Origin of the sequence: Caulobacter sp. 1776, assembly GCF_040545685.1 — a bacterium.
In the GTDB taxonomy this organism is placed as follows: domain Bacteria; phylum Pseudomonadota; class Alphaproteobacteria; order Caulobacterales; family Caulobacteraceae; genus Caulobacter.
In genome coordinates this window covers 221,360-277,769 of the sequence record NZ_JBEPMI010000006.1, presented here as the reverse complement: position 1 = coordinate 277,769, position 56,410 = coordinate 221,360, and the positions used below count along the sequence as shown (strand labels likewise).

Here is a 56,410-nt window from a genome sequence, read left to right as displayed (position 1 = left end):
GCTTCCTGCTGTCGTCCGAGGCCTTCATCGCCAAAACCGACGCGGCCCTGTGCGGGACCACGACCCTGGCCATGGCGGCCCTGGCTCGTATCTACGCCGCCCACCTGAGGGGCGAGGCGTCGAACAAATGGACCAAGCTCGCCTTCTGGATCGGCCTGTCGGCCGCCGCCCTGATCAAGGGCCCGGTCGGCCTGCTGGTGGCGTTCTTCGCCCTGGTCGGCTTGGGCGTCTGGGACCGCAAGGCCGCCTGGATGAAGGACCTGGGTTGGACCTGGGGCCTGATCCTGTTCGCCGCCGTCGTCCTGCCGTGGGCGATGATGATCACCGTGGCCACCGACGGCGCCTTCTGGGGCGCGGCGGTGGGCGGCGACCTGGCCCCGAAACTGGCTGGCGGCCAGGAGGGTCACGCCGGTCCGTTCGGTTACCACGCCCTGGTCGCGCCGATCCTGACCTTCCCCGGGACCCTGCTGTTGCCGGCCGGGCTGGCCCTGGCCTGGACCGGCCGCCGCGAGCCGGGCGTTCGTTTCGCCGTCTGCTGGCTGGTCCCGACCTGGCTGATGTTCGAGATTCTGCCAACCAAGCTGATCCACTACGAACTGCCAGCCTACGGCGCCCTGGCCATGCTGATGGCGGCGACGGTCCGCGCGCCGCTGGGCAAGCTGGTCCGGCGGATCGGCGCGGGCCTGTCGGTCTTTGCTGGGCTCGTCCTGGCCGTCGTCGCCATCTATGGCCAGGCCCAGTTCGGGACCGGCGCCGACCTGGCCTGGACCGTGCTGGCCGCCGGCCTGGCGCTTGGCGCGGGGATCGCCGGCGCGGTGCTGCTGCTGCGCCATCACTCGGCCCGAGCCTTGGTCACCGCCGGCGTGCTGGGCATCGGCGCCCACGTCGCCTTGACCGCCGGCCTGCTGCCGCGCCTGGAGCCATTGTTTCTGTCCAAGGACGTCGCCGACGCCCTGGACCACGCCAAGCTGTCGCCGCGCTCGGGCGCGGCCGGACCGGTGGCGGTCACCGGCTATTCCGAGCCCAGCCTGATCTTCCAGCTCGGCACCGCCACCGAGTTGACCGACGGCGAAGGCGCGGCCCAAGCCATCCTCGAGGGCCGCCCAGCCGTGGTCGAGGGCCGCGAGGACAAGCCGTTCCGCGACGGCCTGGCGGAACAAGGCCTGACGCCCCGCCCCGTCGCCGTAATTCCGGGCCTGAACTATTCCGACGGCGATCGGGAGCGGCTGACCATCTATCGCGGCGAGCCGCAAGTCCCGGAGCCGGACGACGCCGAAATCCCTGAAACGTCGCCTCCGGAGACCGCGCGATGAGCCGTTTCATCCAGATCGTCGAGGTCGGGCCGCGCGACGGCCTGCAGAACGAGAAGTTGTCGCTGTCGGTCGAGGAAAAGCTCGACCTGATCCGCAAGCTGGAGGCCGCCGGCGCCAGGCGCACCGAGGTGGTGTCGTTCGTCAATCCCAACCGCGTGCCGCAGATGGCGGGCGCGGAGGAGATCATGGCCGCGCTGCCTTCGGATCTGGTCCACTCGCGGATCGGCCTGGTGTTGAATATGCGCGGCTGGGAGCGCTGCGTGTCGGCCCTGTGCGACGAGGCCAATGTCGTGGTCTGCGCCTCGGACGGCTTCGCGACCCGCAACCAGGGCTCCACGGTGCGCCAGCAGGTCGAGACCCTGGCGGCGATCGTCGAGCGCCGAGCGATGGAAGGCGGCCCGCCGATCACCATGACTCTGTCGGTGGCCTTCGGCGATCCGTTCGATGGCGAGGTGTCGCAGGACCAGGTCGTGGCCATCGTCCGCGAAGCCGCCGCCCTGGGCGTGCCCGAGATCGCCCTGGGCGACACCATCGGCGTCGCCGATCCCTGGACCGTCCGCCGACGGATCGAGGCCGTGCGCGCCGCCGCCCCGGACGCGCGCCTGCGCATGCATTTCCACGACACCCGCAACACCGGCCTGGCCAACGCCTATGCCAGCGTCGAGGCCGGCGTCGACGTGCTGGACGCCTCGGTCGGCGGCCTGGGCGGCTGTCCGTTCGCGCCGAACGCCACCGGCAACATCGGGACGGAGGATCTCGTCTACATGCTGGAACGGGCCGGCTTCGAGACCGGTTATGACCTGGCGGCCTTGATCGAGATCGGCCGCGAGATCAGCGCCAAGCTGGGCAAGGCGCCCGCCTCGTCCCTGGCCCGCGCCGGAGGTTTCCCCGCATGATCCGCTTGGCCGCCCTCGCTATCCTCGCCTTGAGCGCCTGCGCGGCCGCGCCGGCCATCGAGGCCCAGGCGCCTCGCTGCGACGTGACCCTCAAGTTCGCCAGCTACGGTGCGGGGATCGACCGCGAGTTGGCCGACAAGGTCGCCGCGGCCGTGAAGGCCGATCACGACGTCGCCCGCTCCGAACGCAAACCCTGGGGCCGCGAAGGCGAATTCGACCAGTGCCTGACGGCGAAGTCGGGGCGGGATGTTAAGGCGATGTTCGAGCGTTACCGCGCGATGCTACCGGCGAAGAGCCTGAAGGCCCCGACCTCGATCGAGGGGCCGGACGGCCTGCGGTTCGAAACGATCGGGCCGATGTGACCACGTCGTGGTCATCCCGGCGAAAGCCGGGATCCAGCGCGAGACTCTCGGCGCCCTGGGTGGATCTGGGCCCCGGCTTCGCCGGGGAGAGCGGGACGGGTTAGATCGGCCGGCCCGTCAGCTTCCACAGCAGCGGGCGGCATACCGACATCAGCATGATGGCCGGGGCCAGCAACACCGCCGCCGCGAACAGCTGCAGACTGTCGGCGCGCTTGATGAAGTAGCGGGTCAGGCCCACGCCCTTGTGGAACTCCACCTTGACGGGGTGCTCCAGGCTGGTGTGGCCGAGATGGACGACCTGGGCCTTGGGCTGGAACAGCACTTTGCCGCCGGCGCGTCGGGCGCGCCAGCACAGGTCGATGTCTTCGACATGGAGAAAATAACCCTCGTCGAAGCCGCTCAGGGCCTCGAAGTCGCCGCGGCGCATGGCGAAGCAGGCCCCGGAGATGGTCGGCATCGGCACCGGGCCGCGCGGCACGGGTTCATGCTCGCGATGGATCTCGAAGCCGGCCAGCTTGGGATAGCGGCGGGTCAGCTGGCCGAAGCTGAGCACGGTGCTCATCGGCGTGACCTCGCCGCGACGACCGCCGCGCTGTTCGGAGCCGTCGACGTTCAGCACCCGCGCCCCGACAATGGTCGGCGTCGGTTGACCCTTGAAGGCCGTGACCAGAGCCGCCACGCAGCCGATCTGCAGATTGGCGTCGGGATTGAGGAAGACGATGTAGTCGCCGCCCGCCGTGCTGGCGCCCATATTGGCGCCGCGGGCGAAGCCGATATTGCCGTGGCCTTGCTTGAGCACCACGCGCGGCTCGGTCAGCGCCAGCGACCGCAGCATGTCCTCGTCCTGCGGCGAGGAGCCGTTGTCGACGATGACGAACTCGTCGACCAGCGGCTCGGCCAGGACGTGCTTGATGCTTTCGAGCAGGGCCTCTCCCGTCCAGTAGACGACCATGACCACGGAAACGTTCGGACGAGCCGGACGCGCGCCAAGGGACAAGGTCGATACGGACGGGAGAATGCTGTTCATCAGGCGGTCGCGGCCTCGACGACGAGTTTGGCCGATGCGCGCGTGCGCGCGATATCGGGCGGCGTGGCGTCGGCGCTCAACACGCGGAGCGCTTCTTCCAACGGCAGGATGTTCTGTCCCTCGCCGCCGAGGCGACGAAGAGCCAGTTGCCCCGTTTCCGCTTCCTTACGTCCGACCACCGCGATCACTGGCACCTTGGCGAGACTGTGCTCGCGAATCTTATAGTTAATCTTCTCATTACGCAGATCCACTTCCGCGCGCATCCCCAAACCGGTCAATCTCTCGACGACCTCCCGCGCATAGTCGTCCGCGTCGGACGTGATCGTGGCCACGACCACCTGCGTGGGCGCTAGCCACACTGGCAGCGCGCCCGCGAAGTTTTCCAGCAGGATGCCGATGAAACGCTCGAAGGACCCCAAGATCGCCCGGTGAAGCATCACTGGACGTTTTTTTGAACCGTCCTCAGAAACGTACTCCGCGTCCAGTCGTTCCGGCAAAACGAAATCGAGTTGCAGCGTGCCGCATTGCCAAACTCGACCAATGGCGTCCTTCAACGAAAACTCTAGCTTCGGGCCGTAGAAGGCGCCTTCACCTGGCTGAAGCACCAAGGTTTCACCCGCCGCCTCCGCGGCTTCCGCCAGAGCGGCCTCGGCCTTGTCCCAGACCTCGTCCGTACCGGCGCGCAGTTCCGGACGCGTCGAGAACTTGGTGTCGGCCAACGTCATGCCCAGGTCGTTATAGACGCTGCGCAACAGTTCGATGAACCGGGCGCTCTCCTCCGTGACCTGTTCTTCCCGGCAGAAGATGTGAGCGTCGTCCTGCGTGAAGGCGCGCACCCGCATGATGCCGTGCATGGCGCCCGAGGGCTCATAGCGGTGGCAGGCGCCGAACTCGGCCATGCGCAGCGGCAGCTCGCGATAGCTCTTCTGGCCGACATTGAAGATCTGGATGTGGCCGGGGCAGTTCATCGGCTTGACCGCCAGGATCTCGCCCTCGGCGCTCTCGCACATGAACATGGCGTGGCCGAACTTCTCGGCGTGGCCCGACTTCTCCCACAGGCTCTTGTCGAGGATCTGCGGCGTCTTCACTTCCTTGTAGCCGGCCGCGTCGAGGCGGCGTCGCATATAGTCCTCGAGCACGCGATAGAGGGCCCAGCCCTTGGCGTGCCAGAACACCATGCCCTTGCCCTCTTCCTGGATATGGAAGAGGTCCATCGTCTTGCCGAGTTTGCGGTGGTCGCGGCGCTCGGCTTCCTCGATGCGCTTCAGGTGCGCTTCCAGGTCGGCTTCCGAGGCCCACGACGTGCCATAGATGCGCTGGAGCTGGGCGTTGTTCTGGTCGCCGCGCCAATAGGCGCCGGCTAGCTTCGTCAGCTTGAACGCCTTGCCGACGTGCTTCGTCGACGGCAGGTGGGGACCGCGGCAGAGGTCCTTCCAGTTGCCCTGGCGATAGACCGTGATCGTATCCGTACCCGGCAGGTCACGGATGATCTGGGCCTTGTACTGCTCGCCGATGCCGTCGAAATGGGCGATGGCCTCTTCGCGGTCCCAGACCTCGCGCGTGATCTTCTCGTCCCGGTCGACGATCTCCTTCATGCGCTTTTCGATCTTTTCCAGATCGTCCAGGCTGAACGGCTCGTCGCGGGCGAAGTCGTAGTAGAAGCCGTCCTCGACGTTCGGGCCGATCGTCACCTGGGTGCCGGGGAACAGTTCCTGCACGGCCTCGGCCAGCACGTGGGCCGTGTCGTGGCGGATCGTGTCGAGCGCCTCGGGCGACTCGCGCGTCAGGATCTCGAACTTGCGCTCGCCCGTCAGCAGGTCCGGCGTCAGCGGACGATCCAGGTCCAGGACCTGGCCGTCCAGTTTGATCAGCAGCGCCTTCTTCTCGAGGGACTTGGAGATGGCGGCGGCGACGTCGCGCCCGCTCGAGCCGTCAGGGTACTGACGGGAGGAGCCGTCGGGGAAAACCAGGTCGATCATTCTTCACATATCCACTTGCGTGGCTGGTGTCGCGACGGCGGCGGGTCGTAGCCCGATCCACCTAACGGATTGCAGCGGCAAATCCGTCGCAACGCCAACCAGGAACCCTTGAGCGGGCCATGATCCTTGAGGGCGGCGGCCGCGTACTCCGAACAGCTCGGCGCGAAGCGGCACTGACGCCCGATGAGAGGCGAGAGCGTCAACTTGTAGGCCCGGAGGCCGAAATCGACGGTGCGGTCGTAGAAGGTCATGCCGGCGCGCGACTTATGTTGCAGTGCGGTTACACACGGCCCCGAGGGAGGGATCAAGCCGCGCCGGCGGTGCTAGTTCGCGTTTCGGAGACAGCTGTGGCCTTCCGGACAGCCTCCACCGTCGCTTCGAACGCCAGCAGCGTCGAGGCGTGACGGGCGGGATAGTCCTTGACCGGCTCCAGCACGGCGAGCTCCGCAAACCGGCCCGCGGGAGGCGAACCGTTCGTCTTAAGCATAGCGTGCAAGGAGTCCCGAGCCAACTCGATGTCGGAAAGTTCCGCCCCGACGACGTTCGCGCCCAGGATCGCGGCGGCGGCCTGACCCAGGGCGCAGGCCGAAACCTCCTGGGCGTAGTCGACGACCTTGCCGTCCTGGACCACCACGTCGACCGTGATCTTGCTGCCGCACAGCTTGGCGACCTTCTCGGCGCTGGCGTCGGGCGCGGCCAGTCGCCCGGCGCGCGGCATGTTGGCCACGAGCCCCAGGATCCTGGCGCTGTAGAGGTCGTCGATCATCGTGGCCCTAAGATGGGGTCTTCTGGCGTTCGGACCAGATCGCCTCCGCGCGGTCGCGCACGGCCTCGCCCATTTCGGTGAAGGCGGCCTTCAGCTTGCGGCGCTCCTCGCGGCTGACGAAGCGCAGCAGCAGGCCCATGAATAGCTCGCCGTTCGAGAACGTCGAATTGTTCGGCCCCATGTTCTCGATCTCCAGATAGCGGATCGCCGTCACGAAGCCGCCCAGGCGTGACGAGCGCCAGTGCAGCTGTTCGTATGGCACCCAGTCCTGGACGACGGGCTGGGTGACCTTGGCCGGCTCGCCCGGCAGGTGCTGCTCCAGCGTCAAGATCGTGCCGATCTTCAACTGTCCTTCGGCCTTGCGGTAGAGCGGGTTCCAGTGATGCCAGGTCGTGAAATCGGAGACCACGTCCCAGACGATCTCGGCGGGGGCCTGGACCCCGATGCGGTGTTCGACGGCGCGCTTCATGGGGCGGGACTTATCATCAACGATCCGCCTCCCACAATCCGCTCATCCCCGCGAAAGCGGGGACCCAAGCAGCGCTTCCGAGCGAACAACGTTCATGATAGGTTCTCACCATGGACCAGATGTTCGCCGTCTATATCCTGGCCAGCAGGCCTTACGGCACACTCTATTGCGGCCATACGGACGATCTTCCCCGACGGGTCTGGGAGCACAAGGAGAAGGTCCACAAAGGCTTCACGGCCAAGTACGGGGTCAACCGGCTCGTCTGGTACGAGATGGGTGACACGCGAGAGGGCGCCTTCGCTCGCGAACGTCAGGTCAAGAAATGGAACAGAGCGTGGAAGATAGAGCTGATCGAGGCGCTGAATCCGGGCTGGGCGGATTTGTATGAAACCTTGAACTGCTAGCCCGCGCCATCGCTCATTCCCCAATACCGCTCATCCCCGCGAAAGCGGGCACCCAAACCCGGTCGGCAAATTGAGCTCTACGTGAAAGCCCCAGAAGCGGACAGTTAGCTTGGGTCCCCGCTTTCGCGGGGATGAGCGAATTTTTGGGATCTGGGATTAGGCGAGGAAAACCGGTCCTAGTCCTTCATCCGCCACGTCGCCCCGGACGGGCCGTCCATGACCACCACGCCCAGCGCGTCGAGCTCGGCGCGGATGGCGTCGGCGGCGGTCCAGTCCTTGGCGGCGCGGGCGGCGAGGCGTTTCGCCAGCAGGTCCTCGACCTGGGCCTTCAGCTCGTCGGACGCATCGCCTTCGAACCAGGCGTCCGGGTCGGCCTGCAGGAAGCCCAGCAGGGCGCCGGCCTCCAGCAGGCGGGCCTTGTTGGCCGCGATGGCGACGGTGTCGCCGGCCGTCACGGCCTTTTCGATCAGGCTCGACACCTCGAAGAAGCTCGACACCGCCAGCGGGGTGTTGAGGTCGTCCATCAGGGCGGCCAGCGTTTCGGCCGGCGCCTCCATGGCTTGATCCATCGGCACGTCCTTGGCGCGGCGCAAGGCGCCGTACAGGCGGTCCAGCGACTTGCGCGACTGCTCGATCAGCTCCGGCGTCCAGTCTAGCGGCTGACGGTAGTGGGCCGACAGCAGCGCCCAGCGGACCACCTCGCCCGGAACCGTCTTCAGCAGTTCGTGCGGGATGATCACATTGCCCAGGCTCTTGGACATCTTCTCCCCGCTCATGTCGAGGAAGCCGTTGTGCATCCAGTAGTTGGCCAGGACCGGCAGGTCGTGGGCGCAGCGGCTCTGGGCCACTTCGTTCTCGTGGTGCGGGAAGGTCAGGTCGATGCCGCCGGCGTGGATGTCGATGGTCTTGCCCAGCGCCTTGTCGATCATGGCCGAGCACTCGATGTGCCAGCCCGGACGCCCCGCGCCCCAGGGGCTGTCCCACTCGGGCTCGTTCTCCTTGGACGGCTTCCACAGCACGAAGTCGGCCGGGTGGCGCTTGTAGGGCGCGACTTCGACGCGGGCGCCGGCGATCATCTCGTCCAGGTCGCGGCCCGACAGCTGGCCGTAGTCCGGGAAGGCCTGGGTGTCGAACAACACGTGGCCCTCGGCGGCGTAGGCCTTGCCGTTGTCGACCAGCTTGCCGATCATCTCGACGATGGCGCCGATATGGTCCGTGGCCTTGGGCTCGAGATCCGGGCGCAGCGCGCCCAGCGCGTCGGCGTCCTGGTGGTAGGCGGCGAGGTAACGGTCGGTGATGACCTTGATCGCCACGCCCTCGTCGGCGGCCTTCTTGTTGATCTTGTCGTCGACGTCCGTGACGTTGCGGGCATAGACTACCGCGTCCTCGCCATAGAGGTGGCGCAGCACGCGATAGAGGACATCGAACACCACCACCGGCCGGAAATTGCCGATGTGGGCGTAGTTGTAGACCGTCGGACCGCAGACATACATCGTCACCCGCTTGGGATCGGCGGGAACGAAGTCGCGCTTCTCGCGCGCCATGGTGTCGTGGATCTTCAGGGTCATTGGGTCGCGGCAACCTAACGTAACGGAGGTGTTGCCCCCGGAAGGGGCCGGCCCCATATAGCTAGGACGCGCTCCGATCACCATGTCTGTTTGGTGCGGGAGGCGCGACGGGTGGCACGCGTAATTCCGGGGCGACAGGCGCTCCGGCGCAACTCAGCCCGGGAAAACCTCCTCACAACATGGACGCACTGACCCGCGAGCGAACCCTGATCGGTCTTGATGACGCCGGTCTTGATCTTGAACCCGCCCAGCGCCCCACCAAAGACGAGGCCATGGCCGCCGTGCGGACCCTGCTGGCCTGGGCCGGCGACAATCCCGACCGCGAGGGCCTGCTGGACACCCCCGAGCGCGTCGTCGAGGCCTATGGCGAATGGTTCGCCGGCTATCACGGCGATCCGGCCAAGGAGCTGTCGCGCACCTTCGAGGACGTGCAGGGCTATGACGACATGGTCATGCTGCGCGGCATCGACGTGCAGAGCCACTGCGAGCACCACATGGCGCCGTTCCTGGGCAAGGCCTGGGTGGCGTACATGCCGACCGGCAAGGTCGTCGGCCTGTCCAAGCTGGCCCGCCTGGTTGAGATCTTCGCCAAGCGTCTCCAGACCCAGGAGACCATGACCATGCAGATCGCCGACGCCATCGAGGACCACCTCTCGGCCGCCGGCGTCGCCGTGCTGATCGACGCCGAGCACCAGTGCATGAGCACCCGCGGCGTTCGCCACCACGACGTTTCGACCATCACCACCCAGTTCCGCGGCGTGTTCAAGACCGACAAGGTCCTGCAGCAGCGGTTCATGGATCTGGTCAAGAAATAACGAAAATCGGTGTCATCCCGGACGGCCCTTGGGCCGATCCGGGACCCAGGAGCCGGCGCAATGCGGTTGCCCTGGGTCCCGGCTCTCCGCGCTACGCGCTCGGCCGGGATGACACGCCTTCGCTTTGAGCGGAGCCCTAGGCCGCCGCCCGGATCCCCTCGCGGATCTTGGCCACGCACGCGTCGACCGGCCGGTGGGTCAGCGTCACCAGCACGAAGCTGATCAGCATCAGCAGGTACCAGGCGCCCATCTTCTCGATCGGCACCATGGTCCAGCCGTCGCGCTGGCTGGGATAGATCCAGGCGCCGGCGAAGGTGCCGAGGTTCTCGGCGAACCAGATGAACAGCGAGACCAGCACGAAGCCCATCAGCATCGGCATCCGCCGGGCCGTCTGGTCAGGCGTGAACACGAACCAGCTGCGTCCGAACAACAGCGCCGACAGGGCGAACAGGCCCACGCGGATGTCGGTCACGTAGTGGTGGGTGAAGAAATTGGCGTAGATCAGCACCGCCAGGATGTGGGTGCTCCAGAACGGCGGATAGCGCTGGAAGGTGATGTCGAACAGCCGCCAGGCCCGGGCGATGTAGCTGCCGACGCAGGCGTACATGAAGCCGGTGAACAGCGGCACGCCGCTGATCCGCAGCAGGCTGGGCTCGGGATAGATCCACGAGCCGTGGGCGGTCTTGAACAGCTCCATGACCGTGCCGACCACGTGGAAGATGAAGATCACCAGCGCCTCGTCCCAGCGCTCCAGCTTCAAGGTCAGCAATGCGGCCTGGATGGCGATCGCGGCCAGGACCAGGAAGTCGTAGCGGGCGATGACGGCGTGCTCGGGCCACAGCAGCTTGGTGCCGACCAGGAGAGCCAGCATCAAGGCGCCGAACAGGCAGGCCCAGGCCTGCTTCAGCCCGAACAGCAGGAACTCGTAGGCGTAGCCGTTCCAGCGCGAGCGCCGCGCCCAGGGCCGGGCCCGGTCGTCCAGCGCCGCCACGGCGGTCTTGATGCGATCTTTCAGGTTCATCCCGCTCCCTCGGGCGCGGAAGCTAGCGCAGCCCTCTGGCCTGCGCCATATGTGGCGCCATGAGCACCGACCTGTTCCCCCAAGCCCACAGCAAGCACGACCTGGAGCGCGGAACCGCCCTCGCGCCCCGCTTCAACGCCGACGGCCTGGTCGTCGCGGTGGCCCAGCACGCCGACACCGGCGAGATCCTGATGCTGGCCTGGATGAACGACGAAGCGCTGAAACTGACGGCCGAGACGAACATCGCCCACTATTTCAGCCGCTCGCGCGGCGAGCTCTGGAAGAAGGGCGAGACCAGCGGCCAGCTGCAGGACGTGGTCGAGCTGCGGGTCGACTGCGATCAGGACGCGGTGCTTTTGAAGGTGCGGCCGCGCGGCGACGGCGGCGCCTGCCACGTCGGCTTCCGCTCGTGCTTCTATCGCGTTCTGGAAGATGGGGCGCTGGTCGAGCGGGAAGCGGACCTCACAAGAACGGACGGCCATGACCACGCCTGAAGCCCTGATCGCCTTCACCCTGGCCGCCGGCCTGCTGACCCTCACGCCCGGCCTGGACACCGCCCTGGTGATCCGCACCGCCGCCGCCGAGGGCCCGCGCCGGGCAGCGGGGGCGGCGATCGGCATCGGCCTGGGCTGCCTGATCTGGGGCGCGGCCGCTTCGTTCGGAGTCGGCGCGCTGCTGACCGCGTCGGAGCTGGCCTACACGATCCTGAAATGGGCGGGCGCGGCGTATCTGGCGTGGACCGGGATCCGGATGATCCTCAAGCCCCGCGACCTGTTCGAGCCGGGCGAGATGAAGCCCGTCGACGCCGGTCCGATCGCGGCGCTGCGCCGGGGCCTGCTGACCAACCTGCTCAATCCCAAGGTCGGGATCTTCTACGTCTCGTTCCTGCCCCAGTTCATGCCGGCCGGCGTCGATCCGGCGCGGTTCGGCCTGGTGCTGACCAGCATCCACGTGGTCGAGGGCCTGCTGTGGTTCACGGCGCTGATCGCCGCGACCGTGCCAATCGCGGGCCTGCTGCGCGAGGCCGTGGTGATGCGCTGGCTGGACCGCGTGGCCGGTAGCGTGTTCGTGGCCTTCGGACTGCGGCTGGCGTTGGAGCGGCGCTAAGCCTCCGTCAACGCCTCGACGCCGCCGCCGCTCGCCGGCGTCACCACGAACCGCTTCAACACGCTGGTCTGATAGGTCGGCTCGACGATCGTCGACACCGCCATCAGCTCGCCGGTCGCCTTGCCGTGCTCTAGGGTCAGCAGCAGGAAGCCCTTGGCGCTGGGATGGGCGTATTTCACCTCCCTGTTCCGCTGGACGAAGGCCTCGCCCAGCGGCACGCCGGGCAGGATGTCGCCATAGCCGGGCGAGGTCACCGAGGTCGCGCCGAACTCGGCCGCCACCCGGGTCTTGCCGGCGTCGTCCCACAGCTCGTTGACCCAGAACATGTGGCTGTCGCCGGCCAGCACGATCGGCCGGGCCTTGGCGGCGGTGAGGATGTCGTAGACCCGCTGGCGGTCGGCCGGATAGCCGTCCCAGGCGTCGAGGTTGGAGGGGATGTCATAGGCCGACATGGCCACGGACTTGGCCACGCGCTTGCGGGCGTATTCGGGCAGCTGGGCCAGCAGGCCTTCGAACTTCTCCGCGCCCATGGTCGCCTTCAGGTCCGGCGGCGCGACGCGGGCCATGACTACCTGGTTGCCCAGCACCTGCCAGGCCGTCCCGGCCTTGGTCGAGGCGCCAACCTGGCTGGCCAGCCACCGCTCCTGGTCCTCGCCCATCATCCGGTGCGCGCCGTCTTTCCACTTGGCGGTGAAGGCGGCGACGTCGGGCTTGCCGTCGACCACCGGCATGTCGTCTTCATAGTCCAGCTGGTGGGTGCGGGCGGTCAGTCGCGTCTCGACCATCAACAGGCTGGCGACGTCGCCGAACTGGAAGTCGCGCCAGGCGGCCTCGGGCAGCGCGCCCGGCCCGGCCTCGCGGATCGGCATCCACTCGTAATAGGCCTTCAGCGCAGCGGCCTTGCGCGTCGCCCAGTCGCCCTCGGTCTTGGGATCGTGGTTCTCGGCCCCGCCGATCCAGCTGTCGTTGGCGGTCTCGTGGTCGTCCCAGACCACGATCCAGGGCGCGCGGGCGTGGGCCGCCTGGGCGGCGGGGTCGGTCTTGTACTGGGCGTGGCGGCGGCGATAGTCGTCCAGCGTCACGATCTCGTGGATCGGATCGTGCGTGCGCGACTTGGCCACCGGCGAGTTCATGCCGTAGTCCTTGGGCGCGCCGCCGTATTCGTAGATGTAGTCGCCCAGATGCACCACCGCGTCGACGCGCGGCAGCTTGGCGATGGCGTCGTAGGCGTGGAAGTAGCCGTTCGGATAGAGGCTGCACGAGACCACCGCCAGGACCACGTCCTTGGTCACGCCCTTCGGCAGGGTGCGGGTGCGCCCCACGGGCGAGGTCAGACCGCCCCCCTCTTGGTTGGTGGTCTTGAAGCGGTACCAATAGTCGGTCGCCGGCTTCAGCCCCTGGCCGTCCAGGTCGTGCTTGACGGTCCAGTCGCGGCTGGCGCGGGCCCGTAGGCCCGTGGTCGTGCGGACAAGGGCCTTGAAGTCCGGGTCGGCGGCCACCTCCAGCGTGACGTCGATGTCGCCGGTGGTCGGCTGCTTGGGCGTCACCCGGGTCCAGAAGATCATGGACGTCGCGCCAGGATCGCCGCTGGCCACCCCGTGTTCGAAGGCCACGGGGCCCTTGTACCAGGTGATCGGGGCGGCGGCGGCCTCGCCAGCGGCGGCGCCCGAAAGGCCCAGCAGGCCCAGAACCTTGCGGCGGTCGATCTTCATCCCAGCTCTCCCTTTGTCGCCACGATGCCGTGTTACCGGCGGAACGTCACGCCCACGCCCATGAAGCGCGGTTTGCCGGCGATGAAGGTCGGGATGCCGAAGCTGTCGCCGGTATTGCCCGCGTCCTTCAGATAGCGCTCGTCGCCGAGGTTCTCGACGAAGGCCTCGATCTTCCAGCGGTCGTCGACGGCGCCAAAGCCCAGGCGGACATTCAGCAGGCCGTAGGCGTTCTGGAACTCGTCGACCTTGGTGTCGGGGAACAGGCCCGCCGACTGCAGGTCGGAGCGGTCGTTGTCGTCGTCGAAGAACATCTTCGAGCGCCACGTATAGGTCGGGGTGAAGGTCAGCTTGCCGCCCAGGGCCTCGCGGCTGAACGCGGCGCCGACCGAGAAGGTCTGGTCCGGCGACAGGCGGAAGTGGTTGCCCTCGCGCAGGCCGGTCTCCAGGCGCGCGTGGTTGTAGGCGTAGGTCCCGAACAGGGTCCAGAAGTCGCCGGCCTGCACGCGGGCCTCGCCCTCGAAGCCGTAGGCCTTGGCCTTGCCGGCGTTCAGGGTCACGACCTGGGCGCCCTGGCGGAAGCTGGTGGCGAAGTTGTCGTAGTCGTAGCGGAACACCGAGCCGGACAGGAACAGGCGGCCGCCGATCAGCTTACCCTTGGCGCCGGCCTCGTAGGAATCGACCACCTCGGAATCGACGACATTGAAGCGCGGCTGGCCCAGCGGCGCGGCTGGGGCGCTGGTCGAGATCACTTCCGGGCGGCGACCCCGCGCGAACGAGGCGTAGAGGCTGACATCCTCCGACGCGGCGTAGCGACCGACCAGGCGCCAGGTGACGCCGCTGTCGTCGATCGTCTTGGAGAAGGTGTCGCCATTGTTCGTCGTCGGCTGGGCGATCAGTCCGACCATCGGCAGCAGCGGATTGTTCACCGCGTTCGGCTGGGCGGCCAGGAACAGGTTCGTCGGGGTCGGCGCGGCCAGCAGGATGCCCAGGATCGAGCGCCCGTTCTGCACGCCCGAGCGATAGGCGGCCTCGCGATCCTCGCGGGTGTAGCGGACGCCGGCCGTGATCTCGAACTTGTCGGTCAGCTTGAACGTGCCGTCGGCATAGACGTCGTAGGCGGTGTTCTCGCCATAGTTGGCGAATTCCTCGCGGTGCACGGGCTTGAGGTTCGAGACCAGACCGGGCGCCAGGGCGGCGGGGACGCCGAAGCCCAGCTGCAGCACCTGGGCCAGATAGGCCGGGTTGGTCAGGAGCGCCAGCGGCTGCGGGTTCGGGCGGCTGATCCCCAGCGGCGTATTGCCGGCCAACAGGGCCAGCACGAGGCGCTCGTCCATCTGGCCCGGGATGCGCCATGAGCCGGTCTCATGGAAATAGTTGGCCCCGACGAAGCCCGAGAAGCGGCCGCCGGCGTCGTAGCGCAGGCGCAGTTCCTGACTCTGCTGACGACCTTGCGCGTCCTCGGCGAAGGTCAGGATCGGCAGACTGGAGCCGTCCGGATCGAACACCTCGTTGGAATGGAAGGCGCGGGTGGCGGTGATCGACGACAGGCTCAGGGCGTCGTTGATCCTGTACTCGGCCAGGGCCGTGAGGCCGTAGACCTTGCGGTCCAGGCCCAGCGGCTTGCCGCCCTCGAAGCCGGCGCCCGGCGCCAGGGTCGCGGCCGAGCCGACGTCGGTATTGCCCAGGACCTCGCCCGTGATCGGGTTGGTCGGGTTGAAGGTATGGCTCTTGAACGAGGTGCCGCTGGTGTCGTCGACCTGGTAGTTGCCGATCAGGTCGAGCTTCAGGTTCCCCGGCTCCAGGTGGTAGGCCAGGCGCACGGCCTTGGTGTCGGTCGAGTTGTAGGGGTCCCCGCCGGCGGCGTCCTTCACATAGCCGTCGACCTGGCGCGTGCGGGCGGCGATGCGGAACGCCGAACCGTCGCCGAACGCGAAATTGACCATGGTCTCGCCGACCAGGTAGCCGCCCGTGCCGCCTTCGGCCTTCAGCGCCCAGTCGAAGCTGGCCGGATTGGCCTTGTTCTGCACCAGGTTCACCGCCCCGATCAAAGCGCCGCGGCCGAATAGGGTCGACTGCGGACCCTTGGCGATCTCGACCCGCTCCATGTCGAACAGCTCGACATACGAGCCGCGCGAGCGCGAGATCGGCACGCCGTCCTGATAGATCGACACGCGCGCCTCGTCGGCGGACGAGCCGGAGTCCGAGGTGATGCCGCGCATCACGAAGCCGGAATTGTTGTTCGACTGGTTCTGGACCAGGAAGCCGGGCGTGAAGGCCGACAGCTCGTCGAACGCCTTGACGCCGATCGCCTCCAGGAACTTGCCGGAATAGGCGGTGACGGCGATCGGCACCTCGACCGGGTCCTGGGCGCGCTTCTGGGCGGTGATGACCAGCTCGCCCAGGTTCGTGGTCTGCTCGTTGTTGGCCGGGGCCGGAGCGTCGTCAGCGGCGAAAGCCGGAACGGCGGCGACCAGGGCCAGCAGGCTGGCGGTCAACAGCGTGGTGGTGCGAAAGGCGCGCATCGACTATCCCCCTCGAAACGATACTCAACTGGGCCGTAGGCACGGCGCGTGTCGAAGACGCGACGGACCTGTGAAGGAGCGATGAAACCCCCGGTGGAAAACAGGCTGGACCAGGCGGACGACAGGCTGGATGACGACGTCCTGGACGAGGGCGCCCTCGAACCAGGCGCCGAGACCGGCGAAGGCCAGCTGCTCACCGCCGACCTGCCCGAAGCCCTGGCCGGCCAGCGGCTGGACAAGGTGCTGGCCCCGCTGTTCCCCGACCTGTCGCGCGCCCGCCTGCAGGCGCTGATCGGCGAGGGTCGTCTGTCGCTGGACGGCCAGGCGATCACCGACGCCTCGCGCAAGGCCAAGGCCGGGACCTATGCCCTACTCGTACCGCCGCCGACGCCCGCCGAGCCCGAGCCCGAAGCGATCCCGCTGACCGTCCTCTACGAAGACGCGCACCTGATCGTGGTCGACAAGCCGGCCGGCATGGCCGCCCACCCGGCGCCCGGCAGCCTGACCGGCACCCTGGTCAACGCCTTGCTGCATCACTGCGGCGACAGCCTCTCGGGTGTCGGCGGGGTGGCGCGGCCGGGCATCGTCCACCGCCTGGACAAGGACACTTCCGGCGTCATGGTCGCGGCCAAGAGCGACGCGGCGCACAAGGGCCTGTCCGCCCTGTTCGCGACCCACGACATCGATCGGCTGTACATCGCCCTGACGCGCGGCGCGCCTACGCCCGCCAACGGCACCATCGAGACCCGCCTCGGCCGCTCGCTGACCGACCGCAAGAAGATGGCGGTGCTAAAGTCCGGCGGCCGCGAGGCGATCACTCACTACAAGGTCGAGGCCGCGTTCGGGCCGCGGGACAAGCCGCTGGCCGCCCGCGTCGCCTGTCGGCTGGAGACCGGCCGCACCCACCAGATCCGCGTGCACATGGCCAGCAAAGGCTCGCCCTGCCTGGGCGATCCCGTCTACGGCGCCAGCCAGCCGGCGACGGCGGTGCGCGAACAGATCGCGGCGGCGGGCCTGAAGCGTCAGGCGCTGCACGCGGCGGTGCTCGGCTTCGTCCATCCGATCACCGGTGAGACCCTGCGTTTCGAGACGCCCCTGCCCCCGGACATGGCGGCGCTGCAGGCGGGTCTGGAATCGCTCTGACCACGGACCTGCCGCCAAAATGGGTCAAGCTTGCGCCCCGGCAACAAAAGCGCCCTAATTGCGCTGGCTTGCCGCTCTAGACTGTCGGCCCTGTCATCGTGGAGCGCACCATGCGGCCCTATCTCGCGATCATCGCCGTCAGCGCCGCCCTGGCGAGTCCCGCCTTCGCTTCCGCGCCCGACGACGAGGTCATCGCCACCGCCCAGGCCAGGCCGACCGCCGCCGCCCTGGCCGCTGCGGCGGCCCAGGCCCCCGCGCCCGTCGTGACCACGGCCGTGAAGCCACTGACCACCCAGGAACAGATCGCCGCCTTCCTCGCCGCTACACCGTCGCCTCAATATGACGACGGCCCACGCGGCCTGCTCCCGGCCGATCGCGACGAGAACGGCAAGCGCAAGATCCACGGCGCGATGGGCGTCTCGGTCGGCACCGGCGGCTATCGCAGCGCCTATGCCAGCGCCCTGATCCCTGTGGGCGAGACCACCACGGTCGGTATCGCCGTCTCTCAGACCAATTTCGGCAAGAACGGCGGCTATCTGGCCGATCCGTACGGCTATGGTCCGGGCTACTATGACGGTTATGGCGGCTACGGCGGTTACGGCTATGGCCGGGGCCTGCGGGCCCGCGGCGGCGAGCATCAGTCGGTCGCCCTGTCGGTGATGTCCGGCGGACCGGGCCGCGGCGACGGCACGCCCGAAGGCTGCGCCCCCGGCTTCCGCGACGGCGGCCGCTATGTCGAGCCGCTCTGGGTCGAGGGCCTGCGCGACGGGGCTCATCCCTGCGCCGCCGCCGGTCCCGCTCGCTGATCGCGAGAATTCTGTTTTCCACGGCGGCGCTATTCGCTGATGTTTAACGGCTTGCGCGCCATGGTGCGCGCCTCGGGCGTCTGAGGCTTATTGATGCAGCCGGAAATCACCGCATACCGCCATCCCTCAACCGGGACGGTGACCTATCTGATCGTCGATACGGCTACGTTTCTCTGCGCCATTGTCGATCCCGTGCTGGATTTCGATCCGGTCACGGAGGCGGTCGACACCACCTTCGTCGACAAGATCATCGCCGACATCCGCGCCAAGGACCTGGGTCCGACCTGGATCCTCGAAACCGGCCTGCACACCGGCCACGTCTCGGCCGCCGGCCACCTGAAATACGAGACCGGCGCCTCGGTCTGCATCGGCGCCGGCGTGGTCGAGAGCCTCAAGCGCCTGGCGCCCAAGCTGGGCGAGACCATGGTCGATCTCGACGGCTGGGATTTCGACAAGCTGGCCCAGGACGGTGAGGCCTTTCCGATGGGCGGCGTGGAATTCACCCCGATCGCCTTGACGGGCCGCCTGCCCGGCGCGGTCGCCTATCGCATGGGCGACGTGCTGTTCACCGGCGACCTGATGCTGGCGCCCGGCGAGGGCGCGGGCCGCTGCGACGTCCCCGGCGCCGACCCTGGCAAAGCCTGGGACGACGCCCGCAAGTTCCTCGCCTTGCCGCCGCAGACCCGCGTGTTGCCGGGCGTCAGCGCGGCCGAGGCCAGCGAGTCGACGATCGCCGAAGAGAAGGCCGGCAACATCCAGTTGAACGACAAGATCGACCGGCTGGACTTCATCGCCCTGCGCACCGCCGCCGACGCCTTCCTACCCGATCCCATTCTGGCCTCGGCCGCCCTGCGCGTGGCTGTCCGCGCCGGCAAGCTGCCGTCGGCGCCCGAGAGCGGCCCGCGCTTCCCGGTGGTCGATCTCTCCAAGCTCTAAAGATCGTTCTCTTTCGAAACGGACTTGCGCCCCCGCCCGGTCGCGCGCATATGCTTCGCGCGCGAAACATGGGGAGACAATGGCCATGGCCGAGGATTTCAGCGCCGCCTTGACCGCGGGCCAGGCCGGCTCTCTTCCCGACCTTCTAGGCCTGCAATGGCTCGAGGCGCGCTCGGGCTATGTGAAGGGCCGTTTCGACGTCGACAAGCGCCACATGGCGCCCAACGGATTCCTGCACGCCGCCAGCGTCATCGCCCTGGCCGACTCGGCCAGCGGCTACGGCTGCATGGTCTCGTTGCCCGAGGGCGGGACCAGCTTCACCACCATCGAGCTGAAGTCGAACTTCCTGGGCACAGCCCGCGAGGGCGGCGTGGCGGTCGAGGCCAGGCTGGTCCACGGCGGCAGGAACACCCAGGTCTGGGACGCCGTGGTGACCAACGAAACCACCGGCAAGACCATCGCGCTTTTCCGCTGCACCCAGATGATTCTGCGACCAAAAGCCTGAGAGCCTGTCCACATCGGATGTTCCATCCGAAGCGGATAAACAGGCTCTCTTTCAAGAGTTTGGAGCATGGCGAGCGCCGAAACCGGCGACCACTTTCGGCTGCCATGCTCCAGGCGCGAAAAACCTGGGTCGAAGGGCTTGCGTCCCGGCGGCGACGCCGCTAGGTATCCCGCCCTCGACCTCGGGAGGCTCAAAAAGCCTCTCGGACCGGCGGCCTGGAGAGGTGGCAGAGTGGTCGAATGTACCGCACTCGAAATGCGGCGTGCCTGGAAGGGCACCGTGGGTTCGAATCCCACCCTCTCCGCCACCACCCCATCCGTAGAAATCCGCAGCTAGGCGCCGCCGACCCCAGCGGCCTTTGAATTCGCAGGTCTCGCGACCGCCGTGGGATCGTTGTCGAATAGCGCGCGCCGGCTAGCCGGACAGACCTAGCCTTGCGTCGTGAAGCCGTCGATGAACCCGGCCACTTCGCCGGCGGGCATCGGCTTGGCGAAATGATAGCCTTGGACCTGGTCACAGCCGTACTGCGCCAGCGCGGCCAGTTGCTCGGGATGCTCGACCCCTTCGGCGACTACCTTCATGCCCATGCTGGAGCCCAGATTGATCACCGCCCGGACGATGGCGTCGTCCTCGCGGTTCTGGACGAAGGACTTGTCGATCTTCAGGCGATCGACCGGAAATTGCCGCAGGTTGGCCAAGGACGCATAGCCGGTGCCGAAGTCGTCGAGCGCGATCAGCACGCCCGTATCGTGAAGCTGGCGCACCGTGTCACTGACCACGTCCGAGCCCCAGCCCATATAGACGTTCTCGGTCACCTCGATGGTCAGGCGGTCGGCCGGCACGCGCCAACGGGCCAGCTTCTCGGCGATTTCGCTGGCCAGCCGGCCGGTGCGAAACTGGCTCGAGGAGACGTTGATCGCCACCCGCCCGAACGCCACGCCGTCGTCGAGCCAAGCGCGCATCTGGGCCATGGCCCGCTCGAAGGCGACCTCGCCCAGTTGCAACGACAGATCGTTGTCCTCGAACGCGGCCATGAACGCGCCGGGCGGAAGAATTCCCTGCTCGGGATGGTTCCAGCGCATCAGCGCCTCGAACCCGGCCACCGTGCGCGTGGAGAGATCGACCACCGGCTGATAGTGCAGGTCGAACTCGCCCTGGCTGATACCCAGACGGACCTCGCGCAGCAGTTCGACGCGCTTTTCGACCTCGGTGCGCATCGAGGGCTTGAAGACCACGCTGCGATTGCGGCCGTCGTACTTGGCCTGGTAGAGCGCCACGTCCGCGTTCTTGAGCAGATGGGTCGGATCGGCGTCGGGGTCCTCATGGATGGTCGCGCCGATGCTGGCGCAGATGGTGAAGCTCTGGCCGGCGTGCTCGATGGGCGAGCGCAGCAGGCCCTGCAGCACCTCGATCGGACGCGTCAGATCACGCTCCTCCTTCAGACCGCGCAGGATGATGGCGAACTCGTCGCCGCCCAGCCGGGCCACGGTGTCGGTGGCGCGGAAGGCCCGCTTCAGCTGTCCCGCCAGGGCCTTCAGCAGCGCGTCGCCGGCGTCATGGCCCAGGGTGTCGTTGATGTCCTTGAAGTGGTCGACGTCGAGCATGATCAGGCCGAACATCTCGCCGGTCTGTTCGGCGGCGGCCACGGCGTCGTCATAGGCCCGCTGGAAGCCCGCGCGGTTGGGCAGGCTGGTCAGGGGATCGCGGAAGGCCAGGAACTCGATCTGGGCGGTGGCGCGTAGCGCCTCGGTGACGTCCTCGTGGGTGGCGACATAGCCGCCGGTGGCGATCGGGTTGTGAGTGATGCGGATCGTGCGTCCATCGATCAGTTCGACGTCCCGCGTCGCCGCCCCGCCGCTGAGGCCCGCCTCGACCGTGGCGGCGTAGAAGGCCGCCAGGCTCTTGGCCCCGTTGCCGACCCGCCGGCGATGATCGAGAATGGCGTCCAGGGTCGTTCCGGGCGCGCAGAGCGCCTCGGGCAGATCGTAGAGCCGCCGATAGGCCGTATTGCACAGGATCAGGCGCTTTTCGGCGTCGAACATGCAAAGCCCATGGGGCATGTTGCTCAGCGCCGCGTCGAAGCGCGCGTTCTGTTCGGCTTGCTGCCGGCGGGCCGCTTCGGTTTCGCGGGCCGCCAACACCGCCTCGGTCACTTCGCGTCCGACGACGATCAGTCGGCTATAGGCCGAACCGTCGCGCGGCCAGGGGCTCAGCTCGAAACTGAACCAGCGGGCGTGCGCCTTGACGCCGGCGGCGATCTCCACGCGACAGGTCTCCACCGCGCCACTCTGCAGGCAGGCGCGCGCGGCGTCGGCGAAGTCGGGACTCAAAATCAGCGGGGCGGCCTTCTGGGATGACGCGACCGGCGAGGTGATGGCTTGATCGAACCAGCTTTGGCTGAACAACAGGGGCTCGAGATCCAGGCCGAGCAGGGCGATGGGGACCAGCGCATCGCTCAAGGTGGCCCGCAACGCCGCTTCCGCGGGGGATGTGACGGCCGACCGCCGATCGGCGACATCCAGCACGACGACCTTGGAGCGCATGGCGAAAACCTTCTGTTTGCCCAACGCGGACAAAGTCGAGGGATCGTCGCTAATAAGTTGATAGCGGGGCGCTCGCTCGCCCGTGGTCAGATGTCGCACGAGGCCGACGCGTTGCCGCCGTCGGCGTCAGGCGGACCGGATCAGAGTCGAACGGATAGGTCTCCCCGGAACACGGCGCGCACCGGGCGGACGTGTGACCGCCATGGTCTGATCGAACCAGACATAGCCGTCGAACTGCCGAGACAGACGACAGGCCGGGTAATGGCGGCAACCGAGAGTCGAGCAAGCCCTGGCGTGGAGGTTCGTTCACGGCGACGAAGGCGCCCCGATACGGCGGGGAAGGCCGTCGGGCTAGACTGGAGCGGTCGGCGATTCGCGCGCCGCCCGCTGGACCGTTGATCATGACGCGCGCCGCCACGCCCCCCGCCGAAGTCGCCTCGCCGCTGAACGCGCTATTCCACGGCGACTTCCTGGTGTTGGCCGCGCGGTTGGCCGACGACAGCGTCGACGTCGTGATCGCCGATCCGCCCTACAACGCCAGCAAGGGCGGCGATTGGACCTGGGACGCCAAGGCCGGCCTGCCCGGCTTCGGCGGCGACTGGAAGAAGGTCGACCAGACCTGGGACGACATGTCCCTGGATCAGTATTTCGGCTTCACCCTGGCCTGGCTGGGCGAAGTGAAGCGGGTGCTGAAGCCCACGGGTTCGCTCTGGGTCCACGGCACCTACCACAACATCGGCGTCATCAATGTCGCGATGCAGATGTTGGGGATCGAGATCATCAACGAGGTCGCCTGGTACAAGCGCAACAGCTTCCCCAATCTCTCGGCCCGCCGGCTGACGGCCAGTCACGAGACCATCCTGTGGGCCCATGTCGGCAAGACCCGGCGCTATCGCTTCAACTACGACTGGGCCAAGGCGGCCAGCTTCCCGGAGGACCGCTTGAAGGAGGCCGGCAAGCAGATGCGCACGGTCTGGGACGTCCCCAACAACAAGGCGCGTGACGAACTGGCCCATGGCAAGCACCCGACCCAGAAGCCGTTGCGCCTGGCCGAGCGGATCCTGAAACTGTCGGCCGCGCCGGGGCAGGTCTGCCTGGTCCCGTTCGCCGGCGCGGGGACCGAATGCGTCGCGGCCGTCCGAGAGGGTCTCGACTTCATCGCCGCCGAGGTCGACGAAGCCTATGTCGAGATCGCCCGCCGCCGTTTGGCCGCCGAGGCCGTTCGATGAAGGAAAAGCGTCCCGGATCGGGCGAGGTCCCCTCTATCCTGAAATGGACGGGCAGCAAGCGCAGCCAGGCCGCTCAGATCGCCCGCATGGCCCCGCCGCACGCGCGCTATGTCGAGCCCTTCCTAGGCGGCGGGGCGGTGCTCTACCACCTCGCCGGCGACGGGACGGTGGCCAGCGACCTCTACGCCCCGCTGATCGGCTTCTGGAAGCTGGCCCAGGCGCGGCCCGAGGCGCTGATCGCCGACTACGCCGAGCAATGGCGGCGGCTGCAGGACGACTTGCCCGGCTACTTTTACGCGGTCCGCGATCGCTTCAACGCCGAGAAGCGTCCGGAGGACCTGAACTTCCTGATGCGGACCTGCGTCAACGGCATTGTCCGCTTCAGCCAGGCCGGCGACTTCAACAACTCGTTCCATCTATCGCGCAAGGGCATGCTGCCGGCCAGCTTCGCCAAGGCCGTCCAGGCCTGGTCGGCGCGGCTGCGAGGCGTCGACTTCGTGGCCCGGGACTATCGCGAGACCCTGGCGGAGGCCCGCGCGGGCGACTTCGTCTATCTTGACCCGCCCTATGCCGGGAACAAACAGCGCTATATCGGCGGGATCGACGAGGCGGCGCTGTTCGCGGCGCTGGACGATTTGAACCGGCGCGGCGTGCGCTGGGCCTTGTCGTTCGACGGTCAGCGCGGCGAGACCGTCTATCGGGCCGACGTGCCGTCGGATCTCTATCGGCGCAGGATGGCGCTGATCAGCGGCAATTCGGCGGTCGCCAAGGTGCTGAACGGGCCCATCGAGACCGTGTCCGAGGCGCTCTATCTGAGTTGGTAGCTAGTCCAGTTCGAGGGGCGGCCGATCATCGTCCTTGGGCGCGGCGCGGAACTTGTCGGGGTTCAGCATGGCCTCGACCCGCTTAAGCAGGTCCTGAGGCCCGAAGGGCTTGACCATATAGCCGTCGGCGCCGGTCTCCATCGCCTGGCGCACGGTGGCGAGATCGCCGCGCGAGGTCATCATCATCACCGCGGCCTTGACCTTCTGGTACTTGCGCAGCAGGCGCAGGACCTCCAGGCCCGTCATGCCGGGAATGTTGATGTCCAGCAGGACCAGGTCCCAGCGAGCCGTCTGCAACGCCTTGACGCCCAGCTCGCCCGTCGTGGCCGACGAGACCGTGTAGCCGGCCTGGCCCAGCACCAGTTCGACGAACTGACGCACGACCGGATCGTCATCGATCACCAGGACGGCGGCGGGCGCGGGCACGGCGAAACTCCTCAGTGCAACATCTGGGCGGCAGGCCGCGCCGACGCGTCGACGACAGCCAGTTCCGCCTCCCACTGTCGGGCGACCTCGATGGTTCGCGAGACGAGGCCGCGTGTCAAATCCAGCGCGGCGCGATGGTCGTCGCCCGCGTCGATCAAGACTTCCAGGTCGCGGCAGGTCTTCGACAGATCCAGGAAGCCCATCATGCCGGCCGAGCCGGCCAGGGCGTGGGCGTCCTCGCGCACGGTCTGGGCGTCGGCTTGGGCGAACCGGTTCTCCAGCTGGGCCAGCAGGATGGCCAGCAGCGAGCGGACGGCGTTCGGGCCCATCGACTCGACCAGGTACTGGCGGGCCTGGGCGCCGGCGACGTCCGTCGGTTCGGCCTCCACCGGCGCGGGGGCGACGCGAAGGAACATGTCCAGCAGCCGCTCCAACGCGCCCGGATTGAGCGGCTTGGTCAGGTGATCGTTCATGCCGGCCGCTTCGCAGCGGGCCAGATGCTCGGGCTGGGCGCTGGCGGTCAGGGCCACGATTGGAACGTCGGCGAAGGCCTCGCCGGAGGCGCGGATCGCCTGGGTGGCCGTAAAGCCGTCCATGACCGGCATCTGGCAGTCCATCAGCACGAGATCGTAGCGCCCCGCTTGCAAGGCTTCGATCGCCTGGACGCCGTCCTGGGCCAGCCCGACCTCGCAGCCGTACTTGCTGAGCAGGGCCAGCATCAGTTCCCGGTTCAGCTCGACGTCGTCGACCACCAGGATGCGGCGGCCGTCCAAACGCAGCGGCGCGATCTCCGGCGCCCGCTTGGCGCCGCCTTGGTCCGCACCCGCCGGCAGAGCCAGCTCGAACCAGAAGGTCGAGCCCTTGCCGACGGTGCTGTCGACGCCAATCTCGCCGCCCATCAGGGTGATCAGCTGGCGAGAAATGGCCAGGCCCAGGCCCGTGCCGCCGTAGTGGGCCGAGACCGACGAGCCGGCCTGGACGAAGCGGTTGAACAGGCCATCCAGCTTGTCGGGAGAAATGCCCGCCCCGGTGTCGACGATCTCGACCCGCAGACGGGGCGCGGCGTCGCTGCCGCCGATCCGCGTCAAGGTCGCGGTGACGCCGCCCTTCGAGGTGAATTTCACGGCGTTGGAGAGGAGGTTCAGCAGCACTTGGCGCACGCGCCCCACGTCGCCGATCACGCTCGCGGGCGCGTCGGCGTCGATCATGGTCTTCAGGCGCAGGTCCTTGGCCGCCCCTTGCGGTTCCAGCAAGGCGACGGTCTGGCGCAGCAGCTCGGCGGGGTCGAACGGCGCCTCGTGCAATTCCAGGGCCGCCGCCTCCAGCTTCGAAAAGTCCAGGACGTTGTCGATCACCGCGTGCAGGGCCTGGCCGGCGCCGTGCACCAACTCGACCCGGCGCTGGTCCTCGGCCCCGAGCCCCTGGCTCTCGGTCAACAGCCGGGTGAAACCGATGATGCTGTTCAGCGGCGTCCGCAGCTCGTGGCTCATATTGGCCAGGAACTCGGCCTTGGACCGCATGGCGGCCTCGGCGTCCAGGTGAGCCTGGGCCAGGGCGTCTTCCTGCGCTTTCTGGGCGGTGACGTCGCGGATCACGTCCAGGAAGCCGATCGGCTCGCCGCTGACCTCGTCGCGCAGCAGAACGGGATTCGACTCGACCCAGATCCAGTCGTTGGTTCGCTTATGGCGCACGCGCCAGCGCACCCGGCCGGCCGGGCGGCCGGCGACCAGCCCCACGAAGGCCTCGCGCAGCGTCTCGACGTCCTCGGGATGGGTGATGTTCGCGGGCGAGACGCCGAGGCGCTCCTCGGGCGTGTAGCCGATCACGGCTTCGCAAGCCGGCGAAACGAACGTCGACCGGCCCCGCATGTCGCTGGTGACGATGACGTCGGTCGCGTTTTGAGCCATCAACCGGTAGCGGTTCTCGATCGCCCGCCGAGCCGTCTGGTCCTGGATCTGGGCGATGAAGTGCCGAGGCGCTCGGTCAACGCCGCGCACCAGCGACACCGACAGCCGCACCCAGATCACCGCGCCGTCCTTGCGGATGTAGCGCTTCTCCATCTGATAGCGCGGGATCTCGCCGGCCAGCAGCTGTTGCAGGGAGGCGAGATCCGCCTCCAGGTCGTCAGGATGGGTGATGGTCTGGAAATCCAGCGCCAGCGCCTCGTCCGCGGGATAGCCGATGATGTCGCAGAAGTTCTCGTTCAGCTTCACCAGCCGGCCGTCCAAGTCGACCAGAGCCATGCCGATCGGCGCGTGATTGAACGCGTTCTCGAACAGCTCCTCCTGGGCTCGGCGCTCCGAGATGTCGTGCATCAGGGCGGTGAACTGCCAGCCCTCGTCGGTCCAGGTGGCGCTGATCGCCAACTCGATCGGAAACACCGTTCCGTCTCGACGAAGCGCGGGGACCTCGACCCGCCGGCCGATCATGTCGCTTTCGCCGGTCTCCATGAAGCGCTTGAGCGCCTTGGCGCGCGCCGCGCGCTGGTCCGGCGGGACGATCACCTCGCCGATCGAGCGTTCGAAGACGTCGACGGCGCTCCAGCCGAAGATCTTTTCGGCGTGGCCGTTCCAGCCGGTGATGCGCCCCTTGCCGTCCATCGTGACGATGGCTTGGTGGGCATGGGCGACAATGTTGTCGAGCCGCGCCTCGTTGGCGCGCACGATCTGCTCCAGCCGGCCGCGTTGCTGGGCTTCCCAAGCCCCCCGCTCCAAGGCTTCAGTCTTCTCGGCCAGCAGTCGCTCGCGCTGATTGGCCTCCAGCTGGCGCGACATCTGGGCGCCCAGCATCGAGGCCAGGACCCGCAGGATGTCGAGGTCGTCGTCGCCGAACGCACCCTTGCGCTCGGAGAACACCTTCAGCACGCCCAGGACCTCGGCCGCATGGGTCAGGGGCGCGCAGACCATCGATCCGACTCCGACTCTGACGCAGGCTTCGCGATCGACCCGCGGGTCGGTAAGCGCGTCGTCGCAGATCAGCACTTCGGCCTTGGCCACGCAGAGGCCCGAAAGGCTGTTGGCGGACGCCAGACGGGTCCCGATCAGGGCCTTGTCGGTGGCGGCGCGGTAGACCAGGTCAGCGCCGTCGATCAGCTCGACGATCGCCCCTTTCGCCCCGGTCAAGTCGGCCAGGGTCTCGACGATGGCTTGCATGAAGGCGTCGAGGCCCAGGCCGGCCTCCGCGAGCCCCGCCTGGGCCGAGGCCAGGCGGGTCATGCGGTCGAGGCGCGCGCGCAGAACGGCGACGTCGTCTTCGGCGATCTCTGCGGCCATCACGGTCTTTCGGCTTCGCCCGGGAGAGGGCGGGCCGCCTATCCGTCCCGCAAAAGCGTGAAGAGCGGGTTATCCACGTCTCGTGCAACCTGCGGCCTCTGGACCGTCGCCCGGCAGACGGCAAGGCTGATTTCCGACGCGCGTAGGGCGTCGAAAGCCATGTGAACCGATGCAGCCAGTCACCGGCCCGCCCTCGATCTATGTCGTCGACGACGATCCGCTGATTCTGGCCTTTCTCCAGACGGCCCTTGCCCCGCGAGGCTATGGCGTGGAGCTGTTCGAGACCGGCGCGGCCCTGCTGGGCAAGACCAGAGTCCGGGTTCCCAGCCTGTTCGTGGTCGATGTCCGCCTCCCCACGACCGACGGAATCGAGCTGGTCCGCGCCCTGCGCTCCATCGACGCATGCGCCGAGATCCCGATCCTGATGCTGACCGGCGAAGGCCGCCTGGACCGTATCGTCATGGCCATGCAGGCCGGCGCCAACGGCTATCTGATGAAGCCGTTCTCACCCGAGCAGATCGTCGCCAAGGTCCGCGACCTGACGCGCTAGGCGGCCTCATAGCGATAGAAGGTGTTGACCGTCAGTCTGCCCGCGCGCGGATCAAGGCTGACCGGCGCATCCGGCAGGATCCCGGCGTGCAGCAGGCGGCTGGGATAGACCACGATCCGGTTGAAGACGGCTTCGACCGCGCCGATCTTCTCGAACAGCGCGTCGGAGCCGGTGATGTAGCCCGGAGCGATCGGCGCGCGCTCGATCTGGCCGCGCAGGGCGGCGAAGTAGATCTTGGCGTGGTCGGGATCGACGATCTCCAGCCCGGTCTCGCGATGCCGGTAGAAGGCCGTGCCGCCGTGCTCGGGCCTGCACAGATAGTGCAGGATGGCCAGTTGGTTGGGCTCGGGCGTGTCGATGTGCGGCAGGCGCTGGACCGGCGTGGCCTCGCTGGCCGGCGTCACGGCCATGGAGAGCGCGCAGGTCACCCCGGCCCGGCCGCCTTCCGGCGCCCCAAACACCTCGGCCATGTAGGGACGCAGCGCCCGGACCAGCGCCTGGACATAGGCGGGCGGCGCGGGGGCGCGGACGCCGGGATAGAAGTTCGCGCCCGCCTTGACGGGGGCCAGCACGGCGAACTCGGCGGCGTGATCGACCAGGACCTGGCCGCCCGTCAGCAGGTCGTCGACGATCAGCACCCGCGTCTCGGCGACCCCGACGGTCAAGATCTCGACGCGCGGATCGGGCCGCGCCTCGAAGATCGGGTCGCTCACCGCCGCACGGTCTCGGCCGCCTCGGCCATGGCCTGGTCGGGAGCCTTGCTGGAGAAGCCGCGGGCATGGACCTCGTTCAGCAGCGCGCGGTGATCGGGCAGGCTGGACGCGGCGCGTTTGCCGGCCTCCTGCACGCGGGCGAAATCGGCGCGGGCCAGGTCGACGTGGACGTGGGCGGCCGGATCGATCGTCGTCGGATAGCCCATGCCGTACAGAATGTACTGGTAGTTGAAGTACTTGAAGCTCTCGTGGAGGTTCGGGAAGTCGAACACGTTGGGCGGTCGATGCTTCCACATCGCCAGATGATCCTGAAGGCTCTCCGGGATCGAAGCGGGATCGCGGTTGTCGGTCCAGAACGCGTTGTCGGTGCGCTGGCTGATACAATAGTGCAGCTTGATGAAGTCGATGGCCCGCAGGTAGCGGTCGGTCATGGCCTGATTGAACTGGCGCGCGGCGGCTTCGAGCCCGCCCTGGCGTGGCAGGTTGCGAGCCAGCATGTAGGCGGCGGCCTCGATCAGCACGATGCCGGTCGATTCCAGCGGCTCCAGGAAGCCGCCCGATAGGCCCACGGCCACGCAGTTCTTGATCCAGTGCGCCTGGCGGTGGCCGACCTTCAGTTTCAGGAGGCGCGGCGTCAGGCCGTCGCCCGCCTTGCCGACATAGCGGCGCAGAATTTCCTCGGCGCGATCCTCGGTGGTGTGGCGACTGGAGAAGACGTAGCCCGTGCCCCGGCGGTCGGGCAGGCCGATGTCCCAAGTCCAGCCGGCCTCGTGGGCCGTGGAGATGGTGGCGGTCGCCACCGGAGCGTCGGGGCGGTCGTAGGGGACCTGCAGGGCCAGGGCGCGGTCGACGAACAAGGTGTCGCCCTTGTCGATCCATTCCGAACCCATCGCCTTGCCGATCAGGGCCCCGGCGAAACCGGTGCAGTCGATATAGAGGTCGGCGGTCAGGTCGCCGTGCTCGGCGGTGGTGATCGAGGCGATCGAGCCGTCCTCGGCCTTGTTCACCGTCGTGACATTGCCCAGCAGATGCTTGACCCCGGTCGCCTTGCCGACATCGCGCAGCAGGTTGGCCAGCTTGCCGGCGTCGAAGTGGTAGGCATAGGCCATCGGCCCGCCGTACTGCGGATCGTCGATCCGCTTGGGGCCGCGACCGGCGTCGCAGACCTTGTCCTGCAGGGTGACGGCGTCGGAGAACGGGATGTCGCCCGCCCCGCCCATCAGCCAATACGGCGCCAGGTCCAGGCCGCCGTTCAGCAGCCGGGGTTGGGCGAACGGGTGGTAGTAGCGACTGTGGATCCCGTCCTTGGGCGCGGTCCTCCAGTCGACGAATTCGATGCCCTGCTTGAAGGCCGCCCCGGCGCCGCGCATGAACTGGGCCTCGTCGACGCCGATCGTGCGCATGGTGTTCTGGATGGTCGGGAAGGTCCCCTCGCCCACCCCGATGATGCCGATCTCGCTGGACTCGATCAGGGAGATGCGGACCCCATCCGGCCGGATGGTCCCCAGGCGGCGCGCCAGATAGGCGGCGGTCATCCAGCCGGCCGTGCCGCCGCCCACGATCAGGATGTGGTCGATGGACTTGTCCAACGCCCTGCCTCCTAGGCCGGCAGGTGGCAGCGTATCGCCTCGCCGACCCGTTCGGCGTCGGGGCCGAGCACGACGTGGACCGTCTTCTCGCCCACCCGGACCACGCCGCGCGCGCCAAGAGCCTTCAGAGCCGCCTCGTCCACCCCGGCCTGGTCGGCGACGACGACGCGCAGCCGGCTGGAGCAGGTTCCGACGACCTTGAGGTTGCCGGCGCCGCCCAGGGCCCCGACCAGGGCTTCGGCCTTGCGGTCGTCCTCGACGGTGGGCAGGACCGACGGCGCGGGCTTGGCGGCGATCGGTTTGGCGGCGGGCGTGGGCGCGCCCCCATGTCCTTGGTTTAGGGCGGCGCGGATCTCGCCGGCGACGCCGTCGGCGACCGGACCCAGCACGACCTGCAGCGCCTTGTCGGACGGCTTGACGATCCCCCGCGCGCCCAGCGCCTTCAGGGCGGGCTCGTTGACCGCGCCCTGATCGACGACGATCAGGCGCAGACGGGTGGTGCAGGCGTCGACGCTGGTCAGGTTCGAAGCGCCGCCGAGCGCGGCGACGAAATCGGCTCCGCGCCCGCCGCCGGTGGTGACCGACTCGGCGGAAACGACATCGTCGGCCTCGCGGCCCGGGGTCTTCAGATCGAACTTCTGGATGAAGAAGCGGAACAGCCCGTAATAGACGCCCGCATAGACCGCGCCCAAGGGCGCCAGCCACAGCGGGTGGGTGGCCTTGCCGAAGTTCAGCACGTAGTCGAACAGACCGGCCGAGAAGGTGAAGCCCAGCTTGATGTGCAGGGCGTTCATCAGGGCCATGGCCACGCCCGTCAGCACCGCGTGCACCGCGTAGAGCACCGGGGCCAGGAACATGAAGCTGAACTCGATCGGCTCGGTCACGCCCGTCAGGAACGAAGTCAGGGCCAGCGAGAACAGCATGCCGCCGACCGCCTTTTTCTTCTCCGGGCGGGCGGTGTGGTACATGGCCAGGCACGCGGCCGGCAGGCCGAACATCATCACCGGGAAGAAGCCGCTCATGAACGCCCCGGCGTTGGGGTCGTCGGCGAAAAAGCGGCGCAGGTCCCCGGTCGTCCCGTGGAAGTCCCCGACCACGAACCAGGCGATGTTGTTGAGGATGTGGTGCAGGCCGGTGACGATCAGGATCCGGTTCAGGAAGCCGTAGACCAGCAGGCCCAGCTCGCCCGAGCCGACGATGGCGCGGCTGGCCGCGTCGACCCCGCCGTTGATGGTGTCGTAGCCAAAGCCCAGCAGTACGGCCATCAGCAGGCCCGCCACGCCCGAGATGATCGGCACGAAGCGCCGGCCGCTGAAGAAGGCCAGATATTCGGGCAGCTTGAAGTCCGAGAAGCGATTGTAGAACAGGCCGGCGATCACGCCGGAGATGATGCCGATCGGCACGCTGAGCTTGGCCAGGGCCTTGGTCTTGTAGGCGGCGCCGGCGAGGTCGGCGTGGGCGGTGGCCAGGCCGGCCGTCACGTCGGCGGGTACATGCAGCAGAGTCTTGGCGCCTTCGCTGGCGATCAGGAAGCAGACGACGCCCGCGAGCCCCGCCGCGCCGTTGTTCTCCTTGGCCAGGCCCACGGCGACGCCGATGGCGAACAGCAGGCCGAGGTTCGAGAAGATCGCGTCGCCGGCGGCGGCGATGAAGCCGATGTTCAGCAGGTCGGGCTGACCCAGGCGCAGCAGCAGCCCAGCCACGGGCAACACCGCGATCGGCAGCATCAGGGCTCGGCCCAGGGGCTGCAGGATTTCGAGCGGAGACTTCATCGGCATCAGGCTCCGAAGGACTTTACGAGGGCCCGGACCGCCTCGGGCGAGGTCTGGTCCAGGGCCTGGGCCGCGAGGCTACGGCAAGACTCGAGTGAAAGGCCACGGACACGGGCCTTCACCTCCGGCGCGATCGACGCGGTGGTCGACAGCTCGGTGACCCCCAGGCCCAGCAGGATCGGGACGGCGGCGACGTCGGAGGCCAGGCCCCCGCAGACGCCGACCCAGCGATGGTGTTTCGCCGCGCCCTTGCAGGTCAGGTCGATCATCCGCAGCACCGCCGGATGCAGGGCGTCGATGCGCGCGGCCAGCTCGGGGTTGCCTCGGTCCATGGCCAGGACGTACTGGGTCAGGTCGTTGGTGCCGACCGACAGGAAATCGGCTTCGGCGGCAAGCAGGTCGGCGGTCATGGCGGCGGCCGGCGTCTCGATCATCACGCCGAGATCGATCTTCTCGACCACGCCCATCTCGCGCCTGGCCTCGTCCAGCACGGCGCGGACGGCGCGCAGCTCGTCGAGGCTGGCGACCATCGGGACCATGATCTTGCACTGGCCCAGCGGCTTGACCCGCAGGATGGCGCGCAGCTGGGTCTTCAAAAGATGCGGCCGCCACAGGCTGACGCGGACGCCGCGCAGACCCAAGGCCGGATTCTCCTCGGCGGGGATCGGCAGGTAGGGCGCGGCCTTGTCGCCGCCGACGTCCAGGGTGCGGATGATCAGCGGCTTGCCGTCCAGGGCCGAGGCGATGGCCTGGTACTGGCGGGCCTGCTCGTCCTCGTCCGGCGGGGTTTCCCGGTCCAGGAACAGGAACTCGGTGCGCAGCAGGCCCGAGCCCTCGGCCCCGTTGGCCACGGCGGCCCGGGCGTCGTTCAGCGAGCCGGTGTTGGCGAAGACCTCGATCCGCGTTCCGTCCTTGGTCACGCACGCGTCGTGGGCGGCGGCCTTGGCGGCGGCCTTGCGCTCCTGGCGCTGGGCCAGGGCGGTCTGGGCGGCTTCCAGGGCCGGCGCGTCGGGCGCCACGCGCAGGACGCCGCTGTCGGCGTCCAGGATCAGGGTGGCGCCGTCCTTGACCTTCAGGACCGCACCGCCCAGGGCGACCATCGCGGGAATGCCCATGGCCGCGGCCAGGATGGCGACGTGCGAGGTCGGACCGCCGCGCGCGGTGGCGAAGCCGGCGACGAGGCCGGGATCGACGCCCATCAGCTGCGACGGCAACAGTTCGTCGGCCAGCAGGATCGAACCGGGCGGCAGCGTCGGGCCGTCCTCGTCCTCGCCGCTGAGCGCGCGCAGGACCTGGCGCTCGAGATCGACCAGATCATCGACGCGTTCGGCCAGACGGCGGTCGCCCAACCCGCGCAGGGCCTCGACATAGCCGCCGACCGACTTGCGCCAGGCGTAGCCCGCGCTCTTGCCCTCGCCGATCAGACGGCGGGCGCCGGCCGAGAGTTCCGGATCCTCCAGGAAGGCCAGGTGGGCGCCGAGGATGGCCTTGCGGGCCTTGTCGCCCCCATGCGCGCCTTCCTGGGCGGCCGCTTTCTCGATGCGGGCGCGGACGAGGTCGAGCGCGGCGGTCAGGGCCGCCTCCTCGTGGGCGACGCCCTCGCCAGCTTCGCGAACCACGATGTCGGCCGAGGCCAGCCGCACGGCCTTGCCGATCGCCAGGCCCGGCGCGGCCAGCACGCCCTTCAGCACGCCGTCGCGGGGCAGATCGACCGGAACGGTCGGGACGGCTTCGACGACCGCGACGGCCGGCGCGGAGGCTTGAGCCGAAACCGGTCCGCCCTCGCCCATGCCGCTCTCGATCAGCTCGGCCACGGCCAGGATCGCCGCGTCGGCGTCCAGGCCCGAGGCCACGACCTGAATGGTGTCGCCGTGGCGGACGGCCAGGGACATCACCCCGACCGGGCTCTTGGCGCTGGCGCGGCGGTTGACCGCCACGAGCGCGACCTCGGCCACGAACTTGCGCGCCGTTTCGGCGATCCGGGCGGCGGGGCGGGCGTGGATGCCATGGACCAGCGGCACGACGACCTCGCGCGCCACTTCGCCCGTGGACACCGGGCCAGCCGAGGCCGCGCCGCCGCCCTTCTTAAGATTGGCCGGCGACAGCTCCATCAGGAAGTCGCCGACCTCGATCTCGCGGTCCTGGTCGCGGCGGACGATCTCGAAGGCGTCGAGATTGGTCACCACCACCGGGGTGATCAGGCTGCGAGCGCGCTGGGCCAACAAGTCAAGGTCGAAGCCCAGCAGCTTGTCGCCGGCCTTCACCGCCTGGCCTTCCTTGACGAAGACGGTGAAGCCCTCGCCGTTCAGGGCCACGGTTTCCAGGCCCACGTGCATCAGAATCTCGGCGCCGTTGGCCGCGCGCAGGGTCACGGCGTGGCGGGCGCGGTGGACGGTGACCACCGTCGCGTCGCAGGGCGCGTGCAGCGTCGAGCCCAGCGGATCGATCGCCAGGCCGTCGCCCAGCATGCGCTCGGCGAACACCGCGTCGGGCGTCTCGTCGAGCGGCGCGATCCAGCCCTTCAGCGGCGCGGAGAGAACAAGGTTGGACACGGGCGTTGCGACTCTGGTTCGAGAACTAGGGAGCGGGCTTCAGGGTCACGCGGTCGATGACCCAGTAGGGATCGACGCTCCTGGCCGTGAAGCCGAGGCAAAGATCGACCTTACCCGGGCGCGCGGGCAAGTGGCCGGTGATCGTCGAGACTTGCGGATTCTTCGCGGCCTTGCCCAGCGGGATGGCGGCGATGCGTTCGCCGTTGCAGCCCCCCGATTGGACGAGGCGCACTTCCAGTTCGCCCTCGGGCGTGGCCGGGGCGCGCAGCGGGATCTTGTCGCGGTCCTGGCCGACCTCGAAGTTGAACGGCAGCTGGCCGACGCGGGCGGTCAGCACCGCGCCCTTCGACAGCTCGACGCCCTGCCAGATCCAGCACGGATTGAGGATGTCGACCGTGAACATGGCCCGCTTGTCGAAGGCCGCGGGCGCGTCGTCGATCATCCGCAGGGTGACCTTGTCGGTGCAGCCTTTCAGCTGGCCGCTGGTCCGGGTCAGCAGGGCGGCGGGATCGATCGTCACCGCGCGCTCGCGGCCGAGGGTCTGGCCGTCGACGAAGGCGCGCGCCTTGACGACCGTTCCCGTCGGCAAGTCCAGGTCGCCGGCATAGACGGGCGAAGCCGCCGTCGGCGCCTTGCCATCGGTGGTGTAGCGAACCTCGCCGATACCGAGACCGGTCGACAGGGTCAATTTGGTCTTGCCGCCCTCGCCTTCCGACAGGGCCGGCTGGGGTTCGAACGGCACGGTGTTGGCGGCGACGCCCAGGATCTTCAGCCGGGCCATCTCGGCCGGCAGGCGGCGGGCGAAGTCGTCCCAGTTCACCCCGCCCTCCGGCGTCCAGCCACGCTCGGCCAGGGCGACGGCGCGCGGGAAGGCCATCAGCGTCATGCGCCTGTCGGTCTGCATGTGCTCGGTCCAGACATTGGCCTGGACGCCGAGGATGTGCTCGCGCTCGGCCGGCGACAGCTGGGCCGGGGCCGGGTCGAAGCCATAGACGTCCTTGAGCGTGGCGGTGCGCAGGCGGCCGGTCGGCTCGTCGGGCGACTTGCTCTGGCCGTTGTCGAGATAAAGCATCGGCTGCGGCGACAGCACCGTGTCGTGACCCTGTTTCGCGGCGGCGATCGCGCCGTCGATCCCGCGCCACGACATCACCGAGGCGTTGGGCGCCAAGCCCCCTTCCAGGATCTCGTCCCAGCCGATCAGGCGGCGGCCGCGCTTGTCGAGGCTCCGGCCGACGCGCTGGATGAACCAGCTCTGCAGCTCGTGCTCGTCCTTGAGGCCCAGCTCCTTGATCTTGGCCTGGATCTTGGGACTGGCCTCCCACTGGTCCTTGATCGCCTCGTCGCCGCCGACATGGATGAAAGTCGACGGGAACAGGTCCATGACCTCGTTCAGCACGTCGTCGAGAAAGGCGAAGGTGGCGTCGTCGGTGTTGTAGAGCCAGGGGAAGACGCCCCAATCGCCCATCTTGCTGGCGTCCGGCGGCGCCGCGCCCAGCTCCGGATAGGCCACGATCGGGGCCAGGGCATGGCCCGGGGTCTCGATTTCCGGCACGATGGTGATGTTGCGGGCGGCGGCGTAGGCGACGAGGTCGCGGACCTGGTCCTGGGTATAGAAACCGCCGTACTTCGGGCCCTTGCGCGCCGCGCCGGGGTCGAGACGCCAGGCGCCGACCTCCGTCAGTTTCGGATACTTCTTGATCTCCAGCCGCCAACCCTGGTCGTCGACCAGATGCCAGTGGAAGGTGTTGAGCTTGTGGGCCGCCATGGCGTCCAGAACCGACTTCAGCGTGTCGATCGACTGGACATGGCGGGCGCTGTCGACCATCAGGCCACGCCAGGCGAAGCGCGGCGCGTCCTCGATCGCGGCGGCGGGGACGGCGACCGGGCCCTTGGCCTCGTCTGGCGTCGCCAGCTGCCACAGCGACATGGCGCCGTAGAACAGGCCCGCGCGCTTGGCGGCGGCGATGGTGACACCCCCTGGAGCGATGTCGAGCTTGTAGGCTTCGCCGGCGGGGCCTTCGCGGGTCAGGACGATCGCGTCGGCGGCCGCCGGCGCGCCCTCGACCACGATGGGACGGAAGCCTCGCGAGCGCTGGATCAGATCGGCGAGTTGGGTGGCGACGCCCTTGGCCTCGACGTCCCCCTTGGCGACGTGGATGCGGGTGGCGGCGGAAAGCTTGAAGACCCCTTCGGCGCGAACCGCCTTGGCCGGCGCGGGGGTCAGGGTCAGTCCGGCGGACGATTGGGCGCTGGCGGCCGAGGCGCCGAGGGCGGCCATCAGGACGAACGCCGAGACGGCGGCGATACGGAGCGGGGTCAGGGTCACGCGGCCTTCGCGAACAGTTGGACTGGCGGGCGTGGGCCAAAAAACGGGCGGGACGGCCCGAAGCACGGCGAACGCCAAGCCTCGTCTCCTAGAAGCAGAGGTTCCTGATCCGCTTTCACGGATCAAGAACCCCGGACCGCCCCACCCCAGCTCCATGCTTGCAGTCAGGAGGGGATCAATCGCGATCGGCGCGGCCTGGGGGATCATGAGCCGATCCTGAACCAAGCCGCGCGCGACGCAAATCAAAGAACCGGGGCCTCCGGAGAGGCCCCGGAGTACGCCTAGAACTTGAAGCGGACACCGCCGAACACCATGCGGCCGTTCTTGTAGAGACGGGCCGGACGGTTCTTGTCGTTGTCGTAGAAGTCGGTCTGCTTTTCGTCGGTCAGGTTGATCGCGTCGATGTTCAGCGAGATGTTCTCGGTGAGGTTCACGCTGGCCGAGGCGTCCAGCGACTTCAGCGAGTCCGACCACAGCTGGCGGTAGCCACGCTCGGCGTCGTAGTCGACGAAGAACTTGGACCGATAGTTGTAGCTCAGGCGGGCGCTGAAGCGCTCGTTCTCGTAGTAGCCGCTGATGTTGGCGATGTGCTTCGAGCTGGACGGCACCGGAACATCGGTGATCGAGCTGGCGTCGGTATAGGTGTAGTTGGCCAGCACGCCGAAGCCGTTCCAGATGGGCATCTGGAAGTTGAACTCGACGCCCTGGGTCTTGCCGCCGGCCACGTTCACCGGACGGCCGACACTGTAGTTACAGCTATAGAGGCCGGCCGTTTGCAGCACGCAGTTGTTGGCGGTGTTCAGCACGCGCGGATCGTTGGCGGCCGCTTGCAGCGGCAGCTTCTCGACGGTCGCGCCCTGGACGATGAAGGTCGAGATGTCCTTGTAGAAGAAGTCGACCGACAGGATCGACTGCGGCGCGAAGTACCATTCCAGCGTCGCGTCGTACTGATTGGCGCGATACGGGTCGAGCTTCGGGTTGCCGCCGCTGGCCGTGAGCAGGGACTCGGTCAGCGAGGTGAAGCCGGCCATCTGGGCGTAGTCTGGGCGGGCCATCACGCGGCCGGCGGCCAGGCGCAGCACCAGGTCGTCCTTGACGTCGAACGAGAAGTTCGCCGACGGCAGGACGTCCGTGTACTCCTTGGTCCCCTGGGTGGGAGCCATCAGGCCGAACGGGTTGTTGATCGCGCCCGGCGTGCCCGCCGAGACGCCGACGCGCCAGGCGTTGGTCTCGATCTTGGTATTGACGACGCGGACGCCGACGTTGCCGCGCCAGCCTTCGCCCTGCAGGTTGCCCATCACGTAGCCGCCCCAGGTCTTCTCGTTGAACGTGAAGCTTTCCAGGGGACCGAAGTGATCGCAGTTGGCCAGGCCGATACAGCCGCCGACATTGGGGTTGTTCGGGTCGTAGATCGTCGCCTTGCCCAGATTGGCGTAGATCTTCTCGATCTTGTTCTTGTCGGCGGTCAGGTACGAGCTGAGGACGCCCGCCGTCTTGATGCCGTCGAGATAGTCGCTGGGCGTGACGCCGCCCTGGACGTCGGCCAGCGAGCACGCATGACCGCCGCAGGCCGTGGCGCCGAACAGCGAGCGACGCTGACCATAGGTCTGGTTCACGTCGCGATCGTGGTCGGTGTACTTCACGCCGAACGCGATGGACTTGAAGGCGCCGGCGTCCACGAAACGCTCGCCGTCGACGAAGGTGTAGAACTCGTCGTCGTCGTTGACCGTGGTGTTGGCCGACACCCAGCCCAGCGTCATCTCGTCGTCGGCCGTGGTGGGGGTGATGTTGGTGAAGGCCACCTTCGGCACGCCGCCCGACAGGTCATAGGTCAGGCCGGTCGCCGCGTTGGTTTCCCAGAACGGCTGCAGATCGGTGGCGCCCTTGGCCTTGGTGTAACCGATGCGGCCGTGGAACTTCCAATCGTCGTTCGGGCGATACGTGCCGTCGAAGTCGATCGAGCCGACATTGGTGTGGGCCAGGCGGTCGATCGCGTCGAACACCACGCCATTGCCGCCGACGGCGTTGAAGTTGCCGGCCACGGCGGTGCCGTTGTCGGCCTTGGTCACGTTGAACTGCGAACCCGGCGTGCCCAGGGCGCCGATCTTCTGGCTGATCCAGGCCATGTAGTTCTGGTTGAAGTTGTCGGCGTCCATCTTGGAATAGAGGCCGGTGATATTGACGTCGAGCTTGTCGGTCGGCGCGTACTGGATCGCGAAGTTCGCCCCCTTGCGTTCACGGGTCTGGGTGAACAGCGACGAACCGATCAGGCTGGGCGCCAGCAGGGTCTGCCCGGCCGGGATGCCCGTGATGTTGCTGCCCGTGCCCGAAGCGTTGCTGACCGCGCTGTAGCCCAGCACCTCGATGCCGTCGCGACGGATGCGGCGCTTGTCGTAGATGCCGCCGACCAGGACGCCCAGGGTCTTGTCGGCGTTGTGCCAGCTCAGCATGGCCGAGGCGGTCGGGTCGGTATTGCCCGACTTTTCGTCGTGGAAGGCCTGGATCGAGCCGGAGACCGACAGCGGGGCCAGGTCCAGCGGGTTGCGCGTGTGGACATTGACCGTGCCGCCGACGCCGCCTTCGTCGATATTGGCCATCGGGCTCTTGAAGACCTCGACCTTGCCGACGATTTCCGACGGCAGCATCAGATAGTTGAAGCTGCGGCTGGCCTTGAACTGGTCGAGAATGAACCAGTCGGCGGTGGCGACGGCGTGGCCGTTCAGCAGGGTGCGGTTGAGAGTGGGCGCGGTGCCGCGGATCGAGATCCGCTCGCCTTCGCCGAATTCACGCTGGATGGTGACGCCGGGAACGCGCTGTAGAGATTCGGCGACGTTCTTGTCCGGGAACTTGCCGATGTCTTCGGCGGTGATGACGTCGATGACGGCATTGGCGTTGCGCTTGGCCTGAACCGAGGCTTGCAACGAAGCGCGGATGCCGGTGACGACGACTTCCTCGACCTGGGTCGAGCTATCCTGCGCCATCGCTGGCGCGGCCAAGGCGACGGCCAGCGCGGACGCTGATGTCGACAGGAGTATTTTGTGGAAACGCTTCATAATTCTTCTCCCCGTGATTGCCCGGCCAGTTTGGACCTGGAGCCGAACCACAAAGACCAATTGGATACCAATCATTCCGCGATTTTAGGCGGAAGCTGGCAATTCTCAGGCCTCAGGAGGCGACTGTGACGGAATTTTTGCTGCTGACAAGGCCAAAAAGAAACCAATTGCAGACCACGTTCTTATTGGTATGAAAATGGTCATATGCTATCGAGACAAGCGAGAGGCGCCGCTGATTTGCGCGACCGCGGAAGCGCAGGGGAGGGCTGTGACATGACGTTTGCTGATCGGATCGGACGGCTCGACGCCGCCGGCGACCACGCTCCGCTGTACAAGCAGCTGCAGCGCGCGCTGCGCGAAGCCATCCAGACCAAGGTGCTGTCGCCCGACGACGCGCTGCCGGCCGAGCGCGACCTGGCCGAGGAGTTCAGCATCTCGCGCATCACCGTGCGCAAGGCGCTGGACGGTCTGGTCAGCGAGGGCCTGCTGACGCGCCGCCAGGGCGCCGGCACCTTCGTCGCTGCGCGCGTGGAAAAGAGCTTTTCCAAGCTCACCTCGTTCACCGAGGACATGATCTCGCGCGGTCGCGTTCCGCGCAGCGAATGGATTAGCCGCGCCGAGGGCCAGGTGACTCCGGAAGAGTCGCTGACCCTGGGCCTGTCGCCCGGCACGCCGGTCTATCGCTTCGCCCGTATCCGCTACGCCGACGGCGCGCCGATGGCCGTGGAGTACACCACCATCGCCGCCTTCGCCCTGCCCTCCACCGAGGTCGTCGAGACCTCGCTATACGAGGCGCTGGAGAAGACCGGCCACCGGCCCGTGCGCGCCCTGCAGCGGCTGCGCGCGGTGCTGTTCGCCGCCGAGCAGGCCGATCTGCTGGGCGTGCCCGTCAAGGACGCCGGCCTGCTGATCGAGCGGCGCGGCTTCCTGCGCGACGGCCGGGCGGTGGAAGTCACGCAATCGTATTACCGCGGCGACGCCTACGACTTCGTCGCGGAACTGAACGCCCTGTCCTGAGTGTGTGGGGTCCTGCGTGTGTTGGGCCCCGACCGTAGCGAGTCCTAGGAGTAGAGCTTGGAGGCGACCGTCTTGACCCGTCCTGAGATCCCCGCGCCCGCGCGGCTGTCGCCCGAATCTACCCGCATGTTCCTGGAAGCGGGCCAGGCCTCGGCCGTCGCCGCGACCCAGCTGACCGCCAACGCCCGCAAGATCGAGGCCCTGGCCGAGCGCCTACGCGCCAACCCGCCGCGCGTGGTCGTGACCTGCGCGCGGGGCAGCAGCGACCACGCGGCCACCTTCGCCCGCTACCTGATCGAGACCAAGGCCGGGGTGCTGACCTCGTCGGCCGGCCTGTCGGTCAGCTCGGTCTACGACGCCTCGCCCAATCTGGAAGGCGCGCTGGTCCTGGCTATCTCGCAGTCGGGCAAGAGCCCCGACCTGCTGGCCTCGGTGAAGGCGGCCAAGGCCGCCGGCGCCTACGCCGTGGCCCTGGTCAATGTGGTCGACTCGCCGCTGGCCGAACTGGCCGACGAGGTGATCCCGCTGCACGCCGGCCCCGAGCTCAGCGTGGCGGCCACCAAGTCTTACATCGCCGCCCTGGTCGCCATCACACAGCTGATCGCCGCCTGGACCGAGGACGAGGCGCTGACCAAGGCGTTGGCGAACCTGCCGACCGCCCTGGCCGAGGCCTGGGTGCTGGACTGGTCGCCGGCCGTCGAGCGGCTGAAGCTGGCCCGCAACCTCTACGTCCTGGGCCGCGGCGTCGGCTTCGCTGTCGCGCTGGAAGCCGCCCTGAAGTTCAAGGAGACCTGCGGCCTACACGCCGAGGCCTTCAGCGCCGCGGAGGTGCTGCACGGCCCGATGGCGCTGGTGAAGGAGGGCTTCCCGGCCTTGGTCTTCGCTCAAAACGACGAGAGCCGCGCCAGTGTCGACGACATGGCCGACGGCCTGCGCGAGCGTGGCGCCGACGTGCTGCTGGCGGCCCCTGGCGAGACCAGCCCTGGCGTCCTGCCGACGCTGTCCAGCCATCCGGTGCTCGAGCCGATCCTGATGATTCAGAGCTTCTACCGAATGGCCAATGCGCTTTCGGTCGCGCGCGGCTACGATCCCGACAGCCCGCCTCACCTCAACAAGGTCACTGAAACCGTCTGATGCTGGCTGCTCTCGTAAATGGCCGCGTCCTGACGGAAGCCGGCGTCGCCGAAGGCCGCGCCGTGCTGGTCGAGGACGGCGTGATCGCCGGGATCGTCGACGCGCGCGAGGTTCCGGCCGATGCGGCGCGCCGCGACCTGGCCGGCGGCCTGCTGGTCCCGGGCTATATCGACACCCAGGTCAATGGCGGCGGCGGGGTGCTGTTCAACGACTCGCCGACCGTCGAGGCGATCGCCGCGATCGGCGCGGCCCACCGCCCCTACGGCACCACCGGCTTCCTGCCGACCCTGATCAGTGACGACCTTTCGGTCGTCGACCAGGCGATGCGCGCCACCGAGAGGGCCATCGAAAAGGGCGTCCCGGGCGTGCTGGGCGTCCACATCGAGGGCCCCTTCCTCAATCCCAAGCGCAAGGGCATCCACGACGCCGACAAGTTCCGCGTCATCGACGACGAGGCCCTGGCGCTGCTGAGCTCGCTGAAGGTCGGCAAGACCCTGGTCACGCTGGCCCCCGAACGCACGACGCCGGACATGATCCAGCGCCTGGCCGACGCGGGCGTCCACGTGGCCGCCGGCCATACCAACGCGCTGTACAAGACCATGCGCCAGGCCCTGGATCACGGCCTGACCGGCTTCACCCATCTGTTCAACGCCATGTCGCCGCTGACCAGCCGCGAGCCGGGCGCGGTGGGCGCGGCCCTGGAAAGCCTGACCGCCTGGTGCGGCCTGATCGTCGACGGCCGCCACGTCGATCCGGCCACCTTGCGGATCGCCCTGCGCACCCGGCCGCTGGATCGGTTTATGCTGGTCACCGACGCCATGCCGACGGTGGGCATGATCGACAAGAGCTTCGACCTGCAGGGCCGCCACATCCGTGTGGTCGACGGCGTCTGCGTCGACGACCATGGCACCCTGGCCGGTTCGGACCTCGACATGGCCGCCGCCGTGCGCAACGCGATCTCGATGCTGAAGCTGTCGCTGGACGACGCGGTGATGATGGCCTCGGCCGCCCCCGCCGCCTTCCTGGGCCTCGAGGGCCAGCGCGGTCGGATCGCCCCGGGCCTGGCCGCCGACTTCTGCCTGCTGGACGCGCAGCTGAACGTCACGGCGACCTGGATCGACGGGGTCGAGGGCTAGCCCTCCTGCCCCGTCTCACGCGGCCAAGAAAAAGGGCGCTGGCCTCGCGGTCAGCGCCCTCTCTTTTAGGCGGAAGCCCCCAGGAAGCTTAGAACTTCCACTTCACGCCGAGGTAGAACTGACGGCCGAAGTGGACGAACTCTTCCGAGGACATTCGGACCGAGTCGTCGACCTTGCTGTCTTCCTGATCGGTCAGGTTGATGGCTTCCAGCGTGACGGTGAACTTGTCGAACTGATAGCTGACCTGCGAGTCCAGATTGAAGGTCTTTTCCTTGATCCGGACGTCGTTGTTGTTGGTCGCCGACGGCGCCACCTGGATCAGATAGGGGTCGCGGTACGACCCCGAGATGCGCGCCTTGAACGGGCCGTTCTCGTAGTAGAGCGTCGCGTTGAAGGCGTCCGGCGACAGGTTGACCAGCGGCTGGGTGAGCATGACCGCCGGGGCCGTCTGAACGCGAGGCACCACACCGGCGGCGGTATAGGTCGGGTTCTTGATGACGTACTGAATGTCGCTCTTGACGTGGGTGTAGTTCAGGATCGCGCCGAACTTGTCGAACGGAGCCGGCAGGAAGGTGAACGGCCGCTGGGCGCTCAGTTCGAAACCCTTCAGCTTGCCGCCGGGGGTGTTGATCTGGGTCGTGACGGTGAACGGCGTGTCCACCGTGTTGCCGTTGGTCAGCAGGCTGGTCGGCAGGCCGGTTTCCGAATACGGGATCGCGACGGCCGAGGTCTGGATGTAGGACTTGATGTCCTTCTGGAAGAAGCCGGCCGACAGCAGGGTTTCCTTGTCCGGATACCATTCGAAGCTGAGGTCCAGGTTGTTGGCCAGCATCGGGTTCAGGTCGGGATTGCCGCGCGTCAGCGTCTGGGCCGACTGGCTCTGGGCGGTGTAGCCCGGGGTCAGGTTCTGCAGCTGCGGACGCGTCATCACCTTGGCGGCGGCGAAGCGGACGAAGAAGTTGTCGAACGGCTGGGCCGAGACGTTCAGAGCCGGCAGCGTGTTGGTGTACTCGCGCGACGTGGTCTGGACCGCGTCGGTCGGCACCGACTCCGACAGGGTGCCGAACGGCGTCGACACCGCCGTCGTGACGGCGCCCGAATTGTAGTGACCGGTCGCCGACTGTTCGGTCTTGATCCAGCGCACGCCGATATTGCCGCGCACCGGGATATTGAAGATGTCGTAGTCGAAGTCGCCTTGCAGGTAGAAGGCGGTGTCCTTCTCGGTGATCGCGCGCACCGCGCCCAGTTGGTTCAGGGTGCTGAGGCGGAAGTCGCCGTTGGCGTTGATGCAGTTACAGTCGTAACCGATCGCGGTCTTCAGCTTGTCCAGATCCGGCGCGATCCACGAGGTCGGCACGCCGGCCGGCAGGTCGAGGCCGCGGCCGAAGCCGGTGATCAGGCGCGAGACGCTGGCCACCGAGACGCCGGCCGGCAGGGCGAAGCCCGCTTCCGAGGTGAAGGTGGTGCCAGTGGCCGCCAGATTGCGAGAATACAGGCGCTGCTCCCACGAGTGGAAGCCGTATTCCTTGTAGTCGCCGCCGTAGCGCAGCTTGAAGCCGTTCAGGATCTCGTAGTCGACGTCGGCGCGGAAGGTCTTGAACGTATTGACCGCCTTGCTGGGACGCAGGCGCAGCAGCGAGGGGTCGCCGAGGGCGTTGCTCGGGCTGTAGGTGAAGTTGGCCGGATTGGTGGGATCGAAGCCGTAGTTGAAGTTCGGCAGCTTGTCGTCGGCCGAGTAGTCGTAGCTGTAGTTGTCGCTGTCGTAGCGGTCGAACGAGAAGGTCGTCTGGACCGGGTTGTCCTGGATCGAGCGCGACTGGCCGTAGACCACGTTCAGGTGGCCGGCCTCGCCGAACTTGGTGTCGTAGGTCAGGGTGAACTGGTTGAACTTCGTCTTCAGGTCGTCGTGGCGGTATTCCACGCGGGCGTCGACATCGTCGAAGGTGCCCTTGACCAGGTTACCCTTGGTGTCGGCGGTGAAGTTGACGACGTCCGTCTGGGGCAGGCCCGCATTGCTGCGGCTGAACGAGATGACTTCCAGATAGGTCTCGTCGCGATTGTTGGTGAAGTTGGCCACCAGCGCATCGAGGCTCAGGGTCGAGCGCTCGGTCGGACGCCACTGCAGCGAACCGGTGACGCCGAGGCGCTTCTGATCGTACTGCAGGCGGCCGTAGCGCGGAATGCGCGGGTGCCACAGGTTGTTGGCCGTGCCGGCGGCGGCCGCGACGGTCGGCGAGGTGCCGCCCGTGACCGTACCGATCTGGGTGCAGGTCAGGGGGGGGCCGCTGACGGGGTTGTACGCCGCGCCCGCGCAGGGGAAGGCGGTCGACGAGTTGAACGCGACGCTGGGGTTTTCCCAGCGGCCGGTCGAGGAGCCCTCCTCCAGCGTCTTGCGCTGGGCGTAGGCCACCGAGATCAAGGCGCCGATCTCGCCGATGCCCGTATCCCAGCGGTTGCTGGCCAGGAAGGTGACGCGCGGGTCGCTCTTCCGCGACAGGTCGTTCCAGCCGATCTTGGCGCCGGCGCTCAGGGCCGGGCCGCTGAAGTCGAACGGACGCGAGGCTTGCAGGTCGATGATCGCGCCCAGCGAGCCTTCCTCGTTCGAAGCCGAGGTCGACTTACGCACGGTGACGCTGTTGAACAGTTCCGAGGCGAAGATCGAGAAGTCGAACTGGCGGCCGCGGTTGGCGCCGCCCGAGCTGTCCTTGCCGCCGGTGGTGGCCAGGGCTTCCAGGCCGTTCAGGCGCACGACGCTGAAGTCGGGGCCCAGGCCGCGGACGGTGATGGTGCGGCCTTCGCCGCCGTCACGATCGATCGACACGCCCGGCACACGCTGCAGCGACTCGGCCAGGTTCAGGTCGGGGAAGTCGGCGATGTCTTGCGCCTTGATGACATCGACGAGGTCGTTCTCGCGACGCTTGATGTCCAGGGCGTTGGCCAGCGAGGCGCGGAAGCCGGTGACGACGACGGCCTCGACTTCATCGGCCGGAGCGGCCGGAGCGGCCGCCGCCGGAGCGGTTTGAGCCGACGCGGCGCCAGCGAAAACCATCGCCAGAGCCAGGGCGCCGCCAGAGACGCCGCAGTGCAGAGCGCGCATGCGCCCCGTGGTATTCTTGGACATAGAACCTCCTCCCGAATCGACCATTGGAGACGACGTTCCGTCGCCTTGGCCTTCGTCTCGGTCCCGCGTCCTTCCCGCGAAACCGCCCCCCGGCCTTCAAGTCTTCATTTTTGCCACCGGTGTCAGAACCAAACTGTGGTTTTGACACCGGTATCAGAGTGCTAACAAAGCCCGCGGCGGCCGACAAGGCCACAAAGCGGTCACAACCCACGAGACTCCTAGCGCCGTTGCGTTTCCGACACATGGTGGCGTTGTGTCACAGGGACGTTACACCGCTCGAAAGCGCGCATTCAGCCCTCGTCCGGCCGATAGTGGCTTACCCGGTAGAGCCCCTGCAGCATCGCCTCGCGCTGTTCGCTTGGCAGCTGGGCGCCCACCGCACGCAGCAGCTTCAAGGCGTTCAGGTGGACGTCGACGGCGTCCCACCGCCAAGCCTTGGCCTCGGCGCAGCTGTCGGCCAGGCCGCAGAGCGACATCGCCGCCTTGTCGACGCCCGCGTCCGCCACGAAGGCGCTGACGTCGATGACCCGGGACGCTAGCAGATAAAGAACTTCATAGGGTTCGGACGCGCGCTCCGCCGCGTCCTTGCCAAAGCGGCGCTCGATCTCGGCCAGGGCTTCGTCCAGCGCGGCCATCGAGGCCTCGCGCAAGGTCTCGACGCCCGCCTCGGCCGCCGCGACGGCGTCCTTGGCCAGCACTCCGCCGCGATCCTTGATCATGTTGGCCAGCCGGTTGGGCGGGCGGAACTTTCGGACGGTCATATCTGCACCTTCGCTGGGCGCATCATGTTGGCGATCTCGTCATCCGACATGTTGGGCATCTGCGCATCGCCCACCTCGGCGGGAAGGTCGTCTCTCCGCCGTCCGTCCGTCCCCGGCGGCGGTCCCTCGTGTTTGAAGCGCCGATCGGGGCCCACATAGCTATCGCACTCGACGAAGATCCGTTCCTCGCGGGCCACCCAGAAGACCCGTTCCAGCAGCACCTTCGGCGTGATCGGCTTGGCCACCACGTAGTTGGACCCCGCGTCGCGCAGCTTGAAGATCTGTGAGGTTCGGGTGTGGCCGGTGACCAGGATGACTGGGACGTAGCGGTTATTCTCGCCGCCTTCGCGCCGCAGCCACTCGATGAACTCGATACCGTCGGTGACCGGCATCTGCACGTCGCTGATGATCAGGTCGAAGGTCTTGGTGCGGACCAGGACCTGGGCGTCCATGACGCTCTCTGCCCGGTGCAGCTGCTTGACCCCGAAGCCCGAGACCACCTGCGACAAAATGTCCAGCGAGGGTCCGTTGTCGTCCAGGACCAGCACCGTGGCCCGCTCGAGATTGATCCGCGTCGAGGGGAGGAGCGCGTCCGTCATCGGCCCGCTAGAAAAAATCCAGCTCGCCGGCTTCGGCTTGCCAGCCGGCCGTCTCGTTGGCGCGCAACCTTACGACTAGGTCGGCCAGGCCGAGGCCTTCCAGCAGAGGCTCGATGGACATGCTCCATTCGCCCGAGGCGTGCTGGCTGATCCGCTGCAGCACCGCCGACAGGCCGTGCAGGCGCTGGCTCAACTCGTCCAGGGCCTGCAGACGGGTCAGGTTCGCCAGGGCCGCCCCGCCTTGGGCCAGGTCGCCGGCGATGTGCTCGCAGTCCTGGCAGAGCGCCGCGGCCGAGGCCAGTTCCGCCGCCAGACGACGCGACAGCTCGCCGACCGGAAGATGGTCTTCCGGCGGGGCGATCGGCGTCGATGGCAGCGGCGAAGCGGTCATGGGCGTTAGAACAGATCCACGTCGCCGCTCGACGCGGCGGGCATCGGGGCGGGCGCGGGACGGCGGACGTCCTGCGGAGCGTTGTCGACGGCGACCAGGCGCTGGCGCACGCGGCCCGAGGCCGGCCAGAACTCGACGCGACGGGCCGAAACCCCGCCGGTGCTGGACGAGACGATCGGAATGCCTTCGTCGCGCAGGAAACGCTCGGCGAACGCGGAGTTGCTGGCGCCGACGTCCGAGAGGCCATCGAACAGCTTGGCGCCGCCGAAGATCTTGGCTTCCAGGCGCTCGCGGCGGGCGCCCTTCTTCAGCAGTTCGTTGATCAGCAGTTCCATGGCGTAGGCGCCGTAGCGGACGGCGTCGCCGTCGCGACGGTTGTCGCCCGCGTCCGGCAGCAGGAAGTGGTTCATCCCGCCCACGCCCGACTGCGGATCGCGGATGCACGCGGCGATGCACGAACCCAGCACCGTGGTCATCACCACGTTGGGATCGGCGGCCACATGGCTTTCGCCCTGGGTCACGTGAACCTTGATCGCCCGTTCCGGGTCGTCGTTATGGGAGAATTGCGTCATGTCAGCTGCCCGAACACCTGTTCGATCTTCTCCCTCAAGCCCTGAACGGTGAACGGCTTGACGCAGTAGTTGTTGACGCCGAATTGGACAGCGCGCTGGACCAGCTCGCGATCGGCCCGGCCAGTCAGCATGACGAAGGCGGTCTGGCGGATGGGCGGGTGCGAGCGCACCGCGCGCAACAGCGCCAGGCCGTCCATCTTCGGCATGTTGAAGTCCGAGATGACGAGGTTGGCGGGCTTGGCCAGGAGGTTCTTGAGCGCCTCCTCGCCGTCCGGCGCCTCACGAATGTCCTTGAAGCCGATCTGCTGCAGGGCGTTGCGGATCAGAGCCCGCATCGTCAGCTGGTCGTCGACCACGAGAACGGAGATGGTGCTTGCTTGGGGCATGGTTCAGCGCCTCGCCGAGGCTAGATCGAGGATGGACTGGCCCATGGAGGACAGGGAAACCTGTTTCTCCACCGCGCCGATTTCGAAAGCGGACCGGGGCATGCCGTAGACGACGCAGCTTGCTTCGTCCTGGCCCAGCGTCTTGGCGCCGGCCTTCCGCATGGCCAGAAGGCCCTGGGCTCCGTCGCGGCCCATGCCGGTCAGGATCGCTCCGACCGCCTTGTCGCCGACGGCCGCGGCCACGGAATTGAACAGCACGTCCACCGACGGGCGGTGGCCGCTGACGGGGTCGCCGGCTACGAGGCGGCAACGCAGGCCGGCCGAGCGGACGACCTCCAGGTGCGTCGCGCCGCCAGGGGCGACATAGACCTTGCCGGGTTCCAGCAGGGCGCCGTCCGTGGCTTCCTGCACCTTGGCCCCGCTGGCGCGATCGAGACGCGCGGCGAAGCTGGCGGTGAAGGTGGCCGGCATGTGCTGTGTGATCACCGTCGGCGGGCAGGTCTCGGGGAACATCTGCAGGATCGACAGCAGGGCTTCCACCCCGCCGGTCGACGAGCCGATCGCCACGATGTCGCCCGAGGGCATGAAGTCCTTGCGGCGCGTCGGCGCGGCCGCCGGCGCGGCGCCGGCGTTGGTGCGGACCGAGGCGCGCGCGGCGATCTTCACCTTGGTGACGATCTCGGCCAGGGCTTCCTGGGTGCCGGTGGCGTCGGCGGGCTTGCCCACGCAGTCGATCGCGCCCAGTTCCAGAGCCCGCAGCGTCATTTCCGCGCCGGCCTGGGTCAGGGTCGAGACCATGACCACCGGCATCGGCCGCAGGCGCATGATCTTCTCGAGGAACTCGATGCCGTTCATGTTCGGCATCTCGATGTCGAGCGTGACGACGTCGGGATTCAAGGCCTTGATCATGCCCCGCGCCTCGAACGGATCGCCGGCGCCGCCGACCACCTCGATGTCCGGGTCACGACTGAGGGCGGCCGTGATCAGGCTCCGCATCGTGGCGGAGTCGTCGACGACCAGAACGCGAATTTTCGGCATCAGCGACCCACCTTTCGATAGGCGGTCAGGCCGCAGCTTTCGAACGCGGTCACCGACGCGCCGACGCGCTCGGAGTGGCCGACATAGAGGCGGCCGCCGGGCGCGATGAGCGGCGCGAAGCGACTCCAGACGCGTTCCTGAGTAGGTTCATCAAAATAGATCACGACATTCCGGCAGAAGATGGCGTCAAACGGCCCCTTCATAGGCCATGACGGACCGTTGAGATTTAGTTCCCTGAACGCGACCAGGCTGCGCGCGGCCTCGCAAACACGGAACGCGCGGCGGTCGGACGGGTCGCGTTCGAAGTACTGATTGCGCGCGGCGGCGGGGATGCCTTCCAGCAGGCTCTCGTCGTACGAGGCGGCGCGGCCGGTGGCGAGCACGTTGGTGTCGATGTCCGTGCCCAGGATCCGGATGTCCAGATCCGCGGCGTTCGGCCAGACCGACAGCACCGTGAAGGCCATCGAATAGGGTTCCTGGCCCGACGAGCTGGCGGCGGACCACAGACGCAGACGGCCGCCGGCCCGAACCTTGTCGGCGACCGGCTCCAGGACATTGGCGCGCAGGTCGTCGAAGTGGTGCGGCTCGCGGAAGAAGCGCGTGACGTTGGTGGTCAGCGCCCGGAGCATCTCCTGGCTCTCGTCATGACCTTTGTCGCTGGAAACGAAGGCGCAGTATTCCGTGAACGACCGCAGGCCGAGGGCGCGCAGGCGCTTGGCCAGGCGCGAATAGACCAGCGTCGCCTTGCTGTCGGGCAGACTGATGCCGGCGAGGTCGTACAGCAGCGCGGCGATGCGCTTGAAGTCCTGGGTGGTGAACGCGAACTCGCCATCGACGAGGGCTTCGCGGCGTTCCAGGGATGAGGCGGATGCGGTCGTCATCAGGCGGCCAGGGCCTCGCGTTCAGGAAGGATGCGATCCAGCGAGATCTCGCTGATCATGCGGCCTTCGATGGAAACGATGCCGCGCACGAAGCTGCGAACCGCGTCGCAGGCCACGTCGGGCGTCGGCTGGATCATGTCGTCGTTGATCGACAGGATGTCCGACACTGCGTCGACCAGCAGGCCGACGGTGCGGTCGCCCGCCTTGACCACGATGAAGACGCTGCGAACGGTCGGCTCGATCACCGGCATGCCCAGGCGGCAGGCCAGGTCCATGATCGGCAGCACCGCGCCGCGCAGGTTGATCACGCCGCGCATGAAGCCGGGCGACTGCGGCAGCACGGTCGCCGGGCTCCAACCGCGGATCTCGCGGACGGCCATGATGTCCACACAGTATTCCTGGTCGCCCACATGGAACGAGATCAGTTCTCGGCGGTCGACCCCGGTGGCGGTGGCAAGGTCGGTCATGACTTACTCCGCTGCGATGAGGGTGGGTTCGGTGGGGCGAGGCGCGCCGCCTTCGCGGCGACGAAGATTGATCGTGGCGTCGACGTCGAGGATCAAGGCCACGCGGCCATCGCCCAGGATGGTCGCGGCGGCGACGCCCTCGACCTGCTGGTAGTTCTGTTCCAGCGACTTGATGACGACTTGGCGCTGGCCGTGGATGGCGTCGGCCACCAAGGCGGCGCGCGAGCCGTCCTCGCCCTCGACCAGCAGCACCACGCCCTCGGTCGGGTGCGGGCTGGTGTCGCGATAGCCCAGGGTGCGGCCGACGTCGATCAGCGGCACGAAGCTGTCGCGGACGGCCAGCACCGAGCCCACGGGGCCCAGCGGGCGAACTTCTTCCGGCTTCGGACGCAGGCTCTCGACGATGGCGGCCAGCGGCACGACCAGGGTCTCGCCGGCGACGTCGACCACCATGCCGTCCAAGACGGCCAGGGTCAGCGGCAGACTGAGGGTGAAGGTCGAGCCCAGGCCCGGACGCGAAGTGATCGAGATGCGGCCGCCCAGGGCCTGGACCGAGCGCTTGACCACGTCCATGCCGACGCCGCGACCCGACACGTCCGAGATCTTGTCGGCGGTCGAGAAGCCCGGGAGGAAGATCAGGTTGTCGATCTCTTCGTCGGTCAGCTGCAGATCGGGGGCGATCAGGCCCTTCTTGACCGCGATCGAGAGGACTCGCTCGCGGTTGATGCCCTTGCCGTCGTCCGAGACCTCGATGACGATCCGGCCGCTGCGGTGCAGGGCGGCCAGGCGCACGACGCCTTCGGGATTCTTGCCGGCCGCCTTGCGCTCCTCGGGGCCTTCCAGCCCGTGGTCGATGGCGTTGCGCAGCATGTGGGTGATCGGGTCGGACAGACGCTCGATGACCGTCTTGTCGACCTCGGTGTTCTCGCCGTCCATCACCAGGCGGGCTTGCTTGCCCGTCATGTTGGCGACTTCGCGGACCAGGCGCGGCATGCGCTGGAACACCGACTTCACCGGCTGGGCGCGGATGGCCATGACGCTATCCTGGATCTCGCGGGTGAGCTGTTCCAGCTCGTCGAGACCCATGGCCAGGTTGGAGGACGGGGCGATTCCGTATTCGCCGACCCGTTGGGCCAGCATGGCCTGGTTGATGACCAGCTCGCCGACCAGGTCGATCAGACGATCGATACGCTCGGGATCGACGCGGATGACCGACTGGCCGGGCCCCGGGACTTCGACCTGCGTGGCCTTCGGCGTCGGCGCGGCGGGCGCGGCCGGCTTGGCGGCCTCGATCGGCGCGGGCGCCGGCGCGGCGGGAATGATTTCGGCGACGGGCGCCGGCGCGGCGATCTCGACCGGAGCCGGGGCGGCTTCGACGGTCTCGACGATCGCGGGCGTCTCGGCGACCGTCAGCAGCGAAGCCAGCGCGTCCTCGAGGGCGGCTTCGCCACGGGTGATTTCCAGATCGCAGTCGCCATCGACGAATTCGAAGACTTCGCGGATCGCGGTCTCGTCCTCCTCGGTTTCGAGGCGGACGCTCCAGGTCACGAAGGCGGCTTCCGGATCCAGGTCTTCCAGGGCCGGCAGGGCGCGATCGTCCAGCGTCGCCTTGATCGGACCCAGGCGGTTGAGCTCGCGCAGCAGCAGCGCCGTCTCGTTGGCCTTGCGGTAGAGGTCCGACTTCGGACGGATCGACACCGTCCAGACGTTGGAGGGGATCAGGTCGGCGTCGGCGGCCTGCGCCTCGACCGAGATGGTCTGGGGCACGAAGACGAAGCCGAGGCCGTCGTCGTCCATGGCGTCGTCTTCGGCGACGACGGGCGCGGGCGGCGGAGCGGCTTCTTCCACGACGGCGGGCGCGGCGGCGACCGGCTGGGCGTTCGGATCGGTCCAGGTTTCCAGCTCGGCGGCCATGGCGGCCGAGGCGCCCATGTCGACATCACCCAGGCCGCGAGCGGCGCTGACGTGGTCGGCCAGGATGTCGGAAGCGCGCAGCAGAACGGCGGCCAGCTCGACCGTGTTGGGCACGGCGCCCGAGCGCACGGCGTCCAGCAGGGTCTCGAACACGTGGGCGAAGCGCACCAGCGGCTCGAGGCCGAAGGCGCCGGCGCCGCCCTTGATCGAGTGGACGGCGCGGAACACGGCGTTGACCGTCTCGAGGTCGCCGGCCCCCTCTTCCATGGCCAGGAGACCGCCCTCGAGGTCGGCGAGGAGCTCCTCGCATTCCTGGAAGAAGGTGACCTTGATGGCCTCTAGCTCGTCCATATCCCGTACGTCCTAATTCGCGTCTAGCAACGGGTACTCAAAAGGGCACTGGGTCTTGGCCTGGATCAGGCGGCGACGCGACGGATCGCGTCGACCAGCTTTTCCGGGTTGAACGGCTTGACGATCCAGCCCGTCGCGCCGGCCTCGCGGGCCCGCTGCTTCTTGGCCGGGTCGCTTTCCGTGGTCAGGACCAGGATCGGGATGGCGCGATAGTCGTCGTCGACCCGCACCGCCTCGATGAAGCCGAAGCCGTCCAGCTTGGGCATGTTGATGTCCGTGATGATCACGTCGGGGCGGTGGGCGGAGAGAACCTCCAGACCATGTTCGCCGTCGACAGCCTCGACCACGTTGAAGCCGGCGCCGGCGAGGGCCATGCGCAGCATGTCTCGCATGGTCCGGGAGTCATCGACCGTTAGAACCGTACGCGTCACGATTCAGCTCCTTGGAATTCCGCCGACAAGAGCGCCCCTTCGGCGCCGAATAGACGGGTGGTTTCTACGAAGGCCTCGGAAGGCCCCTTGATGGTGAAGGACTGACCGTCCTGGTCCCAGGCCTTGCGACCGGCCAGCAGGACTTGCAGGCAAAGCCCGCCGAGCCGGCGAACCTGGTCGGCCTCCACCGTGATCGCCGCGCCGCGGCGTTCCAGGAGGGCGGCCTTGAGGGGCGCCGCGGCCTTCAGGTCCAGGGTCTCGGGCAGCGCGATCGCAGCGGCCATTTAGAATTCCTCCCAACCGTCCGTAGCGGGAGCCTGGGCGACCGCCGCCGAACCACTGCTCCGGCCCGGACGGGCGAAGGTGCTCAGGCGAGCCTGTTGCTCGGCCACCGGATTGCGCGCCGGGGCGTGATGCGCCGCGTCGGCCATGGCCGGGCGAGCGTAGGACGAAGATCCAGAACCCACTTGGAAGCGGGCCATCAGGCGGACCAGTTCGCCGGTTTCGCCCTTCAGCGAGTGCGTCGCGGCGGTCGATTGCTCGACCATGGCGGCGTTCTGCTGGGTGACCTGATCCATCTGGTTCACGGCGGTGTTCACTTCGTTCAGACCGGTCGCCTGCTCCGCGGCGGAGGCCGCGATCTCGGTGACCAGGGCGTCGATCTCGCCGACCTTCGCCACGATCCGTTGCAGCGCCTCGCCCGTCTGGCCGACCAGGCTGACGCCTTGGCTGACCTGCTGGGTCGAGCTGGAGATCAGAGCCTTGATCTCCTTGGCCGCCTCGGCCGAACGCTGGGCCAGGGCCCGGACTTCCTGAGCGACGACCGCGAAGCCGCGGCCCGCTTCGCCAGCCCGCGCGGCTTCGACGCCGGCGTTCAAGGCCAGGAGGTTGGTCTGGAAGGCGATTTCGTCGATCACGCCGATGATCTGGCTGATCTGCTTGGACGAGTTTTCGATCTCGCCCATGGCCGACACTGCCTGATGCACGACCTGGCCGCTATGCGTCGCTTCGCCACGCGTCGTCGAGACGACGTCCGAGGCCTGGCGAGCGCCCGAGGCCGTGCGACGCACGGTGGCGGTCAGTTCGTCCAGGGCGGCGGCGGTCTGTTCCAGGCTGGCGGCTTGCTGCTCGGTGCGGCGCGACAGGTCGTCCGAGGCGTGGGCGATTTCGTCGGCGCCGGTGCGCAGGCCGTCCGTCGAGGCGGCGATGACCTTCATCGTCTCCTGCAGCGAGCCCATGGCGCCGTTGAAGTCGTCCTTCAGCTTGCGGTACTCGCCGGGGAAGTCGGCGCTGACGCGGAAGGTCAGGTCGCCCGAGGCCAGCTTCTCCAGGCCTTCGGCCAGGCTGCTGACGACCAGGGCGCTCTCCTGAGCGGCGGCCGCGGCGGCGGCTTCCTTGGCGCGGCGTTCATCGGCCGTGAGGGCGGCCGACTTTTCCTGCTCCGCGCGCAGGGTGTCGAGGTGAAGTTGATTGTCGCGGAAGACCTTGAGCGAGCGGACGATGGCGCCCAGCTCGTCGCCGCGTTCCAGCTTTTCTAGATCGATGCCGTTGTCGCCCTTCGAGAGCTTCTCGGTGGCGCCGGCGATGTCGCCGATCGACTTGCGGGTGGTCATGACGGTCAGGAACGCCAGGGCGCCGACGGCGGCCAGGGTCACCAGCGACATCACGATCGTGACGCTCATCGCGGCGGTGGCTTCGGCCTGACGCTTGGCGGTTTCGCCCTCGATCCGCTTGTTGGCGGCGGCGACGACCTGGTCCAGCTGGCCGGTCATCTTCGCGTACTGTTCCTCGAACGGCGCGATGAAGCCCACGGCCATGCCGAAGTCGACGCCGATCATGCCGCTCACCGTATCGATGGCGCTGCGGCATTCGTCGAGCGACTTGATCAGTTCGGCGATCTTGGGCTGTTCGGCGGCGGGCAGCTTGGCCTTGAGCGCGACCAGGTCCTTCTTCACCGAGTCCGTTTCGGTCAGGATCGCCGCCATGCGGGCGTCGTTCTTGGCCACGTCGA

The 56,410-nt window shown here is 67.9% G+C and carries 47 protein-coding genes, 1 tRNA gene and 2 pseudogenes (2 of these 50 cut by a window edge); 18 read left to right on the top strand and 32 right to left on the bottom strand.

Going from position 1 to position 56,410, the window contains the following annotated elements; all coding sequences use genetic code 11:
- The 3 genes in view from ABIC66_RS17450 to ABIC66_RS17440 are tightly spaced (each overlapping or abutting the next) and all read left to right on the top strand, a layout consistent with a single transcriptional unit that may run on beyond the window.
- Window positions 1-1,313 carry the 3' portion of an ArnT family glycosyltransferase gene (locus ABIC66_RS17450; RefSeq protein ID WP_354071605.1) on the top strand. 403 nt of this gene lie to the left of the window's left edge, so only the last 1,313 of its 1,716 coding nucleotides appear in the window; its start codon lies beyond the left edge, outside the window; it ends in the stop codon at window positions 1,311-1,313.
- Window positions 1,310-2,209: a hydroxymethylglutaryl-CoA lyase gene (locus tag ABIC66_RS17445; RefSeq protein WP_354071603.1), complete on the top strand. Its 900-nt coding sequence runs from the start codon at window positions 1,310-1,312 to the stop codon at window positions 2,207-2,209. Before ABIC66_RS17450 ends, ABIC66_RS17445 begins: the two co-directional genes overlap by 4 nt.
- Window positions 2,206-2,571: a hypothetical protein gene (locus ABIC66_RS17440; protein WP_354071601.1), complete on the top strand. Its 366-nt coding sequence runs from the start codon at window positions 2,206-2,208 to the stop codon at window positions 2,569-2,571. The genes ABIC66_RS17445 and ABIC66_RS17440 overlap by 4 nt, the downstream gene beginning before the upstream one ends.
- A 100-nt stretch (window positions 2,572-2,671) precedes the next feature.
- On the opposite strand, the gene ABIC66_RS17435 is transcribed toward ABIC66_RS17440, so the two are convergent.
- The 5 genes from ABIC66_RS17435 to ABIC66_RS17415 are packed head-to-tail and all read right to left on the bottom strand — an operon-like array spanning window position 2,672 to window position 6,812.
- Complete coding sequence (locus ABIC66_RS17435; RefSeq protein ID WP_354071599.1) at window positions 2,672-3,598, bottom strand: glycosyltransferase family 2 protein; 927 nt, start codon at window positions 3,596-3,598, stop codon at window positions 2,672-2,674.
- On the bottom strand, window positions 3,598-5,577 hold the full coding sequence (gene thrS / locus ABIC66_RS17430; RefSeq protein WP_354071597.1) for a threonine--tRNA ligase: 1,980 nt from the start codon (window positions 5,575-5,577) through the stop codon (window positions 3,598-3,600). The genes ABIC66_RS17435 and thrS overlap by 1 nt, the downstream gene beginning before the upstream one ends.
- Window positions 5,574-5,828, bottom strand: a complete 255-nt coding sequence (gene yidD / locus ABIC66_RS17425) for a membrane protein insertion efficiency factor YidD (RefSeq protein WP_354071595.1) — start codon at window positions 5,826-5,828, stop codon at window positions 5,574-5,576. The genes thrS and yidD overlap by 4 nt, the downstream gene beginning before the upstream one ends.
- Window positions 5,829-5,881: 53 nt before the next feature.
- Complete coding sequence (locus ABIC66_RS17420; protein ID WP_354071593.1) at window positions 5,882-6,343, bottom strand: iron-sulfur cluster assembly scaffold protein; 462 nt, start codon at window positions 6,341-6,343, stop codon at window positions 5,882-5,884.
- A gap of 7 nt (window positions 6,344-6,350) precedes the next feature.
- Entirely contained in the window at window positions 6,351-6,812 is a 462-nt protein-coding gene (locus tag ABIC66_RS17415; protein WP_354071591.1) for an SRPBCC family protein, read from the bottom strand.
- A gap of 110 nt (window positions 6,813-6,922) precedes the next feature.
- Here ABIC66_RS17415 and ABIC66_RS17410 point away from each other — a divergent pair, with 110 nt between their 5' ends.
- Entirely contained in the window at window positions 6,923-7,216 is a 294-nt protein-coding gene (locus ABIC66_RS17410) for a GIY-YIG nuclease family protein (protein ID WP_354071590.1), read from the top strand.
- A gap of 176 nt (window positions 7,217-7,392) precedes the next feature.
- On the opposite strand, the gene cysS is transcribed toward ABIC66_RS17410, so the two are convergent.
- Window positions 7,393-8,784 (bottom strand): cysteine--tRNA ligase, encoded by a 1,392-nt coding sequence (cysS, locus tag ABIC66_RS17405; protein ID WP_354071588.1) that lies wholly within the window; start codon window positions 8,782-8,784, stop codon window positions 7,393-7,395.
- Between the two features lie 179 nt (window positions 8,785-8,963).
- Here cysS and folE point away from each other — a divergent pair, with 179 nt between their 5' ends.
- Window positions 8,964-9,599, top strand: a complete 636-nt coding sequence (gene folE, locus ABIC66_RS17400; protein WP_354071586.1) for a GTP cyclohydrolase I FolE — start codon at window positions 8,964-8,966, stop codon at window positions 9,597-9,599.
- A 2-nt stretch (window positions 9,600-9,601) separates the two neighbouring features.
- Here the strand turns inward: folE and ABIC66_RS24260 are convergent.
- Window positions 9,602-9,725: pseudogene (locus tag ABIC66_RS24260) on the bottom strand (hypothetical protein); the annotation flags it as partial.
- Between the two features lie 10 nt (window positions 9,726-9,735).
- Complete coding sequence (locus tag ABIC66_RS17395) at window positions 9,736-10,620, bottom strand: DUF817 domain-containing protein (RefSeq protein ID WP_354071584.1); 885 nt, start codon at window positions 10,618-10,620, stop codon at window positions 9,736-9,738.
- 59 nt (window positions 10,621-10,679) lie between these two features.
- On the opposite strand from ABIC66_RS17395, the gene hisI reads away from it, so the two are divergent.
- Both hisI and ABIC66_RS17385 read left to right on the top strand, forming a co-directional pair.
- Window positions 10,680-11,114 (top strand): phosphoribosyl-AMP cyclohydrolase, encoded by a 435-nt coding sequence (gene hisI, locus ABIC66_RS17390; RefSeq protein ID WP_354071583.1) that lies wholly within the window; start codon window positions 10,680-10,682, stop codon window positions 11,112-11,114.
- The gene (locus ABIC66_RS17385) at window positions 11,101-11,727 is read left to right on the top strand and encodes a LysE family translocator (RefSeq protein ID WP_354071581.1); all 627 of its coding nucleotides are present in this window, start codon (window positions 11,101-11,103) and stop codon (window positions 11,725-11,727) included. Before hisI ends, ABIC66_RS17385 begins: the two co-directional genes overlap by 14 nt.
- On the opposite strand, the gene ABIC66_RS17380 is transcribed toward ABIC66_RS17385, so the two are convergent.
- Window positions 11,724-13,439 (bottom strand): alkaline phosphatase D family protein, encoded by a 1,716-nt coding sequence (locus tag ABIC66_RS17380; protein WP_354071579.1) that lies wholly within the window; start codon window positions 13,437-13,439, stop codon window positions 11,724-11,726. The two genes, ABIC66_RS17385 and ABIC66_RS17380, sit on opposite strands and share 4 nt — an antisense overlap.
- 32 nt (window positions 13,440-13,471) lie before the next feature.
- Complete coding sequence (locus ABIC66_RS17375; protein ID WP_354071577.1) at window positions 13,472-15,961, bottom strand: TonB-dependent receptor; 2,490 nt, start codon at window positions 15,959-15,961, stop codon at window positions 13,472-13,474.
- A gap of 81 nt (window positions 15,962-16,042) precedes the next feature.
- Here ABIC66_RS17375 and ABIC66_RS17370 point away from each other — a divergent pair, with 81 nt between their 5' ends.
- The 5 genes from ABIC66_RS17370 to ABIC66_RS17350 all read left to right on the top strand — a co-directional run bounded on the left by ABIC66_RS17370 (window position 16,043) and on the right by ABIC66_RS17350 (window position 19,658).
- Window positions 16,043-17,104, top strand: a complete 1,062-nt coding sequence (locus ABIC66_RS17370; RefSeq protein WP_502910366.1) for an RluA family pseudouridine synthase — start codon at window positions 16,043-16,045, stop codon at window positions 17,102-17,104.
- A 110-nt stretch (window positions 17,105-17,214) separates the two neighbouring features.
- On the top strand, window positions 17,215-17,910 hold the full coding sequence (locus tag ABIC66_RS17365; RefSeq protein ID WP_354071575.1) for a hypothetical protein: 696 nt from the start codon (window positions 17,215-17,217) through the stop codon (window positions 17,908-17,910).
- A 90-nt stretch (window positions 17,911-18,000) separates the two neighbouring features.
- A complete protein-coding gene (locus ABIC66_RS17360; protein ID WP_354071573.1) occupies window positions 18,001-18,846 on the top strand; it encodes an MBL fold metallo-hydrolase in 846 nt (281 codons plus the stop codon).
- Between the two features lie 85 nt (window positions 18,847-18,931).
- Window positions 18,932-19,351, top strand: a complete 420-nt coding sequence (locus ABIC66_RS17355) for a PaaI family thioesterase (RefSeq protein WP_354071571.1) — start codon at window positions 18,932-18,934, stop codon at window positions 19,349-19,351.
- Window positions 19,352-19,568: 217 nt separating this feature from the next.
- Window positions 19,569-19,658: transfer RNA gene (locus ABIC66_RS17350), tRNA-Ser, on the top strand.
- A 121-nt stretch (window positions 19,659-19,779) separates the two neighbouring features.
- Here ABIC66_RS17350 and ABIC66_RS17345 read toward each other — a convergent pair.
- On the bottom strand, window positions 19,780-21,894 hold the full coding sequence (locus ABIC66_RS17345) for a putative bifunctional diguanylate cyclase/phosphodiesterase (protein ID WP_354071570.1): 2,115 nt from the start codon (window positions 21,892-21,894) through the stop codon (window positions 19,780-19,782).
- A 401-nt stretch (window positions 21,895-22,295) separates the two neighbouring features.
- Here ABIC66_RS17345 and ABIC66_RS17340 point away from each other — a divergent pair, with 401 nt between their 5' ends.
- Window positions 22,296-23,123, top strand: coding sequence for a DNA-methyltransferase (locus tag ABIC66_RS17340; protein WP_354071568.1), 828 nt, complete (start codon window positions 22,296-22,298; stop codon window positions 23,121-23,123).
- On the top strand, window positions 23,120-23,947 hold the full coding sequence (locus ABIC66_RS17335; protein WP_354071566.1) for a DNA adenine methylase: 828 nt from the start codon (window positions 23,120-23,122) through the stop codon (window positions 23,945-23,947). The genes ABIC66_RS17340 and ABIC66_RS17335 overlap by 4 nt, the downstream gene beginning before the upstream one ends.
- Here ABIC66_RS17335 and ABIC66_RS17330 read toward each other — a convergent pair whose 3' ends face one another.
- Window positions 23,948-24,373 carry a response regulator transcription factor gene (locus ABIC66_RS17330; RefSeq protein WP_354071564.1) on the bottom strand — a complete coding sequence of 142 codons (426 nt, stop codon included), beginning with the start codon at window positions 24,371-24,373 and terminating at the stop codon, window positions 23,948-23,950.
- 11 nt (window positions 24,374-24,384) lie between these two features.
- Complete coding sequence (locus tag ABIC66_RS17325) at window positions 24,385-27,645, bottom strand: PAS domain S-box protein (protein WP_354071563.1); 3,261 nt, start codon at window positions 27,643-27,645, stop codon at window positions 24,385-24,387.
- A gap of 169 nt (window positions 27,646-27,814) precedes the next feature.
- On the opposite strand from ABIC66_RS17325, the gene ABIC66_RS17320 reads away from it, so the two are divergent.
- A complete protein-coding gene (locus tag ABIC66_RS17320; protein WP_354071561.1) occupies window positions 27,815-28,195 on the top strand; it encodes a response regulator transcription factor in 381 nt (126 codons plus the stop codon).
- On the opposite strand, the gene ABIC66_RS17315 is transcribed toward ABIC66_RS17320, so the two are convergent.
- From ABIC66_RS17315 to ABIC66_RS17290, 6 genes are all read right to left on the bottom strand, one after another.
- Window positions 28,192-28,908 (bottom strand): DUF6445 family protein, encoded by a 717-nt coding sequence (locus ABIC66_RS17315; protein WP_354071559.1) that lies wholly within the window; start codon window positions 28,906-28,908, stop codon window positions 28,192-28,194. The genes ABIC66_RS17320 and ABIC66_RS17315 overlap by 4 nt on opposite strands.
- The gene (locus ABIC66_RS17310) at window positions 28,905-30,497 is read right to left on the bottom strand and encodes a tryptophan halogenase family protein (RefSeq protein WP_354071557.1); all 1,593 of its coding nucleotides are present in this window, start codon (window positions 30,495-30,497) and stop codon (window positions 28,905-28,907) included. The genes ABIC66_RS17315 and ABIC66_RS17310 overlap by 4 nt, the downstream gene beginning before the upstream one ends.
- Before the next feature lie 11 nt (window positions 30,498-30,508).
- Window positions 30,509-32,269: an N-acetylglucosamine-specific PTS transporter subunit IIBC gene (nagE, locus tag ABIC66_RS17305; RefSeq protein ID WP_354071555.1), complete on the bottom strand. Its 1,761-nt coding sequence runs from the start codon at window positions 32,267-32,269 to the stop codon at window positions 30,509-30,511.
- A 5-nt stretch (window positions 32,270-32,274) separates the two neighbouring features.
- The gene (gene ptsP, locus ABIC66_RS17300; RefSeq protein ID WP_354071553.1) at window positions 32,275-34,821 is read right to left on the bottom strand and encodes a phosphoenolpyruvate--protein phosphotransferase; all 2,547 of its coding nucleotides are present in this window, start codon (window positions 34,819-34,821) and stop codon (window positions 32,275-32,277) included.
- A 25-nt stretch (window positions 34,822-34,846) separates the two neighbouring features.
- Complete coding sequence (locus tag ABIC66_RS17295) at window positions 34,847-37,147, bottom strand: beta-N-acetylhexosaminidase (protein ID WP_354071551.1); 2,301 nt, start codon at window positions 37,145-37,147, stop codon at window positions 34,847-34,849.
- 281 nt (window positions 37,148-37,428) lie between these two features.
- On the bottom strand, window positions 37,429-40,200 hold the full coding sequence (locus tag ABIC66_RS17290) for a TonB-dependent receptor (RefSeq protein WP_354071549.1): 2,772 nt from the start codon (window positions 40,198-40,200) through the stop codon (window positions 37,429-37,431).
- 273 nt (window positions 40,201-40,473) lie between these two features.
- On the opposite strand from ABIC66_RS17290, the gene ABIC66_RS17285 reads away from it, so the two are divergent.
- Genes ABIC66_RS17285 through nagA form a run of 3 tightly spaced genes read left to right on the top strand, consistent with a single transcriptional unit; the run spans window position 40,474 to window position 43,487 of the window.
- Window positions 40,474-41,217: a GntR family transcriptional regulator gene (locus ABIC66_RS17285; protein WP_354071547.1), complete on the top strand. Its 744-nt coding sequence runs from the start codon at window positions 40,474-40,476 to the stop codon at window positions 41,215-41,217.
- Between the two features lie 57 nt (window positions 41,218-41,274).
- Window positions 41,275-42,351 (top strand): SIS domain-containing protein, encoded by a 1,077-nt coding sequence (locus ABIC66_RS17280; RefSeq protein ID WP_354071545.1) that lies wholly within the window; start codon window positions 41,275-41,277, stop codon window positions 42,349-42,351.
- Window positions 42,351-43,487 carry an N-acetylglucosamine-6-phosphate deacetylase gene (nagA, locus tag ABIC66_RS17275; protein ID WP_354071543.1) on the top strand — a complete coding sequence of 379 codons (1,137 nt, stop codon included), beginning with the start codon at window positions 42,351-42,353 and terminating at the stop codon, window positions 43,485-43,487. Before ABIC66_RS17280 ends, nagA begins: the two co-directional genes overlap by 1 nt.
- An 88-nt stretch (window positions 43,488-43,575) precedes the next feature.
- Here the strand turns inward: nagA and ABIC66_RS17270 are convergent, their stop codons facing one another.
- From ABIC66_RS17270 to ABIC66_RS17210, 13 genes and pseudogenes are all read right to left on the bottom strand, one after another.
- Window positions 43,576-46,608: a TonB-dependent receptor gene (locus tag ABIC66_RS17270; protein WP_354071541.1), complete on the bottom strand. Its 3,033-nt coding sequence runs from the start codon at window positions 46,606-46,608 to the stop codon at window positions 43,576-43,578.
- Window positions 46,609-46,898: 290 nt separating this feature from the next.
- Window positions 46,899-47,369 (bottom strand): chemotaxis protein CheE, encoded by a 471-nt coding sequence (locus ABIC66_RS17265; protein WP_354071540.1) that lies wholly within the window; start codon window positions 47,367-47,369, stop codon window positions 46,899-46,901.
- Window positions 47,366-47,968, bottom strand: coding sequence for a response regulator (locus ABIC66_RS17260; RefSeq protein ID WP_354071538.1), 603 nt, complete (start codon window positions 47,966-47,968; stop codon window positions 47,366-47,368). Before ABIC66_RS17260 ends, ABIC66_RS17265 begins: the two co-directional genes overlap by 4 nt.
- Window positions 47,969-47,975: 7 nt before the next feature.
- Window positions 47,976-48,359, bottom strand: coding sequence for a DUF8776 family protein (locus tag ABIC66_RS17255; protein ID WP_354071536.1), 384 nt, complete (start codon window positions 48,357-48,359; stop codon window positions 47,976-47,978).
- Between the two features lie 5 nt (window positions 48,360-48,364).
- Window positions 48,365-48,931, bottom strand: coding sequence for a chemotaxis protein CheD (locus ABIC66_RS17250; RefSeq protein ID WP_354071534.1), 567 nt, complete (start codon window positions 48,929-48,931; stop codon window positions 48,365-48,367).
- A complete protein-coding gene (locus tag ABIC66_RS17245) occupies window positions 48,928-49,317 on the bottom strand; it encodes a response regulator (protein WP_047403396.1) in 390 nt (129 codons plus the stop codon). Before ABIC66_RS17245 ends, ABIC66_RS17250 begins: the two co-directional genes overlap by 4 nt.
- Window positions 49,318-49,320: 3 nt before the next feature.
- On the bottom strand, window positions 49,321-50,355 hold the full coding sequence (locus ABIC66_RS17240; RefSeq protein ID WP_354071533.1) for a protein-glutamate methylesterase/protein-glutamine glutaminase: 1,035 nt from the start codon (window positions 50,353-50,355) through the stop codon (window positions 49,321-49,323).
- On the bottom strand, window positions 50,355-51,236 hold the full coding sequence (locus ABIC66_RS17235; protein ID WP_354071531.1) for a CheR family methyltransferase: 882 nt from the start codon (window positions 51,234-51,236) through the stop codon (window positions 50,355-50,357). The genes ABIC66_RS17240 and ABIC66_RS17235 overlap by 1 nt, the downstream gene beginning before the upstream one ends.
- Entirely contained in the window at window positions 51,236-51,703 is a 468-nt protein-coding gene (locus ABIC66_RS17230; RefSeq protein ID WP_354071529.1) for a chemotaxis protein CheW, read from the bottom strand. The genes ABIC66_RS17235 and ABIC66_RS17230 overlap by 1 nt, the downstream gene beginning before the upstream one ends.
- Window positions 51,704-51,706: 3 nt before the next feature.
- On the bottom strand, window positions 51,707-53,968 hold the full coding sequence (locus tag ABIC66_RS17225; protein ID WP_354071527.1) for a chemotaxis protein CheA: 2,262 nt from the start codon (window positions 53,966-53,968) through the stop codon (window positions 51,707-51,709).
- Between the two features lie 65 nt (window positions 53,969-54,033).
- Window positions 54,034-54,399: a response regulator gene (locus tag ABIC66_RS17220; protein WP_010918320.1), complete on the bottom strand. Its 366-nt coding sequence runs from the start codon at window positions 54,397-54,399 to the stop codon at window positions 54,034-54,036.
- Window positions 54,396-54,683 (bottom strand): STAS domain-containing protein, encoded by a 288-nt coding sequence (locus ABIC66_RS17215; protein WP_354071525.1) that lies wholly within the window; start codon window positions 54,681-54,683, stop codon window positions 54,396-54,398. Before ABIC66_RS17215 ends, ABIC66_RS17220 begins: the two co-directional genes overlap by 4 nt.
- A pseudogene (locus ABIC66_RS17210) lies at window positions 54,684-56,410 on the bottom strand (methyl-accepting chemotaxis protein); it runs 294 nt beyond the window's last position. It lies immediately after the preceding gene.

Bases quoted from the DNA above. Each gene is read 5' to 3' on its own strand.
- ABIC66_RS17445 (WP_354071603.1), top strand. From the start codon at position 1,310: ATGAGCCGTTTCATCCAGATCGTCGAGGTCGGGCCGCGCGACGGCCTG.
- ABIC66_RS17440 (WP_354071601.1), top strand. From the start codon at position 2,206: ATGATCCGCTTGGCCGCCCTCGCTATCCTCGCCTTGAGCGCCTGCGCG.
- ABIC66_RS17435 (WP_354071599.1), bottom strand. From the start codon at position 3,598: ATGAACAGCATTCTCCCGTCCGTATCGACCTTGTCCCTTGGCGCGCGT.
- thrS (WP_354071597.1), bottom strand. From the start codon at position 5,577: ATGATCGACCTGGTTTTCCCCGACGGCTCCTCCCGTCAGTACCCTGAC.
- yidD (WP_354071595.1), bottom strand. From the start codon at position 5,828: ATGACCTTCTACGACCGCACCGTCGATTTCGGCCTCCGGGCCTACAAG.
- ABIC66_RS17420 (WP_354071593.1), bottom strand. From the start codon at position 6,343: ATGATCGACGACCTCTACAGCGCCAGGATCCTGGGGCTCGTGGCCAAC.
- ABIC66_RS17415 (WP_354071591.1), bottom strand. From the start codon at position 6,812: ATGAAGCGCGCCGTCGAACACCGCATCGGGGTCCAGGCCCCCGCCGAG.
- ABIC66_RS17410 (WP_354071590.1), top strand. From the start codon at position 6,923: ATGGACCAGATGTTCGCCGTCTATATCCTGGCCAGCAGGCCTTACGGC.
- cysS (WP_354071588.1), bottom strand. From the start codon at position 8,784: ATGACCCTGAAGATCCACGACACCATGGCGCGCGAGAAGCGCGACTTC.
- folE (WP_354071586.1), top strand. From the start codon at position 8,964: ATGGACGCACTGACCCGCGAGCGAACCCTGATCGGTCTTGATGACGCC.
- ABIC66_RS17395 (WP_354071584.1), bottom strand. From the start codon at position 10,620: ATGAACCTGAAAGATCGCATCAAGACCGCCGTGGCGGCGCTGGACGAC.
- hisI (WP_354071583.1), top strand. From the start codon at position 10,680: ATGAGCACCGACCTGTTCCCCCAAGCCCACAGCAAGCACGACCTGGAG.
- ABIC66_RS17385 (WP_354071581.1), top strand. From the start codon at position 11,101: ATGACCACGCCTGAAGCCCTGATCGCCTTCACCCTGGCCGCCGGCCTG.
- ABIC66_RS17380 (WP_354071579.1), bottom strand. From the start codon at position 13,439: ATGAAGATCGACCGCCGCAAGGTTCTGGGCCTGCTGGGCCTTTCGGGC.
- ABIC66_RS17375 (WP_354071577.1), bottom strand. From the start codon at position 15,961: ATGCGCGCCTTTCGCACCACCACGCTGTTGACCGCCAGCCTGCTGGCC.
- ABIC66_RS17370 (WP_502910366.1), top strand. From the start codon at position 16,043: ATGAAACCCCCGGTGGAAAACAGGCTGGACCAGGCGGACGACAGGCTG.
- ABIC66_RS17365 (WP_354071575.1), top strand. From the start codon at position 17,215: ATGCGGCCCTATCTCGCGATCATCGCCGTCAGCGCCGCCCTGGCGAGT.
- ABIC66_RS17355 (WP_354071571.1), top strand. From the start codon at position 18,932: ATGGCCGAGGATTTCAGCGCCGCCTTGACCGCGGGCCAGGCCGGCTCT.
- ABIC66_RS17345 (WP_354071570.1), bottom strand. From the start codon at position 21,894: ATGCGCTCCAAGGTCGTCGTGCTGGATGTCGCCGATCGGCGGTCGGCC.
- ABIC66_RS17340 (WP_354071568.1), top strand. From the start codon at position 22,296: ATGACGCGCGCCGCCACGCCCCCCGCCGAAGTCGCCTCGCCGCTGAAC.
- ABIC66_RS17335 (WP_354071566.1), top strand. From the start codon at position 23,120: ATGAAGGAAAAGCGTCCCGGATCGGGCGAGGTCCCCTCTATCCTGAAA.
- ABIC66_RS17325 (WP_354071563.1), bottom strand. From the start codon at position 27,645: ATGGCCGCAGAGATCGCCGAAGACGACGTCGCCGTTCTGCGCGCGCGC.
- ABIC66_RS17320 (WP_354071561.1), top strand. From the start codon at position 27,815: ATGCAGCCAGTCACCGGCCCGCCCTCGATCTATGTCGTCGACGACGAT.
- nagE (WP_354071555.1), bottom strand. From the start codon at position 32,269: ATGAAGTCTCCGCTCGAAATCCTGCAGCCCCTGGGCCGAGCCCTGATG.
- ABIC66_RS17290 (WP_354071549.1), bottom strand. From the start codon at position 40,200: ATGAAGCGTTTCCACAAAATACTCCTGTCGACATCAGCGTCCGCGCTG.
- ABIC66_RS17285 (WP_354071547.1), top strand. From the start codon at position 40,474: ATGACGTTTGCTGATCGGATCGGACGGCTCGACGCCGCCGGCGACCAC.
- nagA (WP_354071543.1), top strand. From the start codon at position 42,351: ATGCTGGCTGCTCTCGTAAATGGCCGCGTCCTGACGGAAGCCGGCGTC.
- ABIC66_RS17270 (WP_354071541.1), bottom strand. From the start codon at position 46,608: ATGTCCAAGAATACCACGGGGCGCATGCGCGCTCTGCACTGCGGCGTC.
- ABIC66_RS17265 (WP_354071540.1), bottom strand. From the start codon at position 47,369: ATGACCGTCCGAAAGTTCCGCCCGCCCAACCGGCTGGCCAACATGATC.
- ABIC66_RS17260 (WP_354071538.1), bottom strand. From the start codon at position 47,968: ATGACGGACGCGCTCCTCCCCTCGACGCGGATCAATCTCGAGCGGGCC.
- ABIC66_RS17255 (WP_354071536.1), bottom strand. From the start codon at position 48,359: ATGACCGCTTCGCCGCTGCCATCGACGCCGATCGCCCCGCCGGAAGAC.
- ABIC66_RS17250 (WP_354071534.1), bottom strand. From the start codon at position 48,931: ATGACGCAATTCTCCCATAACGACGACCCGGAACGGGCGATCAAGGTT.
- ABIC66_RS17245 (WP_047403396.1), bottom strand. From the start codon at position 49,317: ATGCCCCAAGCAAGCACCATCTCCGTTCTCGTGGTCGACGACCAGCTG.
- ABIC66_RS17240 (WP_354071533.1), bottom strand. From the start codon at position 50,355: ATGCCGAAAATTCGCGTTCTGGTCGTCGACGACTCCGCCACGATGCGG.
- ABIC66_RS17235 (WP_354071531.1), bottom strand. From the start codon at position 51,236: ATGACGACCGCATCCGCCTCATCCCTGGAACGCCGCGAAGCCCTCGTC.
- ABIC66_RS17230 (WP_354071529.1), bottom strand. From the start codon at position 51,703: ATGACCGACCTTGCCACCGCCACCGGGGTCGACCGCCGAGAACTGATC.
- ABIC66_RS17225 (WP_354071527.1), bottom strand. From the start codon at position 53,968: ATGGACGAGCTAGAGGCCATCAAGGTCACCTTCTTCCAGGAATGCGAG.
- ABIC66_RS17215 (WP_354071525.1), bottom strand. From the start codon at position 54,683: ATGGCCGCTGCGATCGCGCTGCCCGAGACCCTGGACCTGAAGGCCGCG.